At 45.1% G+C, this 57,671-nt stretch carries 41 protein-coding genes (1 of these 41 running past the window's edge); 16 read left to right on the forward strand and 25 right to left on the reverse strand.

Annotated features, from left to right (window positions below; all coding sequences use genetic code 11):
• Nucleotides 1-540: IS630 family transposase (locus tag QUA53_RS10960; RefSeq protein WP_333248845.1), on the forward strand; the 540-nt coding region annotated here is incomplete at its 5' end.
• A gap of 35 nt (nucleotides 541-575) precedes the next feature.
• Here QUA53_RS10960 and QUA53_RS10965 read toward each other — a convergent pair.
• The 10 genes from QUA53_RS10965 to QUA53_RS11010 all read right to left on the reverse strand — a co-directional run bounded on the left by QUA53_RS10965 (nucleotide 576) and on the right by QUA53_RS11010 (nucleotide 23,486).
• Nucleotides 576-2,849, reverse strand: coding sequence for an FdhF/YdeP family oxidoreductase (locus QUA53_RS10965; protein WP_333097174.1), 2,274 nt, complete (start codon nucleotides 2,847-2,849; stop codon nucleotides 576-578).
• Nucleotides 2,850-3,064: 215 nt separating this feature from the next.
• The gene (locus tag QUA53_RS10970) at nucleotides 3,065-8,272 is read right to left on the reverse strand and encodes an nSTAND1 domain-containing NTPase (RefSeq protein WP_333097172.1); all 5,208 of its coding nucleotides are present in this window, start codon (nucleotides 8,270-8,272) and stop codon (nucleotides 3,065-3,067) included.
• A gap of 512 nt (nucleotides 8,273-8,784) precedes the next feature.
• Entirely contained in the window at nucleotides 8,785-9,144 is a 360-nt protein-coding gene (locus QUA53_RS10975) for a hypothetical protein (protein ID WP_333097170.1), read from the reverse strand.
• Between the two features lie 595 nt (nucleotides 9,145-9,739).
• The gene (locus tag QUA53_RS10980) at nucleotides 9,740-10,432 is read right to left on the reverse strand and encodes a response regulator transcription factor (RefSeq protein ID WP_333038110.1); all 693 of its coding nucleotides are present in this window, start codon (nucleotides 10,430-10,432) and stop codon (nucleotides 9,740-9,742) included.
• A 205-nt stretch (nucleotides 10,433-10,637) separates the two neighbouring features.
• Nucleotides 10,638-11,465 carry a type I methionyl aminopeptidase gene (gene map, locus QUA53_RS10985; RefSeq protein ID WP_333097168.1) on the reverse strand — a complete coding sequence of 276 codons (828 nt, stop codon included), beginning with the start codon at nucleotides 11,463-11,465 and terminating at the stop codon, nucleotides 10,638-10,640.
• Nucleotides 11,466-11,606: 141 nt separating this feature from the next.
• Nucleotides 11,607-13,673 (reverse strand): response regulator, encoded by a 2,067-nt coding sequence (locus QUA53_RS10990; RefSeq protein WP_333097166.1) that lies wholly within the window; start codon nucleotides 13,671-13,673, stop codon nucleotides 11,607-11,609.
• 7 nt (nucleotides 13,674-13,680) lie between these two features.
• Nucleotides 13,681-14,406 carry a chemotaxis protein CheB gene (locus tag QUA53_RS10995; protein WP_333161786.1) on the reverse strand — a complete coding sequence of 242 codons (726 nt, stop codon included), beginning with the start codon at nucleotides 14,404-14,406 and terminating at the stop codon, nucleotides 13,681-13,683.
• Complete coding sequence (locus QUA53_RS11000; RefSeq protein ID WP_333097163.1) at nucleotides 14,360-15,187, reverse strand: protein-glutamate O-methyltransferase CheR; 828 nt, start codon at nucleotides 15,185-15,187, stop codon at nucleotides 14,360-14,362. Before QUA53_RS11000 ends, QUA53_RS10995 begins: the two co-directional genes overlap by 47 nt.
• A 117-nt stretch (nucleotides 15,188-15,304) precedes the next feature.
• Nucleotides 15,305-21,121, reverse strand: coding sequence for a HAMP domain-containing protein (locus QUA53_RS11005; protein ID WP_333097161.1), 5,817 nt, complete (start codon nucleotides 21,119-21,121; stop codon nucleotides 15,305-15,307).
• A gap of 292 nt (nucleotides 21,122-21,413) precedes the next feature.
• Nucleotides 21,414-23,486, reverse strand: a complete 2,073-nt coding sequence (locus QUA53_RS11010) for an FAD-dependent oxidoreductase (RefSeq protein WP_333097159.1) — start codon at nucleotides 23,484-23,486, stop codon at nucleotides 21,414-21,416.
• Between the two features lie 161 nt (nucleotides 23,487-23,647).
• On the opposite strand from QUA53_RS11010, the gene QUA53_RS11015 reads away from it, so the two are divergent.
• The 3 genes from QUA53_RS11015 to QUA53_RS11025 all read left to right on the forward strand — a co-directional run bounded on the left by QUA53_RS11015 (nucleotide 23,648) and on the right by QUA53_RS11025 (nucleotide 25,871).
• Nucleotides 23,648-24,160 (forward strand): hypothetical protein, encoded by a 513-nt coding sequence (locus QUA53_RS11015; protein WP_333097157.1) that lies wholly within the window; start codon nucleotides 23,648-23,650, stop codon nucleotides 24,158-24,160.
• Between the two features lie 89 nt (nucleotides 24,161-24,249).
• Nucleotides 24,250-25,014: an aldolase/citrate lyase family protein gene (locus QUA53_RS11020; protein WP_333097155.1), complete on the forward strand. Its 765-nt coding sequence runs from the start codon at nucleotides 24,250-24,252 to the stop codon at nucleotides 25,012-25,014.
• 188 nt (nucleotides 25,015-25,202) lie between these two features.
• Entirely contained in the window at nucleotides 25,203-25,871 is a 669-nt protein-coding gene (locus QUA53_RS11025; RefSeq protein ID WP_333097154.1) for a 2OG-Fe dioxygenase family protein, read from the forward strand.
• 123 nt (nucleotides 25,872-25,994) lie between these two features.
• Here QUA53_RS11025 and QUA53_RS11030 read toward each other — a convergent pair whose 3' ends face one another.
• Nucleotides 25,995-26,483 (reverse strand): hypothetical protein, encoded by a 489-nt coding sequence (locus QUA53_RS11030; protein WP_333097152.1) that lies wholly within the window; start codon nucleotides 26,481-26,483, stop codon nucleotides 25,995-25,997.
• Nucleotides 26,484-26,887: 404 nt separating this feature from the next.
• Between QUA53_RS11030 and QUA53_RS11035 the strand changes: the two genes are divergently transcribed.
• Entirely contained in the window at nucleotides 26,888-32,251 is a 5,364-nt protein-coding gene (locus tag QUA53_RS11035) for an ATP-binding sensor histidine kinase (RefSeq protein ID WP_333097150.1), read from the forward strand.
• Nucleotides 32,252-32,286: 35 nt separating this feature from the next.
• On the forward strand, nucleotides 32,287-33,819 hold the full coding sequence (locus QUA53_RS11040; protein WP_333097149.1) for an ATP-binding protein: 1,533 nt from the start codon (nucleotides 32,287-32,289) through the stop codon (nucleotides 33,817-33,819).
• 286 nt (nucleotides 33,820-34,105) lie between these two features.
• On the opposite strand, the gene QUA53_RS11045 is transcribed toward QUA53_RS11040, so the two are convergent.
• The 9 genes from QUA53_RS11045 to patD form a co-directional block, all read right to left on the reverse strand.
• Nucleotides 34,106-34,519 carry a nuclear transport factor 2 family protein gene (locus QUA53_RS11045; protein ID WP_190657739.1) on the reverse strand — a complete coding sequence of 138 codons (414 nt, stop codon included), beginning with the start codon at nucleotides 34,517-34,519 and terminating at the stop codon, nucleotides 34,106-34,108.
• A 76-nt stretch (nucleotides 34,520-34,595) separates the two neighbouring features.
• On the reverse strand, nucleotides 34,596-35,414 hold the full coding sequence (locus tag QUA53_RS11050) for a Uma2 family endonuclease (RefSeq protein ID WP_333097148.1): 819 nt from the start codon (nucleotides 35,412-35,414) through the stop codon (nucleotides 34,596-34,598).
• 74 nt (nucleotides 35,415-35,488) lie between these two features.
• On the reverse strand, nucleotides 35,489-36,484 hold the full coding sequence (locus tag QUA53_RS11055; protein ID WP_333097146.1) for an AEC family transporter: 996 nt from the start codon (nucleotides 36,482-36,484) through the stop codon (nucleotides 35,489-35,491).
• Between the two features lie 374 nt (nucleotides 36,485-36,858).
• Complete coding sequence (locus QUA53_RS11060) at nucleotides 36,859-37,065, reverse strand: glycogen debranching protein (protein ID WP_333075545.1); 207 nt, start codon at nucleotides 37,063-37,065, stop codon at nucleotides 36,859-36,861.
• Between the two features lie 240 nt (nucleotides 37,066-37,305).
• Complete coding sequence (locus QUA53_RS11065) at nucleotides 37,306-37,797, reverse strand: GNAT family N-acetyltransferase (protein ID WP_333097144.1); 492 nt, start codon at nucleotides 37,795-37,797, stop codon at nucleotides 37,306-37,308.
• Between the two features lie 176 nt (nucleotides 37,798-37,973).
• Nucleotides 37,974-39,047 carry an RNA polymerase sigma factor, RpoD/SigA family gene (locus QUA53_RS11070; RefSeq protein ID WP_333097142.1) on the reverse strand — a complete coding sequence of 358 codons (1,074 nt, stop codon included), beginning with the start codon at nucleotides 39,045-39,047 and terminating at the stop codon, nucleotides 37,974-37,976.
• 126 nt (nucleotides 39,048-39,173) lie between these two features.
• Complete coding sequence (locus tag QUA53_RS11075; protein ID WP_333097140.1) at nucleotides 39,174-40,847, reverse strand: ABC transporter ATP-binding protein; 1,674 nt, start codon at nucleotides 40,845-40,847, stop codon at nucleotides 39,174-39,176.
• Between the two features lie 419 nt (nucleotides 40,848-41,266).
• Nucleotides 41,267-41,851 carry a zf-TFIIB domain-containing protein gene (locus QUA53_RS11080; protein ID WP_333097139.1) on the reverse strand — a complete coding sequence of 195 codons (585 nt, stop codon included), beginning with the start codon at nucleotides 41,849-41,851 and terminating at the stop codon, nucleotides 41,267-41,269.
• Between the two features lie 45 nt (nucleotides 41,852-41,896).
• Complete coding sequence (gene patD / locus QUA53_RS11085) at nucleotides 41,897-42,295, reverse strand: heterocyst frequency control protein PatD (RefSeq protein WP_333097138.1); 399 nt, start codon at nucleotides 42,293-42,295, stop codon at nucleotides 41,897-41,899.
• A gap of 453 nt (nucleotides 42,296-42,748) precedes the next feature.
• On the opposite strand from patD, the gene QUA53_RS11090 reads away from it, so the two are divergent.
• Entirely contained in the window at nucleotides 42,749-45,022 is a 2,274-nt protein-coding gene (locus QUA53_RS11090; protein WP_333097137.1) for a bifunctional (p)ppGpp synthetase/guanosine-3',5'-bis(diphosphate) 3'-pyrophosphohydrolase, read from the forward strand.
• Nucleotides 45,023-45,154: 132 nt separating this feature from the next.
• Here the strand turns inward: QUA53_RS11090 and QUA53_RS11095 are convergent, their stop codons facing one another.
• Nucleotides 45,155-46,075 (reverse strand): glycine betaine ABC transporter substrate-binding protein, encoded by a 921-nt coding sequence (locus QUA53_RS11095; protein ID WP_333097136.1) that lies wholly within the window; start codon nucleotides 46,073-46,075, stop codon nucleotides 45,155-45,157.
• 163 nt (nucleotides 46,076-46,238) lie between these two features.
• Here QUA53_RS11095 and QUA53_RS11100 point away from each other — a divergent pair, with 163 nt between their 5' ends.
• Complete coding sequence (locus QUA53_RS11100) at nucleotides 46,239-47,606, forward strand: aldehyde dehydrogenase (RefSeq protein ID WP_333097135.1); 1,368 nt, start codon at nucleotides 46,239-46,241, stop codon at nucleotides 47,604-47,606.
• A 268-nt stretch (nucleotides 47,607-47,874) separates the two neighbouring features.
• Nucleotides 47,875-48,225 (forward strand): 4a-hydroxytetrahydrobiopterin dehydratase, encoded by a 351-nt coding sequence (locus tag QUA53_RS11105; RefSeq protein ID WP_333097133.1) that lies wholly within the window; start codon nucleotides 47,875-47,877, stop codon nucleotides 48,223-48,225.
• A 161-nt stretch (nucleotides 48,226-48,386) separates the two neighbouring features.
• Here the strand turns inward: QUA53_RS11105 and QUA53_RS11110 are convergent, their stop codons facing one another.
• The gene (locus QUA53_RS11110) at nucleotides 48,387-49,121 is read right to left on the reverse strand and encodes a response regulator transcription factor (protein WP_333097132.1); all 735 of its coding nucleotides are present in this window, start codon (nucleotides 49,119-49,121) and stop codon (nucleotides 48,387-48,389) included.
• Nucleotides 49,122-49,716: 595 nt separating this feature from the next.
• Here QUA53_RS11110 and QUA53_RS11115 point away from each other — a divergent pair.
• Nucleotides 49,717-49,965, forward strand: coding sequence for a DUF6761 family protein (locus QUA53_RS11115; RefSeq protein ID WP_006634037.1), 249 nt, complete (start codon nucleotides 49,717-49,719; stop codon nucleotides 49,963-49,965).
• A 310-nt stretch (nucleotides 49,966-50,275) separates the two neighbouring features.
• Here QUA53_RS11115 and grxD read toward each other — a convergent pair whose 3' ends face one another.
• From grxD to QUA53_RS11130, 3 genes are all read right to left on the reverse strand, one after another.
• Complete coding sequence (gene grxD / locus QUA53_RS11120) at nucleotides 50,276-50,599, reverse strand: Grx4 family monothiol glutaredoxin (protein WP_190657705.1); 324 nt, start codon at nucleotides 50,597-50,599, stop codon at nucleotides 50,276-50,278.
• Nucleotides 50,600-50,800: 201 nt separating this feature from the next.
• Nucleotides 50,801-51,061: a BolA family transcriptional regulator gene (locus QUA53_RS11125; RefSeq protein ID WP_333068825.1), complete on the reverse strand. Its 261-nt coding sequence runs from the start codon at nucleotides 51,059-51,061 to the stop codon at nucleotides 50,801-50,803.
• Nucleotides 51,062-51,103: 42 nt separating this feature from the next.
• Nucleotides 51,104-51,727 (reverse strand): hypothetical protein, encoded by a 624-nt coding sequence (locus tag QUA53_RS11130; protein WP_333097129.1) that lies wholly within the window; start codon nucleotides 51,725-51,727, stop codon nucleotides 51,104-51,106.
• 213 nt (nucleotides 51,728-51,940) lie between these two features.
• On the opposite strand from QUA53_RS11130, the gene QUA53_RS11135 reads away from it, so the two are divergent.
• The 6 genes from QUA53_RS11135 to QUA53_RS11160 form a co-directional block, all read left to right on the forward strand.
• Nucleotides 51,941-52,225 (forward strand): type II toxin-antitoxin system HigB family toxin, encoded by a 285-nt coding sequence (locus QUA53_RS11135; RefSeq protein WP_333097127.1) that lies wholly within the window; start codon nucleotides 51,941-51,943, stop codon nucleotides 52,223-52,225.
• Nucleotides 52,226-52,417: 192 nt separating this feature from the next.
• Nucleotides 52,418-52,816, forward strand: a complete 399-nt coding sequence (locus QUA53_RS11140) for a helix-turn-helix domain-containing protein (protein WP_006634032.1) — start codon at nucleotides 52,418-52,420, stop codon at nucleotides 52,814-52,816.
• Complete coding sequence (locus QUA53_RS11145) at nucleotides 52,791-53,027, forward strand: hypothetical protein (protein WP_333097125.1); 237 nt, start codon at nucleotides 52,791-52,793, stop codon at nucleotides 53,025-53,027. Before QUA53_RS11140 ends, QUA53_RS11145 begins: the two co-directional genes overlap by 26 nt.
• Entirely contained in the window at nucleotides 53,027-55,357 is a 2,331-nt protein-coding gene (locus QUA53_RS11150) for a S8 family serine peptidase (RefSeq protein WP_333097124.1), read from the forward strand. Before QUA53_RS11145 ends, QUA53_RS11150 begins: the two co-directional genes overlap by 1 nt.
• Nucleotides 55,358-55,864: 507 nt before the next feature.
• Nucleotides 55,865-56,710, forward strand: a complete 846-nt coding sequence (locus QUA53_RS11155; RefSeq protein ID WP_333097123.1) for a glycoside hydrolase family protein — start codon at nucleotides 55,865-55,867, stop codon at nucleotides 56,708-56,710.
• Between the two features lie 139 nt (nucleotides 56,711-56,849).
• Nucleotides 56,850-57,671 carry the 5' portion of a peptidoglycan-binding protein gene (locus QUA53_RS11160; protein ID WP_333097121.1) on the forward strand. Its footprint extends 81 nt past the window's final position, so the window shows 822 of its 903 coding nt (coding positions 1-822); its start codon is at nucleotides 56,850-56,852; its stop codon lies off the right edge, out of view.

A 57,671-nucleotide genomic window follows, 5' to 3' on the forward strand; every position in this document is an offset into this window, starting at 1 on the left:
AACCCTTCAAGCGACGTAGAAGTCTGGTCAATGGACGAACATAGGCTCGGATTGAAACCTGTTTTGAGGCCCGAATGGGTGGATGAGTTTAGTAATGCCACCGCTGTTGTTAATTGGCGGTTTCAATGGTTGTGGTTATATGGTTTTGTGCATCCGAGTTCAGGAGAAACATATTGGTGGATACTGCCATTTGTCAACAGCCAGCTTTTCGAGCGAGTTTTAGAAGATTTTGCCAGACATTGGAAAGTAGGACCGAAAAAAAGAGTCGTTTTAGTCGTAGACGGAGCCGGATGGCATTTAAGTGAAAGCGTGAAAATTCCCGACGGCATACATTTGTATTGTCTGCCTTCACACTCGCCGGAACTCCAACCAGCAGAAAGACTGTGGCCACTGACAAATGAACCGATAGCCAATCGCTGTTTTAAAAACTTAGATGAATTAGAAGCAGTTTTATTTGAGCGATGTCGAAAACTGTTAAATCTCAAACAGTTAATCAGTGGTTTGACTCATTTCTATTGGTGGCCGGAGGCAAAAGCTTAATCATGGTTAATCGACCGGACATGATATAAGATATTCTATACTTCCGCGTATACAAAAGCAGGTACGCGCTTGTAAGCAGGCGTGCCCGATCGCTTTTCAATCTCCGGGTGAAAAATCACATTCACTTCAGGATAAAACATCAAAGCAGCACCCTCACGAACCGCCCCATAAATCACCTCGACATTTTCCATTTTCCCCACATTGCCCTGCACCGTAACCCGCTGATGTTCTCGAAAACCCGTGCTTTCTGCATCTGCACGATTCATCAAAATGCAGTTGCGGTGCGGCATTCCCCGGTACTTGTCATCAATTTTGTAAACCACAGTATTGTGCTGAGAATAGCTGCGTCCCGTCATCAATGCCACAACAATACCCTGTGTTGATTCCGATCCTCCAAACTCTTTCGCTTCCGGTAATCTCAGCTTAGGTAAAGGCGCGACAAACATCTTCGCTTTCCCAGACTCTGTAGGAAATTTAGGTTCTGTAAAAATGCGACCGCCGATCGTGAATTCCTCTTTTGTTTCATCAATTGTTGCCATCTTTTCATAACCAGGAATGGTTTTAGCAATCAATTGCCGAACGTATTTTGTATCTTGAAGTCTGCGCCAATCAACAGGGAAATCACCGTGAATTCTGCTTGCTAATTCTGTCAAAAAATGCACTTCAGGAATCAAATCAGAATTTGTGAGATGAGTTTCACCCTCATCATTTAAACGCACAAAATTATTCCCTGATTCCACCGTTGTTTTATGGGGATTTTCAAATCGATTCAGTACAGGAATCACAATTGTATTGTATTTTGCCAAGCCGCTAAAATGTCCTAAGTTCGGTTTAGTTGCAAGGTAAATAATAGTTTCAACATTGGCTAAAGCGCGTTTTGCCTGATTAGAATCTGGATTTGCCCCGTACAAGTTGCCGCCCAGACAGATCAGCGTATCGACTTTGCCTGCATCTGCTGCTTCAATGAGCGATCGAGTTTCGTAACCCTTAACAGAACTGAGGGGACGATCTAACAGTTTTTCTAAAGCTTGTTGAATTTCTTTTTTCAGCTTCACAGTGACGCCCATAGAGCCGAATCCTTGGACGTTTGAGTGTCCTCTGACTGGCATTAATCCCGCCCCTTCTTTGCCGACATTTCCTGTCATTAAGGCAGTGTTGGCGATGCTAAAAACATTATCTACGCCGTTATCGTGTTGGGTAATTCCCATCGCCCAACCGAATACAACCCGCTTTGAAGTGCCGATGATTTTGGCTGCTGCCTCAATTTCTGCTTGGGAAACTCCGCAGGTTTTAGTAATAGATTCCCAATCGGTTTCGCGGGCGTGCTGGACTACTGCTTCCCAGCCTTCAGTATAGGCTTGCAAATATTTTTCGTCCAGCAACCCTTGTTCGATTATAGACTTTTGAATGCCGACAAATAGCGCCGTATCGCTGCCCGGAATTGGTTGCAAGTATAAGGAGGAAATATCGGAACCGGGGATGAGCGACTTGACGGGAAATGCCGGAGAACCAAACTTGACTAATCCAATTTCCATCACCGGATTGATTACAATGATTTTACCGCCTTTGTCGCGAATTTTAATTAATTCGTTCATGAAGCGGGGATGGTTGTAGGCAGAATTCGCACCCGCGAGCACGACGCAATCTGCTTGCTTTAAGTTTTCTAGACTCACTATCGAGGTGCGAGTGGCAAACATTTCGCTTAAGCCAGTTGTCGAGGGAGCGTGGCAGAGATCGGAACAATCTGCTAAGTTATTGGAACCCATCGCTCTAATCATCAATTGCAGCAGAAAAGCCGCTTCGTTGGAAGAGCGGCCGGAACTGTAAGATGCTACTCGTTCCGGGGTTTTGCGAAAAGCAGCTTCGGCAATTTGATAAACTTCTTCCCAAGAAATGCGATCGTAATGAGATGAACCAGCCCGCAAAATCATCGGAAAACTCAGCCTTCCCAACCTATCGGCTTCCATTGAAGTTAATTGCTGAAGTTCTGCAATACTCTTCTTTTCAAAAAATTGAGTTGAGATAGCGGGCTTGATTTCAGCGGAGATTGCTTCGACGCTTTTCATGCAGCGCTGAAGTTTTTCGCCCTCTTCATTTGTAAACCCTCCTTTCTGCCCGCCTGTGCCCCAAGAACAGGACAAACAAGCACTTTTGTGCAGCAAAGTTTTCCAAAGTTTCGGCCCTTCTGGGGACAATGTATGTTCTGCCCAATATTCTATTACGGGCAAACCGCCACCTATCTCTGGTGTTTCCTCGTTTGTCTCGTTGAATGGCGGGATTGGTTGGACATTTTGGGAGTTGACATCCATGCGGTTTACCTTTTGTTGGAATTGCGGATTAATGCGGCGGGCGAACCGCCAAATGAGTTCAGTTTATTACGGAAATTTTAGCGCAAAGTTAAAGCCAAAAACACCAGTCAACAGATAGATACTGTAATCTAAATTAAACTCTAGGTTAGCAGTCATGAAGAGAATTCCTTCTTCATCGGCAGAGAGAGAAATGAATTCCTCACTACAAACAAGGTTTACTTCCTCTTATTTAACGCCTGCTTCCCAAACCCAAGACACAGCAGCCGATCGCCCTCAGCAACATTCGGGTCATTCTGCAAATAATCTCCCAACCACTCGCAACTCCGAGCAATGATATTATTTAGTTCCAAATTCTCCACAGGCAACAGAATTACAGTCCTATCCCTACTAGCAAAAGCCAGAGTTTTGCTGTCCGAACTAAAAGTAACGCTCAACACCCGATCGCTCGATTCTAACGTCTTAGATAGCAGCGCCTTCTTGCCGTCAAAATTCCACACCTTAACAGTATTTCCCCCACTCGCCGCCGCAATCAACTTGCCGTCGGGACTAAAACTCACGCTTTCTACAGTATCGCTGTGGTCGAGTTTTTCAGTTAAATTTGCTACCTTTCCATCAAACCCCCACAAGTAAACTTTTTTGTCAGCACAAGCAGCAGCAATAGTCTTACCGTCGGGACTGAAACTAACATTTTTAACGCTGTCCCGGTGGTCTAGAGTTTTCATAATTTTGGCAGAGGAACCGTTAAATTTCCACAGGTAAACTCTCTTTTCTCCGGTAATTTCAAAAGCCTTTTTCTTCCCGCTTGCCTTGTCCTCAGAAGCGGTAGCAGTAGCAATAGTTTTGCCGTCGGGACTGAAGCTAACGCTAATTACTGGATTGGTGTGATCGAGTTTTGCAAACAAAGTTGCTTTAGAACCGTTCCAGCGCCAGAGGTACAATTTGCGGTCGGCACTTGCGGCGGCAATTATCTTTCCGTCTGGACTAAAAATCACGCTTTTAACAATGCCGCTGTGGCTGAGAGTATCTAATAGTTTGCCGTTTAAACTCCAGACTTTCACTGTTTTGTCGTCGCTCGCCGAAGCAACAGTTTTATCATCAGGCGAAATGCTCACCCAGGTAACAGAATCCTTGTGACCTTCTAAAATTTTGAATAAACTGCCGTCATCCCGCCAAAGTCTCACGGTTTTGTCCCCGCTAGCAGAAGCAATTGTTTTGCTATCAGCGCTAAAACTGACTTTGTAAACCCAGTCTCCGTGTCCCGATAAAATCTTATTCAGCGGAGTGCTGTCCGGTTTCCAAATTTTCACTATTTTGTCTTTACTTGCGGAAGCAATAGTGCCGTCCCCGCTGAAACTTACGCCCCTTACATCGTCTTGATGTCCTCGAAAAGTATTGAGCAAAGTGCCGCTGCGACTCCAAACTTTCACCGTATCGTCTGCACTGCCGGTGACGATTTTTTCGCCATCGCGACTGAAACTCGCGCTGACAACTTCATCGTTGTGTCCTTTGAGAGTTCTGATTTCCTCACCATTTCGATTCCAAATTTTGGCTGTGGTGTCGGCACTTGCCGAGACGAGTTCTCGACTATTGGGACTGAACTTAACGCTGTAAACAATTCCAGAATGATTGGTTAATGTTTTGGGATTAATTTTAAATTTCTGGGTTTTACTTTCTCGGTTCCAAAGTTTGACAGTTTTGTCAACACTTGCGGAGGCAATTGTTTGGCCGTCGGGACTGAAACTGACGCCGAGCACCCAGTCTTTGTGTCCGGTTAAGGTTTGCAGCAATTTTTTATTCGCCAGGTTCCAGATTTTCACGGTGTTGTCGTGACTGGCGGAAGCTAGGGTTTTGCCGTCAGGACTGAAACTGACGCTGGTGACGATATCGCGGTGGCCGGATAAAATGCCGTGAAGCGAAGCTATCCCGTAGGGAATCGCACTTTTGTCGTTATCTACTTGCCAAATTCTAATTGTGCGATCGGCACAACCAGTAGCGATCGTTTTCCCATCGGGACTAAAACTAACACTCGTGACGCTATCCGGGTGATTGAAAGTTTTTAATAACTTACCTTCTTTGGTCCACAATTTAACAGTTTTGTCAGCACTTGCCGAAGCAACTGAATTGCCGTCGGGACTGACACTCACATCCAAAACAAACTTGCTGTGCTGCTCGAAACGGTTGCGTTCTTGCACCCCGGAAACTGCTTGTCTGAGTCTTTCAGCAATTTGATTTTTAGTGTCCACAGGCAGCGCTGTACTTTTCTGAGAATCACGGCCGATTTTGATACTATTTCCCAACACTCCTAATTGATTTTTTTCATTAGAAAGCACTAAAGCTTCCGATGCCGAATTTAGGGCATCTGTCCGACTTTTTTCTGCTTCTTGCCGCGCGCTTTCTGCTAGTTTCGCTTGCTCGAATGCCATCGCCGAAACACCTCCGAGTACAAGCACTCCTAGAACCGCCGCCCGCAATTGCCATCTCCGAGTTTGGTAAAGTTGAGCTTCCGCTTGGTACTGTTTGTCTCTAGCTTCCGACAGCAAAGCATCTTGCTCTCTGTCTTTGCGAATTTGTTCAATTTCATCTCGGTTAATTTGATTTTGCTTTCGCAGTTCCTCAAATTCTGCCTTTTGATCTAATTCTTGCTGCTGGCGAATGAAGCTAACTAAATAATCGTGAACGAGCTGATAAAGCTCAGCAGGCAGTTCCGTCCATCGAAAAACTAAACCAGAGCTTACTAACAGCTCTAAGACTAAATCTAATTTGTCTGCTTCGGCAAAAGTAGCCAAATTGGAGGCTAATTCAGCGCGGGTTTTTAGGGGACGTATCTCCTCTTCATCTGTTAGAAAATACAAAACTCGGCGGGCGGCCACTTCATTTTCCGGACCGCAATCTTTGATAACTTCTTCAAGAAACCTTTCGACTAATTTTTGTTGCGGATTGTTTCCTAGTTCCTGATATTGAGTTAAAGTTCTAATGTCCTCTTGTTGCAGTTGAGCGCCGACAAGTTGTAGTTCGATCGGGCGGACTTCTCCCAATTCTCCAGCTAGATCTTTGACTAATTCTTCGATCAGATCCGGTTCTAAGTAAAACTGCGCTCGTTCAGTTAATGTGCGAATTACCGATCGCGCATCGACCAGCGAAAAATTTCCCAAATAAAACAGAATATTTTTGCTGAGAATGTCCTCCAAAATATCATTGTTAACGAATCCTGTCTGGTTTTTGGGTCGGGAAAATTCTAGCAAATAGTGCAGGTAATCTTCCCGCAAACACAGGACGACTTTTAAATATTTTATTTTCAAGCATTCCCGCAAAAAATCAAAAAATATTTGTCTTTCCGCTGGCTCTTTCCACACGAAAAAAAATTCTTCAAATTGGTCAAATATCAGAACTGTCACTAAATGTTCGGAATTTATTTGCAGCTCGTTGAGAATATTTTCGTATTCGATCGCCTGTTGTTGTATGATTAATTCTACTGGCTGTGACTGCTCCGTTTTATCCTCATTATTCCCAGTCGAGCCACCCTGAAACCCCGAAATAAGATTTCCCTGGACTGAGCTTGGTTCTACGGTCAAATCTACCGGAAAAATTTCTGGTACTGCTTCGGCAATTTCCGGATCGAATATTTCAGCTTTCCCAGCAGATAGCTGTCTGGTCAATTCCCGCGGCCAGTTGTTATAAACTTGCAGCACTACGGGCAAAACAGTCCGCATTTCTATTTTTTTTTGTTTGAGAGCTGGTACTAATCCTCCCGTGACTATTGAACTTTTGCCAACTCCAGACTGACCGTAAATTACTGTCAGTTTGTCGGGGGTATTGTTCATCCTATATATCAAGCGGTTGAGGTCTTGCTCTCTGCCGGAAGCTGTAATTTCGTCAGCAATAGTAGCCGCGTTTGCAACAGTTTCGGCGACGGAATTAACCGCTTCTCTGTGCGGCTGCAATTTTCCGGCTCCAATAAAAGCTCGGAACCGATACGTGTGTTCCACCGCTCGGTAATCTTGCTTAATTTGAAATGCTTCGAGATATTCTCCCCGCTGAAAATATAGAGATCGCAGCATTTCTAAAACCCGCAAATACAGTTGCGGGTTGTAGCAAGGTTCGGTTTCTAAGCGAGCAAGCTCTAAATGTGCGATCGCCTCCTGCACCTCACCCAACTGACTCTGAGCCTCTGCTAAAATTAACAGATATAAGCCTAGATGCTGCGACTTTACAGGGGTTCCCTGTCCCGTAGCTTCTAAATTTGAGTTGAGAACGTCTAGAGCGATTAAACCCCATTCTTTCGCCCCTTTCCAGTTTTTTTGCTCTAAGGCTACTCTAGCCAAAAAGCCGTAATCTTGAGCCAAATTAACTGCTAAATTTTTCATATTTTCATGTAACCTCCGAGCTTTGATAGCTAAATTCCAGAGTGCATCCCAATCTTCTAAATGCTGCAATACTTCGCCAAGTTGATTGATGAATATACCAACGGCATCCGGCCGTCCCGCCCGTTCTAAAATATCTATACATTCCTGAAAATAATTTTTCGCCTCCGTCCAGTAAGGACGGTTGCCGCTGCGGTGTTGTTCTGCTTGGAAGCGGTAACAAAGACCGATGTGGAATAGGATAATTCCCTCTAGCACTGGTGCAGGGTGAACGGTAAATAACAAATTGCTAAATTCTGTTTTGGACCCAAGAAATGCTACTTGATGCTTCCAAAAGTTGAGACTTTTTTGATACAATTCCAGAGCAGCCGGGATACGGTGACAAGCATATTCGTGCCGACCGCGAATAAATTGCAAACTCGCTTCAATAGCTGGTTCTAACCTGATATTGCAAGTTTGCAAGTCTTGGCTAGCCGACTCTAATTCAGTCAAAGAATTGGCTCCGAGAATGGCAGAATTACTTAAACGCCAATTGCCGCTTTCTAAAATGTTGGAGAAAAGGCGATCGGCACTTTTGCCCAGGAATTCCACCAAGTCGTCGGGGCCAATCACAAATTCAACACTTGTCGTCCAAGTTTCGATATCTGTTACTAACCGAATTAGTTTTTTTAATATTTTGTCTGTCACCCACAGCACCACCGGGAAGGGAAAATTATTCCGAAATTCTTCCCTCACGTAGTTGGTAGAAGTTAGCACCCGATCGATCGCACTTACCGATTCCAATCCAAACACCATTAAAGCTGGCGGATGGCTGCAGGAAAGTTTGGTTTCTATCGTCGTGTAAAGAGTTTTAACAGATGACGGCAGGACAATTTCTCGAATCTCGATCCCCGACTCCTCCCGCAATTGCCGTACAATTTCCTCTCTCATCGCACTGTAATTGCACCGCACCAAAATCAGCGAAAATTGCCCCTGAGACATTCTCAGAGTCCGGGTGAGAGTTTGCAGCGAACTTGTGTTTTGCTGTGCTGCGGTGTCTTGCTGGCAGTGCGAATTAAGCATAATTAATATTGGAAAGATTTTCTCAGGATAGGTGCTGTCAACTGTCGAAAAAAGGGAGTTCGGTAACGGATTGATTAACGGATGTAACGGATGGCAGTTCGGCAACGGATTTTTTAACGGATGTAACGGATGGAACTAATCGACGACAGGGGAAGTGCAATTAAGAACTTCCTCACCGTTTTAGCGGCTGCTCCAAGTTTACTTTTACCCGTTTTTACGTTGGCAAATCACTGCGAAGAACCCTAGGATTAATTTTATTTTTGCTCTTGTGGGTGATTTCCAATCACTGGCAACTATCAATTAGTTAAGTTTATTTCGGCCTGCATACTTATTATGTTAACCGATCGCATTAAAGCATACCCAAAAAAATACATACTCTGTTATTCGCATATTCCCAGCAAAATCAACCGGATTTTACTTAAATCTTGATCGTTGCTCAAATTCTACCCAGCAAAAGAGTCTTTGTTTGCATGGCTCCGAGCCATCGCCCAAATTGCACAAATCCGATTCAGTTATTCGCATATCGCTGAAATCCGGCATTCCTTGCTTGACTGACCCCTTGCAGCACTGAGATAAACGATGGGCGGTGGCTCATCAATTACAGCTTGAAGATTTTTTGTCATAAATTTACTAATCTCCATATCTAAAGTAGCTGCAAAATCAGGTTCATCCCAATCCTCGCTTTCTTCAATGCTGATTGTTGTTGGGATCCCAATATCAACATCTAGCTCATCGCCAAAATCCGAAACTTTCTTAATTGGATCTATTTTCTGACCGGGATCGGCGGCTAAAGCTTGAGTTGTATTGGCTATTAGTACGATCGGCAGTGCTACTATGGCACTTATTGTTTGTCGCGCCGTGATTTTCCTCATGGTATCCTCCTGATATAAACTAAACTTTGGTGCTGCTATACATTCAACATCCGCCGCTACTTTAGAGCGCTGTGAGTCGATTTTAGATTTTAGATTTTAGATTTACTCCATAGATGAATCTGAGAGCTTGAACTAGGGTCTAAAATTGTGGGCTACTTACCTCTGTGACAGTTCACAAGTATCCGTTTTTGAGCAGAGTCATTAATTAATAGTGGCTTGTTTTTCCACAGGATCTAACCTTATCTGTGACTTTTCGCGGCAAGTTTGCTTAACTGAGCATATCCGGTCAACTGTTTGCGTTTCTATTTACTACGTGAAAACTCTTAAACAGTCAGGTTTTCCCGTTAAGTAATTCTCCAGCCTTTGCGAGTGTTCATCTCAGACTCAAAGCAAAGTGGGTGAGAAGTTCGATCGCACACCAGTTTTCGCACTCCCGCGCTGCCACCAGCAAGCTGATGTGCCCTACCACAGTCGCCGGATATCTGTCAATACTTATATCTTAACATTTCTACGTTTTTGGATGATTTTCGTTACCAGGCTCTTCCTGGTAACGCCACTCGACGAGGCAGAGCCTCCAGCCAAGTCGAAAGGGGTCCTATTTCGTCAAGCCGTGTTCGAGAGCGAAGCGAACCAACTCAGTACGGCTGTTAGTACCCGTCTTGCTGAACAAACGGCTGACGTACTTTTCCACATTACGCACGCTAGTTTCCAAGCGGCGGGCAATTTCCTTATTCATCAAACCTTGAGCAACCAAATCCAAGACACTTTGTTCTCGCGGAGTCAAATCAATTTTAATCGGCGAAGGACTTTGGGCGATCGAACTCCGCCCACTCAGCAAAGACTCAATTCTCGCCATTTGGCTTGTCAAAGCAGCAATATCTGGACTTTCAGCATTTTCGCTCGTCTCCTTAGCAGCCGCGCGGCGGGCCAGCAAATTGGTTACTATTGCTACTAATTCGTCGGGATCGAAGGGCTTAGAAAGATAAGCATCGCAGCCTGCTTGATAGCCTTGAATACGATCGCTCGTCATCCCCTTAGCCGTCAAAAACACCACAGGCAAAGCCTTATAGCGAGGATCTTCCCGCACTTGCTTGAGAAATTGATAACCGTCCACCTGGGGCATCATAATATCTGAAATCACCAAATCGGGATTGTACTGCTGCAAAAGTTCCCAGCCGTCGCGAGCATTACTGGCAACCTCAACCGCAAAATCGCTATCTTCCAAATAAGCTTGTACTGCTTCCCGCAAGCCCGGTTCATCATCTACCAATAATAATCGTGCTGACATAGTTGTTACCTTTACGCTTTACCACTATTTTTTAATTTAGCCGCATTTAAGTCTTATTGTCACTCCATCCCTCGAAGGAAGTTAAAAACTTGTTGTCCAACTCAAGAGCTTTGAGTTAGGTTTTGATCTAAGGATTAAAAAGTGTTTAAATCTTTAATTCAAAACTCGAAACTCAAAACTCAAAATTATTGTTGAACCCTTCCACTTAAACTTTTGAACGATCTGTCAAAATTTCATAACCAGTTTCCGTCACCAACACAGTATGCTCAAACTGAGCAGACATAGCATTGTCAACCGTTACAGCAGTCCACTTGTCAGAAAGCGTCCGAGTGTACTTAGAACCGGCATTCAGAATTGGTTCGATCGCCAATGTCATGCCGGCTCGTAATTTCACGTTCGGCATTTCCCGCGTGCGGAAATTGAAAACCGACGGTTCCTCGTGCAAATTTCGCCCGACACCGTGGCCGGTAAACTCCTCAACGACGCTAAAACCGTTGCTTTTGACATAATCTTCGATCGCGCCAGCCAGATCGAGCAAATAAGCTCCAGCCTTCACTTGTTCGATGCCTTTGTAGAGAGCTTCTTCTGCAACTCGGATTAATTTTGCCGATTCGGGAGTCACTTCCACAACTGCGATCGTAATGCAAGAATCGCCGTGAAAACCTTGATAATATGCCCCAGTATCTACCTTAAGAACATCTCCTGCCCGAATTACTTTTTTGGGACTAGGTATGCCGTGAACAACTTCGTTATTAATGCTAGAGCAAATCGATCCCGTGAAACCGTGATAGCCTTTAAAGCTGGGAGTTGCACCCATTTCACGGATGCGTCTTTCGGCATAAGCATCCAAATCAGCAGTAGTCATTCCCGGTTTTACCATTAGGGAAATTTCTTTGAGTACCGTTGCAACGATTTTCCCTGCCTGTCGCATAATTTCGATTTCGCGTTCCGACTTAATTTCAATGCCTCGACGCTGTTTTTTGACTTGTGGTGCTTGAGTTGGACCAGAAAGCAGACTGCTAAAAATATTCATGTATTGATTGGCGGGTAATTTTGTACTTTGACGGCAGGTTGAAGCAAAAAACGGCAAATATCCAGTTTTTTGTGGAAAAACGAATGTCTTGTTCCGAACTGTCGATCGCTTGTCCTTTAAGCTAGCTTAATATTTTTCTCACTAATCGGCACGGGATTGGGGGGTCAACAAAGCGGTTTTAACCGCCGAGTCTGTCGGTTCAGGATTTCCGAGCATTCCTGTCAGGTTAGCAATTGCGGCAATTAACTTAGTTATGTCAACTGGTTTAGATAAGTGCACCTGGAAACCCGCTTCCAGCGCTTGCTTGCGCTCTTCCTCTCTGGCGTAGGCCGTCAGGGCGATCGCAGGCATCTTTCCACCCCTGAGCACTTCCATTTCTCTCACGCGCGCGATCAACTCATAGCCGTCTGCTTGCGGCATTCCAATGTCGCTCAGCAGCAGATCCGGCCAATAACTCTCCAGTGCAGCTACAGCCCCGGCCACCGATGCCGCCGATCGCACGATAGCTCCTTCGTCCTCGAGTAAAGCAATCAAAAACTCCCGCGTGTCATCGTCATCATCCACCACCAGCAATTGCAAATTAGTCAGAGTGGGGAGAATCTCTGTCGCGTCATTGAGCGGCGACCAAGCATCCCCTGCACCTTGGGTCTTCCTTTGTGCCACAGGTAAAGCCACCGTAAATTTCGCACCCGCGCCCGGATTATTCTCTGCATACACCTTACCGCCGTGCAGTTCCACCAAGTGACGGACGATCGCCAATCCCAGGCCCAAACCTCCGTAAGACCTAGTTGTGCTGCTATCAGCTTGGCGGAAGCGATCGAAAACATAAGGCAAAAAATCAGGAGCGATACCAATGCCGCTATCAATTATCTCAATTTGAGCCTCATCGCCAACTGACTCTAACCGCACCTCTACTTTACCCTGTTGGGGACTAAACTTAATCGCATTTGAAAGCAAATTCCACACAATTTGCTGCAAGCGATCGAAATCGCCGATAACTTCACCTACATTTGGACTGCACGTTAATTCTAGGACTATTGATTTTTCCTCAGCTAGGGGCTGCAAGGAATCTATTGCCAAGTTGATCGCAGATTCTAACCGAATCGGATGCTTATTTAAATTTAGTTTCCCGCGCAGAATCCGCGAAACATCTAAAATATCTTCAATGAGTTGAGATTGAGATTTAGCATTACGCTCAATTGTTTCTAGGGCTTTCTCTATAGTATCTTGGTCAAATGTTTTGGTACGAAGCAGCCTAGACCAGCCGAGAATTGCATTTAAAGGAGTACGGAGCTCGTGAGAGAGAATAGCTAGAAATTCATCCTTCATCTGATTAGCTCTCTCAGCTTCTTGTCGCGCCACTTGTTCGCGGATTAGTCTGCCGCGTTCTTCCTCTGCTTGCTTGCGGTCTGTGACATCTCTAACCGTACCCACGTGACCGATCAATTTTCCCAAATCCGAAAACATTGGCGACGACTGCACGTGAATCCAACGCACAGTTTCGCTACCAGCTAATCGAAACTCGTTAGAATATTCCTGGCTTTGTTTAATCCAAGCTAACCAATCTGCTACTACGCGATCGCGATCTTCTGGATGAACTTCCCGCTGCCAAACCTCTGCCAAACTTTCCTCCAATGTTAACCCGCAAATCGCTTGACAACGCGGGTTGATGTAAGTACACCGGCCTTCAACGTCAGCTAAGTAAATTCCCAGGGGTGAACAAGCACACAAAGTGCGAAACCGCTCTTCACTTTTACTTAGTTCACTATTAACAGCAGCTAACTGTGTTGCTTGCTGTCTCACCTCGACTGTTTTTTGGAACAATTCCACAAATACCTGCACCTTCGAGGTCAATATTTCCGGTTCTAAGGGTTTGAACAGGTAATCCACCGCACCCAGAGAATAACCTTTAAACACGTGGGTGTCATTACTGCTGAATGCTGTGATAAAAATAATCGGAGTCGCTCGCGATCGATCTCTAGAGCGAATCAAGGTTGCTGTCTCAAATCCATCCATTCCCGGCATCTGCACATCAAGCAAAATTACTGCAAAATCTTCATTAAGCAGACATCTCAGAGCCTCCGCGCCCGAACTAGCTTGTACTAGATGATAAGAGGGACTGTTGAGGATAGCTTCTAGAGCTACCAAATTTTCTGGGCGATCGTCAACTAAAAGGACATTTACTCGATGGGGGGACTGCAGATTCATAATTTTTTTAATCTTTCATTCTTAGCAAATTGACTAAACAGGGAGCGATTTTAGAGAGGGGTAAAATCCAGTCTACTTTAACATTTGCGATCGCCGACGCTGGCATGGTCGGGCATAGAGCTGAAGCCGGTTCCTCCACGAATGTCAATCCTCCCTCAGCTTTAATTTTTGCCAGCCCTTTACTGCCATCCGAATTAGCTCCCGTTAAAATTATGCCGATAACTTTCTCCCCAAAGGCATCCGCAGCCGACTCAAACAGCACATCGATTGAGGGCCGCGCGTAGCAGACAGGAGCCTCAGTTGATAGTGCAAATTTAGGAGTTCCGCGATTGCGGATTGGGGAGTTTGAATTATGGATTGACTCCACTGCCACGCTCCCCCATTCTGTAAATTCGTTTTCATACAGGATAAACTCCTCGTCAGAGGGCGATTCTATTAGCAAGTGATAGTCAGCAGGAGCCAAGTAAACCCGTCCAGGTACGATCTCCTCTTTGTCTTGGGCCTCTGTGACTTGGAGAGAGCTTTGCTTTTGTAAAAAATAAGTAAGCCTATTCTGAGAACTCTTATGGCGGTGTTGGACAATAACTACAGGCAAAGGAAAGCTTTGTGGCAAATCTGCCAGCAGAAGAGTCAGAGCCTCTAGCCCTCCCAAAGACGTGCCCACAACCACTATTTCAAAATTTTTTTTATTTAATCCTCCGGTAGAGTTTATCACTACTTTCAATGGGTTCATAGTATTTTTCATAAGGTGTAAAAGTCAGAGACTCCTGATGTCCTAGTCCTAAAACTCCAAACATTCCCAGGCTCTCATAAAAAAGCTTGTGTACCCGCTCTTGGAGGTGTGAATTGAAATAAATCATCACATTACGGCATAAAATAACATTAAATTCATTAAAAGAATTATCCGTTGCTAGGTTGTGGTGAGCAAAGACAATATTATCTTTAAGTGAAGAGCGAAAAATCGCATTTTCATAGGCAGCAGTGTAATACTCAGAAAACGCTTTCTTGCCCCCCGCTTGGTGGTATAGTTGCGTATATTCTTGCATTTGTTTCAGCGGGAATATCCCTGTTTTGGCTGTTTTCAAAACTAATTCATTCATGTCCGTAGCGTAAATACGACAACGGTCATACAGTCCTTCTTCTTGCAGCAAGATTGCCATAGAATAGACTTCTTCTCCCGTTGAGCATCCAGCGTGCCAAATCCGAATAAAAGGATAAGTACGCAACAGCGGCACCACTTTATTTCTGAAACTAATGTAAAAACTGGGATCGCGAAACATCGCCGTTACATTGACAGAAATGTCTAGGAGTAAACGATCTAAGTAAGCAGGATTGTGAAGTACCTTTTCCTGAAGTGCAGAGACAGTGGTGAGCCGTTCCGAGCGAATAGTGTTCCAAATACGGCGCTTGAGAGAGGCAAAAGCATAATTGCGAAAATCAAATCCGTAATAGCGAAACATTCCCTCTAGTAGGAGTTGAATTTCGATTGTTTCAAGTTCATGGCTTTCGGGCATTTTTAATGACTAATTGGTTATTGGGCATTTTTGACTGTTAACTGCTGACTGTTGACTGCTGACTAATGACAACTAACAACTGCCAACAGTCAACTTCCAAGTGAACAACTGACTTCATTATCGATAAAGCCAGACACGCAGCAGCGAGAGCAACTGTTCCGTATCAACAGGTTTGGTAATGTAGTCAGACGCACCAGCTTCGATACATTTTTCCCGATCGCCCTTCATCGCTTTCGCAGTCAGAGCAATCATTGGCAACGAAGCAAATTGAGGCATATTACGAATTGCTTGCATGGTTTCGTAACCGTCCATCTCTGGCATCATCACGTCCATCAACACAATATTTATCTCAGGCGTATTTTGCAATTTAGCAATGCCCTCTCTGCCATTCTCAGCATACACAACTTCCATTTTATGGCGCTCCAGCATACTTGTGAGGGCGAAAATATTCCGCATATCGTCGTCAACAATCAAGACTGTTTTGCCCGCCAGCGTCGAATCTGTTTGATACAATTGCTCTAGCATTTGGCGCTTTGGTTCGGGCAAATTTGCTTGCACTCGGTGCAAAAACAAAGCTGTTTCATCTAACAGGCGCTCAGGCGACCGCACATCTTTAACAATGATTGTTTCCGCCATGCGCTTGAGTTGAGTTTCTTCGGATCTTGTCAACTCTTTGCCCGTATAAATAATAAGTGGCAGACTTTTCAAAGTAGCCTCTTGCTTGATCTGCTCTATCAGTTCAAAACCAGTCATATCTGGTAGTCCCAAATCGAGTACAACGCAGTCAAAATGCCCCGATTTCAAAATTTCTAGCGCCTCTGCACCACTCCCCACAGCCGTGGTAGAAACATCGTGATTACCGATTAAATCCACAATACCTAGACGCTGTGTTTCGTCGTCTTCCACGACTAGCAAATTCTTCACTGGTCGCTCCACAAACCCCTTAATATCAGTCAAAGCTTTGCTCAATGCTTCGCGACTGACAGGCTTTTGTAAGTAAGCGATCGCCCCTAACTGCAAACTGCGCTGCCGCCCTTCTTCAACTGATACAATGTGAACCGGAATGTGGCGCGTACTTGGGTCGTGCTTCAAGCGATCGAGCACTGTCCAGCCATCCATCACAGGCAAATTTAGATCCAGCATAATCGCAGTTGGCTTGAACTCTCGAGCCATCGCCAAACCGATATCGCTCCGCAAAGCCACCAAACCTTTAAAACCCTGTTCCTGCGCCATATCCAGCAGAATCCGAGCAAAGTTTACATCATCTTCAATAATCAACAGCACGCGATCGTCACTCTCAATATTTTCTCGATCATCAAAGATTAAAGGTGAGGGGTAAGGTGCGATCGGCAAGTGGAAATTCGGCAAAGGAAGTGCGGGAGAATTAGCAGGGGGTAATTGAGGCGTTTGCTTGCCCGTTCCCGAACCCGTATCATTCATTATGCGCGATTCTTGGTAAGTTTGTGGCAGATAAAGCGTGAACTTACTACCCTCACCAGGATGACTTGTCAATTTAATTTCTCCACCTAACAAATTAGCGATTTCTCTACTAATTGACAAACCCAAACCCGTGCCCCCGTATTTGCGGCTAGTGCTACCATCTGCTTGTTGAAAAGCCTCAAAAATAACCCTGTGTTTTTCAGCAGAAATCCCTATCCCGGTATCGCTAACTGAGAAAGCCAAAACAGTAGGGGAACTCCTTAAACTTTCTATCTCTAAACTCCACCCTTCCCGCACTACTTCGGCACGCAATTTCACCTCCCCTCGCTCTGTAAACTTAAACGCATTAGAGAGGAGATTCTTCAAAACTTGTTGCAGCCGTTTAGCATCAGTATAGAGACCTTTTGGCAACCCAGCCTCAAGCTCTATTTTAAAACTCAACTTCTTATCCTGGGCGATTTGGCGGAAAGTCCGATCCAAATGATCTCGCAAGTCCGTAAACAACACTTGCTCAATTTCCACCGACATCGTGCCCGATTCAATCTTAGCGAGATCCAAGATGTCATTAATCAGCCCCAGCAAATCATTTCCCGCGGAGTAAATTGTGCGCGTGTATTCAACTTGCTTCAGAGTCAAATTGCCTTCAGTATTGTCAGAAAGCAATCGAGCCAGAATCAACAGCGAATTTAGCGGAGTTCGCAACTCGTGAGACATATTTGCCAGAAACTCCGACTTATACTTAGAAGTTAGAGCCAACTGTTCTGCTCTTTCTTCCAACAACCCCCTCGCCTGTTCGATATCTCGGTTTTTCCGCTCCACTTCCTTATTTTGCAGCGCTAGCAATTCAGCTTGTTCTTCTAGTTCTTCATTCGTTTGTTGCAACTCTTCCTGCTGACTCTTTAACAGTTCCTCAGATGCGCGGAGTGACTGCGCTTGTTGTTCAAGACGCTTGTTAGTTTCCGTTAGTTCTTTTTGCTGAGTTTGTAACTCTTCGGCCAAAGACTGTGACTGTTTCAGCAACTCTTCAGTCCGCATACTCGCCGCAATTGTATTTAAGACAATGGCGATACTTTCTGTAAGTTGGTCGAGGAATGTCAAGTGTATTTCGCTGAATCGGCGGAACGAAGCTAACTCGATTACTGCCGTCACTTGTCCCTCAAATAATACGGGTAAAACCACCACATTCAGCGGCGTAGATTCTCCCAGTCCCGATCCAATTTTAACGTAGTTTTCCGGCACTTCGGTCAACAGTATCCGTTCTTTTTCCAGGGCGCACTGTCCTACCAAACCTTCGCCTAAATGGAATCTATTTCCTAACTGTTTGCGTTCGCGGTATGCGTAGGTACTTAACAGTTTGAGAAACGGATCGTGTTCGACAGATTCCATCATAAAGAAGACGCCATGCTGAGCAGAAACCAGCGGCGTCAATTCTGAGAGAATTAGTTTAGAAACAGTTTCTAAATCCCGCTGACCTTGTAGCATTCGAGTAAACTTAGCAAGGTTTGTTTTCAGCCAATCTTGCTCAGTATTTTTCTGTGTAGTCTCCCGGAGATTGGCGATCATCTGGTTAATGTTGTCCTTAACGATCGCAACTTCTCCTTCCGTGGCGACGGAAATTGACCTCGTTAAATCGCCTCGGGTAACAGCAATTGCCACTTCGGCGATCGCCCGCAACTGAGTAGTCAAATTTGCCGCCAATTCATTCACATTATCCGTCAAATCTCGCCAGGTTCCCGCCGCGCCCGGAACCTTCGCCTGGCCGCCCAATTTCCCTTCAATTCCCACCTCCCGCGCCACAGTAGTAACTTGATCGGCAAACGTCGCGAGCGTATCAATCATCTCATTAATCGTATCTGCCAGAGTCGCAATTTCTCCCTTAGCTTCCAGCATTAATTTGCGCTTCAAATCGCCATTCGCCACCGCCGTCACAACCTTAGCAATACCCCGCACTTGCGCTGTCAAATTCCCCGCCATCGAGTTTACATTGTCCGTTAAATCTTTCCAAGTTCCCGCAACTCCTTTCACCTCAGCTTGACCGCCCAATTTACCCTCAGTTCCCACCTCCCGCGCCACCCGCGTTACCTCAGAAGCGAAGGAATTAAGCTGATCCACCATCACGTTAATAGTGTCTTTCAACTCCAGAATTTCGCCTTTAACATCGACGGTGATTTTCTTAGACAAATCGCCATTTGCCACAGCTTTCGTCACTTCCGCAATATTCCGCACTTGCGCCGTCAAATTCCCCGCCATCAAGTTAACATTATCGGTTAAATCTTTCCACGTTCCCCCTACACCCCGCACGTAAGCTTGCACACCTAATTTACCTTCCGTTCCTACTTCCCTAGCAACTCTGGTTACTTCAGATGCGAAGGAACTCAACTGATCCACCATGATGTTAATCGTGTTTTTCAGTTCGAGAATTTCGCCTTTAACATCTACTGTAATTTTTTTGGATAAATCGCCATTTGCCACCGCCGTTGTCACTTCGGCAATGTTACGCACTTGTGCTGTTAAATTCCCCGCCATCGAGTTAACTGAATCCGTTAAATCTTTCCAAGTTCCCGCAACTCCTTTAACTTCAGCTTGCACGCCTAATTTCCCTTCCGTTCCCACTTCCCTCGCAACCCTAGTTACTTCCGAAGCGAAGGAATTTAACTGATCCACCATCGTGTTGACGGTGTTTTTTAACTCCAGAATTTCACCCTTAACATCTACAGTAATTTTCTTCGACAAGTCGCCATTTGCCACCGCAGTAGTAACAGCCGCAATATTCCGTACTTGCTCTGTCAAACTACCCGCCATAAAATTAACTGAATCCGTTAAATCCTTCCAAGTTCCTGCTACGCCTCGGACATCCGCTTGACCGCCGAGTTTACCTTCGGAACCCACTTCCCTAGCAACCCTGGTTACTTCAGATGCAAAGGAATTAAGCTGATCCACCATCACGTTAATGGTGTTTTTCAGTTCTAAAATTTCGCCTTTAACCTGTACCGTAATTTTTTTAGATAAATCACCGTTAGCAACAGCAGTCGTCACCTCAGCAATGTTGCGGACTTGTGCTGTTAAATTCCCGGCCATTGAGTTAACTGAATCCGTTAAATCTTTCCAGGTTCCTGCTACTTCCTGCACTTCAGCTTGCACGCCTAATTTCCCTTCCGTTCCCACTTCCCTAGCAACCCTGGTTACTTCAGATGCGAAGGAATTTAACTGGTCTACCATCGTGTTGACGGTATTTTTGAGTTCGAGAATTTCCCCTTTAACATCTACGGTAATTTTCTTAGATAAATCGCCCTTGGCCACAGCGGTTGTCACTTCAGCGATGTTCCGCACTTGTGCTGTCAAACTGCCTGCCATGAAGTTAACGCTATCCGTTAAATCCTTCCAAGTTCCGGCAACTCCTTTAACTTCTGCTTGACCGCCGAGTTTGCCTTCGGAACCCACTTCTCTTGCCACCCGCGTTACTTCAGAAGCGAAGGAATTTAACTGATCAACCATGATGTTAATCGTGTTTTTTAACTCCAGAATTTCACCTTTAACATCTACTGTAATTTTTTTAGATAAGTCACCATTTGCCACAGCCGTCGTCACGTCGGCAATGTTCCGTACTTGTGCGGTAAGATTGCCAGCCATTGAATTAACTGAATCCGTTAAATCTTTCCAGGTTCCTGCAACTCCCCGCACTTCAGCTTGCACCCCTAATTTGCCTTCGGTTCCTACTTCTCTCGCCACCCGCGTTACTTCAGATGCGAAGGAACTCAACTGATCCACCATGATGTTAATCGTGTTTTTCAGTTCGAGAATTTCACCTTTTACATCTACTGTAATTTTTTTGGATAAATCGCCATTTGCCACCGCCGTTGTCACTTCGGCAATGTTACGCACTTGTGCTGTTAAATTCCCTGCCATCGAGTTAACTGAATCCGTTAAATCTTTCCAGGTTCCGGCAACTCCTTTAACTTCAGCTTGCACGCCTAATTTCCCTTCGGTTCCTACTTCCCTAGCCACCCGCGTTACTTCCGACGCAAAGGAACTCAACTGGTCAACCATTGTGTTAACAATTTGCGCTGTTTGGAGGAATTCTCCTTTGAGGGGTCTGTCTTCTATTTCTAAGGCGATAGTTTGCGATAAATCTCCTTTTGCTACGGCCCGAATTACTCTGGCGGTTTCAGAGGTTGGTTGCACTAAATCTGTAATTAGGGTATTGACAGAGTTTACGCTAGCTGCCCATGACCCCTCGGCGCTGCCGATGGTGGCCCGCTGGGCGATTTTGCCTTCTTTACCGACAACTGTGCCGATCCGCTCGAGTTCGGCCGCCATTCTCTCATTGAGATCGATAATGTCGTTAAGTTCGTCAGCAATTTTCCCCGCTAGACCCGTCTGGTCTATGGGCATCCGAACTGAAAAGTCCCCTTTTTTGACTGCTACTAAGGTTCTGAGTAACTGTTTGGCATAAGCATTATTGGAATTGGGGCTTGTTATCTGTGCAGTTGACATGACCGTTACCTTTGACGAGTTTGAAGGGGAAGCGGGGAATATTTTTGAGATTATTGATATTATCCGACTAAAGCAGTGTCTGATTGCTTCTGTCGAAAGATGGATGACAAATAGCTGATAAACAGCTATTTTGTTATTGGTTATTTTATACTGGTTCGCAGGCTCTTCTTGGTAACCAGTTAATTGTCGGGTGTCAGGAACAAGCCCGAAAGCCTGTTCCACCCTGTTCTACAAAGAGTGAATTTTATTGTAGGGCGGGCAGGATGCCAGCGCTACAGATTACCAACTGCGATTATTTCCAATTTTGCCACGAACTATTGAAAATAGAAGTACCCGGAAAGGCGATCGGATTGGCATTTTGTTGCAATCGCAACTGCAACACTTCTAAGTTTGGCTCGCGGGACGGCAATTCGTCCACTAATTCATAAGGTAGAATCCCCTTTTCCAAGGAAAAAGCAGCCGTAACTCCCGCCGCGGCACCTGCAGACCATTCAAAAGAATGCACTCGATAAGCAGCGGCCGCTGTGTGGCTAACAGCAATACTTTTACCTGCCACTAACATATTGTCAATTTTCTGGGGAATCATTGCCCGCAGCGGAATTTGGAAGGGATAAGCTTGCCCTTGAGCTTTGCGAGTACCTTCCCGTTCGGTATTTCCCGGTGCTTCCGGCGGACTGTTGGTCATGCAGGGGTGAAAGTCGATCGCATAATGACCGATACCCACAGAATCAGGATAAATCGTAGCGCGCGATCGCGATTTTGTATCCTCAACAGATTGACTTCCCACAGCCAAAGCAGGCGCATTCAAACCACCCACAGCCAACCACAAATTGCGATACTCTTCCTCAGACAAATTTTGGCGGTAAAAATCAGCCGTAAAGTCAGTGCGAGACATATCAACTTCCCACACCGTAAAACCTTGAGGCTGATTGAAACTCGGCCGCCCAATAATGCGCCGGCCCTCCCGCATATAAGGATATTTAGAAAGTCCGTGTACTGTCCCCATCGGCGAATCCAACCCGCTCAAAAAACGATTGTTTGGATTAGGCTTTTTGACTCCTTCTCCTAGCTGCGAGTCAGTAGTTCCTGTTACCAGCCAGTAGAAAAATCCTTTGGCATTTTCCTCTCCCTTTCGCAAAGTTTCCGTTCGCAAACCGCCCATCCATCCCCCCGGTTGCAGTTGACCTGCTTCTTCCAACTGCTCGCGAGAATAAATTAAATTATCCTGGGCAGAACCGGGACGATAGTCATTGCCCCAAGTCCAGTTTTGCATCGAAATATCCCCCGGATAAATCGGAAATTGCTTCGGGTCTGAAGGTCGCTTTTGATCCGGTCTCATGCTCCTGATTTGGCGGTAGGTGAAAACTAAGTGAAAGCTCGCCAATCTCTGCAATTCGTAGCTGTAGTAAGGAGCGTATTGTTGATAAAAAGACGGCACTTGATGCTGCTGCGGTTCCTTCGTTGCCTGCATCGCAAAGGTGTAGGTAAAACCTTGAGTGCAGTAAGGATCGCCGGTTGCGCTGGGGGAAGAAGGTTCGAGAGGGGAACGCGGGTCAATTCCGAGGCGGTAGGGAACATCGGCAAGTCCGATCAATTCGCCTGTTTCAGTGGCATCTACAACGTACCAATCAGCACCTTTAGGTTGAGAATTTGACTGGTTAGGTGGTTTAGGAATAAACCGAATAATAGTTTTGTTAAATCTCGGAGAATTTTCGTAGCGATAGGCTTCTTCGATAGTTTGAGAAAGAGTTTCGGTGTTGAGTGATGGCGTGTTGGTGGCGGGTTTGTGTTGAATGGCGATCGCACTTTTAATTTGTTGGCCCCCAACCGCATTCCCCGGCACAGCAGGAGTAATTGCTAGTTCTTTAATAACCGTATTGGGAAACCATTTCAGCGTGCCTTTGCCTTTTCTAGCTGCATCCTGCAAGATGTTAAATAGAATTTTGTGACCGTCGTAGGGCATGAAACACGAATAGCTAACCCAACAGCCTCCGGGATTTAGCCGGCCGTAATGTTCCTCGATCCGCCCCCGCAATTCGAGGTAGCCACGGGGGTAAAATAAGAGCGATCGCTGAGTCTCTCTTTCATCGAGTGCGGAAGTTCCCTGGGAGGAAATTTGACCGCCTACCCAGTCAGTAATTTCAGTAAGGCAAACTGTGCGCCCCGCCAGTAAACCTTCGTAAGCGGTAGCAGCGCCTGCGAGCCCGCCGCCTGCTACTAGAATGTCGCAAGTTTCTGCATTGTCTGGATTGCGCGGAGGTGCGGCAAATACTGGCGAAATGCTCCCAATCGCGGAAATGATGCCGAGGGTGAGGCTAAGGATCGATCGACTTTTGAGCAAAAATAGATAGTGTCTAAGTTTCATCAGAGATTGTGGAATTAATTTTGACATAGCACGAAAAACACTCATGCCATCTAAATGTTTATTTTGCAGTATACTGGTATTTCGCGGTGTTGTCAGGGAAAACTTTTTTAGATAAGAGGCATTAATACCAGCAACAACTATTGAACAGTCGGCTCTACCTTATGCTCAAAATCGTCAAATTTTTTAGATCATTGATTCCTTTTGAGAGTTTAACAATTACCACCAGTTTAACTTTTTCGGAAGTTTTACGCAGGTTGGATGAAGTTGTTACTCCTCCCAAAGTTTTTAGAATAATTATACCCTTTGGTCCGCCACTTCCCAAACCTTATGAAGGAACAATTTCTGGCAAAACATTCAAAATTAATCGCATCATCATCGGTCGAAATTTATTGTTCCCAATTATAGAAGGAGATATACACACTCAACAGTTCGGTTGTTCCATCAAAATTAGGATGACTTTACATAAAATAGTCATAGGACTTCTGATTCTTTGGCTGTGGACAACTGGCAGTATTGGAATGTTTTCTTTATTTGCTTGGTTAGTCGAACCCTCTGTGGGAGCAATATTTTTACCAATTTTAGGAATGTTTATTTTTGGTTGGCTTTTATGCTTAATTCCATTTAAAATAGAAGCAAAAGCAGCTACAAAATTTTTGTCTATTCTCTTAACCTAAAGTAATTTGTCACAGCCATATTTTAGCTGTATTATTAAAAATAATTTAGGTTCATCGATCGTCAGCGACGGTAAAAAAACTCCAAATTTATGCGTCAAAACCAACTAAAACAAAAAATTAAACAAGGCGAAACCGTCCTCGGTTTATTTATGAACTGCGCTTATCCCGCATTCATGGAAATATGCGGTCACGCTGGATTCGATTTCGCCGTTATCGATATGGAACACGGCCCCCTGAACCCGCTTGCTGCTGAAGATTTGTGTCGCGCCGCCGACTGCACTGGAATTGCACCGATTATTCGCGTCCGCAAAAACGACGGGCCGCAAATTCAACGAGCTCTCGATATCGGCAGTGCAGGCGTTCAAGTACCTCAAATAGAAAGCAAAATCGATGCCGAAACCGCTGTCAAAAGCGCTAAATACAGTCCTCTGGGCACGCGAGGCCTTTCCTTCGCTACGCGGGCGGGACTTTACACCGCCGCAGGTACAAATATCACCGACAAACTCAACGAAGAATCCTTGGTTGTGATTCATGTCGAAGGCAAAGCTGGCATCGACAACCTGGCAGAAATAGTGACTGTCCCAGAGTTGGACGTGATTTTTCTAGGGCCTTACGATCTGTCACAGTCGATCGGCATTCCCGGCCAAGTCCGCGATCCCCGAGTCATCGACATGATGCAGGAGGCAGTCCAAACCATCCGCAAAGCAGGCAAAGCCGCCGGTACTTTTGCCGAAAACCCCGAAATCGCCCAGCAGTGGATTGATGCTGGCGTTCAGTACGTCGCACTTGGGGTCGATGTTGCCGTTTTCCTGCGGGCCTGTCAGTCGCTGGTGAAAGCAGTGAATCGATTTTAGATTTTGGATTGGGGATTTTGGATTAAAAGAAAAACCAGCTCCCCAATTCATCTTGTCGTCTTTACGATATCTTTGCAATTTTAGTAGTGTTTTTTACGACACATACAAAAATCCTGCGCTAGAGTAGAAGCATACACCTCCTCCAGGCAAAATTAGGGAGGGGAGCAAGGCTTCAGGGAGTAAAATCTATGAAAACAGTATTAGAATCCATTCATTTGGATTATGCCTTCATGTTTACTTTCAAAAAAGTAAACTCGATTAAGCTAGAAGGTTTTAAGGAATTTTTTGACGATATGCCTGTCGATCCGTATGTGAAAGGTAAGTATCGTTCGAGAAGATTATCGCGGTTTGCAGTCAACGGAAATGAGTTAGTTAAGTTACCTCACGGCTATTTGTATCAAAGCAAAACATACAATCCGCTAGTGGGTGATATCAGGCGGGAATTTGCCGAATTGGACGATCGGCTAATTGCGCTCGATAATTTCAAACAGATGATTTTTGCTTTTTTCGATTCCTGCAAAATTCACCCGGAAGCTGAAATCGGCATCCATCAAATCAGGACGACTTGTTCGCCGCACAATTTCGGCAACCCCGCACCGGAAGGCATTCACCAAGACGGTACTGACTTTATCGGGATTTTCTCAGTTGACAGAACTAATATTGTAGGCGGGGAAACGCATTTGTACTTGGCTAAAAAAGAGAAGCCTGTTTTTAATAAAGTTCTGCAGCCAGGGGAATTGCTGTTAGTTAACGACCACGAGTTTTTCCACTTTACTACGCCGATTAAACCGGAATCTGAAGGGGTGGGAACCAGGGATGTCTTTGTGCTGACTTCTCCGAGTTTGCTTTGCGATTGAGGATACAGTCTTGGACGCATAACCTAATGAAGTAGGGTGCGTACTCCGCACCTTACTTCGATTACCGATTACTGCATCTCACAGAGCACCTTTTGGTTTCGCCCCCACCCATCTCGATCGTGGTTAATGCTTGGGAAAATCGATTCCTGAAATGGATATTCCTTCCATCTTCTGCACATATCGTCCTTGAGCAGCTACACATTCTGCCATTTTTTTAGCTTGTATGGGTTGACTCCTTGGATCGGGCGAGATACCTCTATACTCCCATGTACCGCGAATGTCGCCAGAGAATGCTTTTCCATTGTTTTTTAATACTAGCTCTGTGCCAGTTGCATCAATATAGTATTTCCCATTTTCAACAGACACGCTGCTAATTGTGATAGATTCGACTCCTTTGTAGGGATTTGCAGGGCCATCGACGATCTTGATGCAGATTCTATTGTTTTGATGTGCAATCTCTCTACGGGAGTTATTGAACATTGTTCCTTGAGCGTAGTAAGCTCCTGTGGGGAGAATTGTAGATCCCTGTTGATTACTTTGAGCAGAGGACAATGATGAGATTGACAGAAGGATAGAACTAACAATTAGTGTTTCTATCGCCAAAAATTTCATTTGCAACAAAACTCCATTAAAATTATTTTTTCAGATTTTACACGATCGCAGGTGCTCTATAAACTTCTTTAGAGTTCTTGCAAAAGTCAAATTTACCCCCCGCCAGTCCCCCCATATCTGGCTATAGATATAGTAACTATAACAAGCCGTATAAATCTCCTCTGAAAACCAAGGGCGAGAGCCCTTCACTCTGTTCTGCATGCTTTTGGAGGATGCTGCGATCGCCCTCCTCACCTAAATATTTATTTATACTTTTTTTAAGAAATGTAAAAATTGATATTTTTTTAGTTGAAATTTAAATTTTGCTTAAAGTGCAAGCTAGTCTTTATATTAGAGGGTAAATCTACTTACAAATTGAGAATTGCTAAAAAAATGTGTATTTCTTCTTAAAATAGGCTGTAAAAATGATTAACTTAGCCGGCTACGAAATTACGAACCAAATTCATGAAAGTAACAATTCTTTAGTTTACCGAGGAGTGAGAAAGCAAGACAACCAACCAGTCATTCTCAAATTTCTCAAGCAAGATTATCCGATGCCAGCTTCGTTAGTCAGATACAAGCAGGAATACGAAATTACACGCAATCTTAACCTAGAAAGTGTACCTAAAACCTACAGCTTAGAAAAATACCAGAACAGTTTGGCGATCGTTTTCGAGGATCGTGGTGGAGAATCATTAAAGCTGTGGTTGGCTTATCAAAAACTTACCTTAGAAGAGTTTTTGTCAACAGCTATTAAAATAACCCGAGCTTTAGGTCAAATTCATCAACATAACATTATTCATAAAGATATCAACCCCAGCAATATTATTATTAACTCGACAAACGGGCTAGTCCAAATCATAGATTTTGGCATCTCTACTGTTTTAACTCGTGAGAATCCTACCCTAAAAAATCCTAATGTTTTAGAAGGCACTCTGAGCTATATATCGCCGGAACAAACAGGCAGAATGAACCGAGCGATCGACTACCGCACTGATTTTTACTCATTAGGAGTCACTTTTTACGAACTGCTAACGGGGCAACTGCCCTGGGATTACGACGATGCAATGGAATTAGTGCACTGTCATATTGCTAAACAAGCAGTACCGCCCCGTGAAATCAATCCAGGAATAGGAATTCCTAAAACCGTTTCAGATATAGTAATGAAGCTGTTAGAAAAAACGGCGGAAAAAAGATACCAAAGTGCTTGGGGAATCATCGCCGATTTAGAAGAATGCCGAGAACAAATACAGGCTAAAGGAACGATTGCTGATTTCGAGCTCGCTCAAAAAGATATTACGGATAAATTTCAAATTCCCCAAAAACTATATGGGAGAGAACGAGAACTAGAAACATTGCTAGCCGCGTTTAATCGCGTTAGCAATGGCACGAAAGAAATTATGTTAGTGTCGGGTTATTCTGGAATTGGTAAATCCGCCTTAGTGCAAGAAGTTTATAAGCCGATAACTAAGGCAAGGGGTTATTTTATTGCCGGAAAGTTCGATCAATTTCAACGCAATATTCCTTACTCAGCTATTGTCAAAGCCTTTCAGTCCTTAGTCAAGCAACTGTTAACTGAAAGCGAAATCCAACTCAATAGCTGGAAAGAAAAACTTTTAGCGGCTTTTGGTGATAACGGTCAAATAATTATAGATGTCATTCCCGACGTAGAACTCATCGTTGGCAAACAGCCACCTGTCCAAGAATTAGGGGCTACGGAAGCGCAAAACCGTTTTAATTTAGTCTTTCAAAAATTCATCCGGATCTTTGGATCTGTGGAGCATCCCTTAGTCATTTTTCTGGACGATTTGCAATGGGCTGACTCCGCTACTCTGAAACTGCTGCAAGTAATGATGGCAGATGAGGAAACAAAATATTTATTTCTAATGGGTGCTTATCGAGATAACGAAGTGAGCCCCACACATCCCCTGATAATGACTTTGGAGGGGCTGCAAAAGCAAGAGGCTACTATTAACCAAATTACCTTAACTCCCTTAGAAATCGGACATATTGCTAACTTGATAGCTGATACTGTGCGTAGGGATAGAGGCGCAGTCATGCCCCTAGCTGAGTTAGTCGTCGGTAAAACTCAAGGCAATCCTTTTTTTGTCAATCAGTTTCTCAGAACTCTCTATGAAGAAACCCTCCTGAATTTCAATTTAGTGAAAAGAAGCTGGGATTGGAATATTTCACAAATCGAAGCAGTAGGGATTACCGATAACGTTGTTGAGTTGATGGTCGGTAAATTGAGAAAAATGCCAGATTTAACTCAGCAGGTTTTACAGTTAGCCGCTTGTGTGGGCAATAGTTTTGACTTAAATACTCTCTCGATTGTCAACGAAAAATCTACCGCTGAAACCTTTCAACAGCTATTGCCCGCCATCCAAGATGGATTAATTTTAGCCACTTCTGAACTCGGCGTAACAGAAGAAGAAATCGTTAAATCTCATCTGGTCATTACTACTTATAAGTTTTTGCACGATCGCGTCCAACAAGCAGCTTATACTCTGATTGAGGAAAGTTCTAAAAAAACAGTTCACTTGCAAATTGGTCGCTTGCTGTGGCAAAATACCTCGCCAGAGAAACGAGCGGAAGAGATATTTGCGATCGTCGATCATTTGAATCTGGGAATTGAACTCATTAGTGATGAATCCGAACGAACTGAAATTGCCAAACTTAATTTAACCGCAGGTCAAAAAGCTAAAGCAGCAACGGCTCATGCTGCGGCTACCCAATATTTGCAAGCAGGTTTGGGACTGCTAGCAAATTCTAGCTGGACTCATCATTACGAACTGACATTAGCACTACATACCGAAGCAGCAGAGGCAGCATTTCTGAGTGGTGACTTTGACCGGATGCAGAAATTAGCTGAGGTCGTGCAAAACTGTTCCAAAAACCTATTGGAAAAAATAAAAATCTATGAAGTCCAGATTCAAGCTTCCGTGTCGCAGAAAAAGCTACTAGAAGCCGTTAATACAGCGTTAGAAGTTTTAAAGCTGTTAGGGGTGGAGTTTCCCTCTGACCCAAACCCGTCAGATATTGGGCAAGCAGTGGGGGAAACGGCGGCAATTTTGAAGGGGAAGCGAATTGAGGATTTAAGTGACCTGCCTCAAATGACAGATCCCTATAAACTAGCAGCTATGAGACTTATATCAAGTATCTTTGCTCCTGCATACATTGCTGCTCCACAACTGTTGCTCTTAACGGTGTGCAAACAAGTAGATTTATCCGTCCAATATGGTAATGCTTCTGTTTCTCCCTTTGCTTATGCCAATTATGGTTTTCTTCTTTGTGGAATTGTGGAGGATATTGATTCGGGTTATCAGTTCGGTCAATTAGCTTTAAGTCTAGTGTCAAAGTTAAATGCTCAAGACATTAAAGCCAAGACAGTTGTCCATGTAAATATATTTACCCGACATTGGAAAGAGCATCTGAGAGAAACATGCGAGCCTTTAGTGTCTGCTTACTCTAGCGGAATAGAGACAGGAGATTTAGAATATGCAGGCTTTAGTCTAATACATTCCTCCTGTGCAGCTTACTATAGTGGCAAAGAACTGACTGTGCTGGACAGAGGGATAGCAATTAACAGAGATGCTATTTATAATGTCAAGCAAGAAATAGCGCTTAATTATATAGAAATAAATTGGCAAGCTATATTAAATTTGTTGGGAAAAAGCGAAAAATCTTGCATTCTGAAGGGTGAAGCCTGTGATGAGGAGCTGAAGTTGCCATTATACCAGCAGGCAAAGGACAAATCGGCAGTTGCATACATATATTTGAACAAAATTTACCTTTGTTATTTGTTTGAAAATTACTCAGAAGGCATTGAAAATACTGCTCTAGCAGAGAAGTGTTTAGATGCAATGGTAGGATTGCCCGTTATTCCTATCTTCCATTTTTACGATTCTTTGGTGCGGTTGGCCGTGTATTCTGATACTCCACAGTCAGAGCAACAGATCATTCTTGACAGAGTACAAGCTAATCAAGAGAAAATGCAGAAATGGGCGCATCATGGGCCAATGAATTATTTGCATAAATTCTATCTAGTAGAGGCAGAACGGCATCGGGTTTTAGGGGAAAAAGTAGAGGCAATCGAAATGTACGACAAGGCTATTGCCCTTGCTAAAGAAAACGAATACATCAACGAGGAAGCACTCGCTCACGAACTCGCCGCCAAATTTTACCTGTCATGGGGTAAAGAAACGATCGCCCAAGTTTATATGCAAAACGCTCATTATAGCTACCAAGCTTGGGGCGCTCTAGCTAAAGTTAAAGATTTAGAAGAAAAATACCCGCACCTACTAGCTAGAACCTCAGCCAAGACAACAGCTCAAACAAATGTTAACCGAACAACGATTAAGACTACTACCACTAGCACCAATTTGGGAGAGACGCTAGATTTAGCCACAGTAATGAAAGCTTCCCAAGCAATTTCAGGTGAAATAGTTTTGAGCAAGCTACTAGAAAGGTTGATGAAAATTGCCATCGAAAATGCAGGCGCCCAAAAAGGCTTTTTAATTTTAGAAAAAGCAGGAAACTGGGCCATCGAGGCAGAAGGTTCAGTGAACGAGGATGAAATTAGCGTGCTGCGCTCGCTTCCCCTCAATGCAGAAGCAGCTTCTGGGGAAACGCCCAAACTCGCAAGTGCGATCGCCCACTACGTCATCCGCACCCAGGAAAACGTGGTTTTAAATAACGCCACCCAAGAGGGACAATTTACCCGCGATCCTTATATTGCAGCCACTCAACCCAAATCCATTCTCTGCACACCTCTGCTGCACCAAGGCAAACTGACAGGCATTCTTTACCTAGAAAATAACCTCACAGAAGGAGCTTTCACTACAGATAGACTAGAACTGTTAAAATTGTTATCGGCCCAAATAGCCATTTCCATTGAAAATGCCCAACTCTACAATAACTTGCAGGAGTTCAATCAAAACTTAGAGCAATTAGTGTGCGATCGCACCCAGGAATTATCCAACACGCTGGAAGCTTTAAAAGCGACTCAAAGCAAGCTAGTCGAATCTGAAAAAATGGCATCGCTGGGAGGATTAGTTGCAGGCGTCGCCCACGAAATTAATACTCCCATCGGCGTTGGTGTCACCGTGGCGTCAGCTTTGGCAGAACATACCACAGAATTTGCTTCTACTTATAACAGTGGCAAAATGAAGCGCTCCGAGCTAGAAAAATTTTTGGATATAGCCACCCAAAGCAGCAACACCCTTCTAACTAATCTAAATCAGGCTGCGGCATTGATTCAGAGCTTTAAAGAAGTGGCAGTCGATCGCTCTAGCGAAGAACGACGAACTTTCATTGTCAGAGATTATCTCGATGAAATTTTAATCCAATTAAAACCAAAATTGAGAAACAGCAAACATTCGATCGAAATTAAGGGAGACACCAAAATAGCCCTAGATTCTTATCCAGGTGCTTTATCCCAAGTTGTCACAAATTTACTGATGAACTCTCTGATTCATGCTTACGAACCGGGCGAATCTGGTCAGCTCGCTTTTGATTGGCAACAAGAGGGCGATCGGCTTACATTGGAATATTCCGATGACGGTCAAGGCATTCCCCCAGAAAATTTAAGTAAAATTTTCGAGCCATTCTTTACTACAAAACGCGGTCAGGGTGGTAGCGGATTGGGATTACATATTGTCTACAATTTAGTTACCCAAAAACTTCTGGGTGAAATAGAATGTAAAAGTGAGGTTGGAGTCGGCACCAAATTTATTATTAAGTTACCCGTCCAAATAAATTCACATAAATTCACAACCGTAGTTTCCTAAATCCCAACATCAGTAACAAAGAAAGGTAAGCAGCAATGGACAAGAGTATTTACGGCTTTTCAAATGAAATCTCATCTGAAGAAGTGTTATTTGCGGATGAAGTTAACTCAGATGAAGAGTTATTTTTTGCCGATGAAGTATCAGAAGATTCTCCGACAGAAAGCTGGAAAGTTTTGATTGTAGATGATGAAGCTCAAGTTCACACAGCTACCAATATAGCCTTAATAAATTTTGTTTATGAAAATAAATTTTTAAAATTTATTAGTGCTTATTCCGCTAAGGAAGCTAAACAGTTAATTCAAGAACATCCTGATGTGGCTATCATCCTGCTTGATGTAATCATGGAAACGGATGATGCTGGCTTAGAGTTTGTGAAATATGTCCGCCAAGTGTTAGGCAATCAGTTAGTGCGAATTATTTTACGCACGGGTCAACCCGGACAAGTACCCGAAAAAAGCGTTATTATCAATTACGATATAAATGACTATAAAACTAAAACTGAATTAACGACATCAAAGCTATACACTACAGTGCTAACAGCTTTGAGAAGTTTTTGTCTAGGTCATAAATTGCAGTCGGAAATAGAGCAGCGCGAACAAGTAGAGAAAGCACTGCGTATCAGTGAAGAAAAAGAACACCAAAAAGCTCTTGCCTTAGAGCATTTTGTCCGAGAACTGCAAGACACACAACTCCAGCTAGTTCAAAGTGAAAAAATGTCTAGTCTCGGTCAATTAGTTGCAGGTGTCGCTCATGAAATTAACAATCCGGTCAACTTTATTTACGGCAATATCTCCTATGCGAAAGATTATATTAAAGAACTAATCTATATGTTGAATCTCTACCAACGGCATTACCCGCAACCCGAAGCAGAAATTCTCCAGGCAACAGAAGATGGAGAGTTGTCATTTATCATGGACGATTTGCCAAAGTTGCTTTCTTCCTTGCAGTTAGGCATCGAACGCATTCGTATGATTGTGGAGTCTCTACGAAATTTTTCGCGGTTGGATGAAACCGAAATCAAATCAGTAGATATCCACGAAGGTATTAATAGCACCTTGATGATATTGCAGCACCGGCTAAAAGCTAGAGCAGATCGCCCTGCTATTAACGTGATTAAAGAGTATAGTCCATTGCCACTTCTGACCTGTTATGCAGGTCAGCTTAATCAGGTGTTTATGAACCTTTTAGCGAATGCTATAGATGCTTTGGAAGAGCGGGGAAGTAGAGAAGAGGGTAGAGTTTTTTACCCGCAGATTTTGATTCGTACTGAAGTCGTAGCGGGCAATTCCTATGACAACAATAGTACGGGATCAGGCATTCGGCTCACAGTTGCTGATAATGGTATTGGCATGACTGAGAATGTTCGTTCAAAACTTTTTACTCCCTTTTTTACTACTAAGCCAATCGGAAAAGGTACAGGCATGGGATTGTCAATCAGCAGAAAAATTCTGCTAGAAAAACACTGCGCTCAACTACAGTGTTTTTCTACGCCAGAGCAGGGAACGCAGTTTATTATTGAGATGCCGACTGTCTGTACAGCAACCAATTTCGCGGTATCTATGGTCTAGGAAACTGATTGGGCCCAATTCATCATATAGCGGTTTTCAGTTGCAGGGGAGAAATCAGCAGTAATTCAGAAAGTTACGCTAACGGGCTTAGACAAAAACTGAAGCCAAAATGGCTTAAAACCTAGATAGAGAAAGACTTTTACCTAGAAAGGGCATAAATCCAATATTTACAATGGTTTCAGGCATTTTTAGGCCATAGACCTCTTTCTTTTGCGAGGGAGAGGTTTTCAGCCCCTAAAAAGGTGAAAAAATGTCTAAGTTTCATTAAGCAACTCACAGATAACTCCTATCGAAACTTCCGTTCTGACTCTTGAATGGGAACATCATTAATACTAGCTTCACGTCTTCGCATTAACCCATTTTCGGCAAATTCCCACTGTTCATTACCATAGGCGCGATACCAGTAGCCAGAATCATCGTGCCACTCATACTCAAATCTAACAGAAATCCGATTGTCTGTAAAACTCCACAGTTCTTTCTTTAAACGGTAATCTAATTCCTTTGCCCATTTTCGTCTTAAAAACGCCTTGATTTCTTCCCGTCCGCTGAAGAATTCGGCACGGTTTCGCCACTGAGAATCTTCCGTATAAGCTAAGGCTACTCGTTCTGGATCGCGGGTATTCCAGGCATCTTCAGCAGCTTGAACTTTGGCTTTAGCCGTTTCCAAGGTAAAGGGCGGTAGAGGTGGTTTAGTTTCCATCAGCTTTGTTTTTTGTGATTATAAAAGGTAAGGTGCGGGATGCTCGCGCTACAGAGAAAGTTTGGGGAATTTGATATCAATCCTCAGCATCGGGATCGATTCCCATTGCTCGCAGTCGATCGGCTAACTGGGTGACTTTTCGCTCTGCTTGTTCAGCTCTTTCCCGTTCTTGTTCGGCTCTTTCCCGTTCTTGTTCGACCAGGGCCCGCTCAATTTCAACTTGTTCGGAGCCAGTTAACAGCAAATTCCCCTGCGAATCCCACCACCGCAGCCAAAGCAGTTCTTGATTTTGATAGCTTCCCTGCCACAGTCCCAATTCTACATCTAGTACAGGAATGGGATAGTGACCGCGTTCGTTTGGCTCCATCCTTCGATACCCAAAATCTATTAGGTGATAGACTTCTAAATTGCCCGTTCTCATTTCATAAATGCCGTAGTAAGGAATGCGAATAATTCTCTCGTACACCCAAAACTTACCCGGTTTAGTGGTGGTACCGTCAGCGGCCACAGTCAAGGGAGTACGATCGCGCTCTTCCTCTCCATTACCGCTAGCAAATTCTAAAGCAATGAACGGAGCCATGTGTTCCCGCCACAGTACATAAGAACGGCGAAAACCGTCAAGTGTTGCCGGTACATTTGGCACGTAAAACCAATCGGGTGCTTCTGCACCTCGCTCTGGCGGGTCAGTTTCTCGCCAGTAAATGCCACAATCTTGCCCGATCGCATATTGTCCGTCTGGGTGCAGCCGCTCTACAACCGGCCCGATAGAATCTGTCAAAATGATGCTCTGGGGATGCTCCTGAAAATTTTTCACAAATGTACCGTCTTCGTCTGGCAGTTGGGTATGATCGGGGAATGCAGGAGGCAGACCTGTAGCAGTTATTATCTCATTCATAGTCTTTTCCGTGCAGTTATGGTTGATTGTACTGCGAAATTTTAAAGCAATCCGATTTGAAACTTTAGCTAATATTAACTAAACCCCGCTAACCACAGCGGAAGCATCAACAGCAACCCGACAGAAGTGATGGCGATGCTGCTAGCTAACAAATCGCGATCGAGCTCGTAGACTTCTGCTAAAATCAGCACCGAAAGAGCTGTGGGCGTTCCCGACATCAACACCAACACGAACCTCGGATCGCCACTCAATCCGAAATAACTAGCACCCAATCCGATCAACACCGGCACAATTACCACTTTTAACAGCGACGGGATTAAAGCCAGTTCAAAACTTTCCCATTTCTTAATAGACCTCAGCCGGATGCCAACCAGCAGCAAAGCACTGGCAATTACCACCCAAACAGCAATCTGCAATCCCGATTCCACTGTCTCGGGCAGGGGGATGTTTCTAGTATAAAAACCAATTAAAAATGCCCACAGAGCGGGAACTGTTAGCACGTCGCGGATCTGAGTCCACCAGTGATTTTTTTGCTCGGAGTTCCCAAAATAGCTAGCAATAAATACACCGAAACAATAAGTTCCAATAACATTGTTAGTGACGCTGTACAAGACAGCCCAGTTGTTGTTATCGGTGCTGATGATAGACGGGGTGATTGCTAATCCAACAAAGCCCGTATTCCCTAACATCGCAGCTAGGAGAAAACTGCCCTGGCTCGATCGCTTCAGGGAATTAAAATTTAATAAGAATAAATTTACCAGAGAATTTTTGCCCTGAAAATAGGGCTTTTTGAAGTGGGCCGCACTCAGCCTACGCAATAATACCCAAGTCAGCCAAGCAAAACTCGTACTCAGAAATAACACGAATATGGCGATCGCCGGCGTGAATCCCACAGCACCCGAAAAATCGCTCTGACGGGCTAAAACTAGAATTTGCAGCGGTATCCCAATCCAGAAAAGAAAGTGGCTCAGCAGCTTGGGAAAATCAACTGGGATGTACCGAAACAGCAGCAGTCCCAAGCCAGTCCAGATCACCAGAGGGGTATAAGCGTGAAATAAGGTTTCAATCATAAAAATTTAACTTGACAATTTGAAATGCCTTTATCTATTAATAATAATGGTAAAATCCGTTTGAAAAATGCGAATTGTCGTTAGCGTAACCCTCGAAGAGGATCGCACTTGCACGCTTGTTCGTCCTAGGGTGTTGGTAGCACTCCAGGCCCAAAAAATTTTGCCCACATTCCCGCATCTTGCAGGGCACTATTTTCAGACTCGCAGCCCCAAAAGATTGCAGCTTTTTACCTTCACATTCACGAAACCTCTTGTAATTTGAAAAATGTGCGATCGAGCTATCTTGCCTTGGACGAACTGATGTCCCACGTTTTCCTGCCATTTCTCTCGAACCGAAACAGGGCGACACTAAAGCTGCTAATGACTTGTACTCATTAATTCAATTTCAAAGCATTAACAGGCACCTCATCCCAAGAACTAACAGTCCGCAAAGTAGCAACCCAGCCCTGCTGTTTTTGCTCTGCAGTCAAATTCTTCTCAAAAGATTCGTGGCAATCCTTCGCTTGGCTTTCATCGCAACAAGCAATGCAAGAATAAAGAATGCCCGACGGATCGATTTGCTCGTTTACCCAAATAATCACGATCTACTCTCTCAATCAAAATCTACTGTTACTTAAATTTTCCTATATTTTTGCCAATTATCTACTCCGATTTACGCAACCATAGATTTGAGGCGGTACAGATTTTTTGTAAGGTGCGCAGTGCACACCCTACAGATTCGTTGTAAGGTGCGCGATACACACCTTGAGGTCTTAGTCTCTTAGAGAAGGACTTCGTTTGCATAGTAGCGATTTCCCTCGCCGAGTCTTATCGAGGGGTTTTTACAATTGTTTCGATGCCAAAGTTGCCAAAGATTCGCCGGCAACCCGGCAAATCCGCCAGTCGGGCATCACATCAGCACCGATACCCTTGTAAAATCCGATCGCCAATTCATTCCAATCCAAAACACTCCATTCCAAACGCCCGCAGCCCCTTTCAACCGTCAACTGCGCTAAATAAACTATCAAAGACTTGCCAATTCCCCGCCCTCGAAACTCAGGGATCACAAACAAATCTTCCAAATAAATTCCCGGCTGAGTCAAAAAAGTAGAATAATTGTAAAAAAACAGCGCCCAGCCCACAACTCGATTTTCGCACTCCGCTAAAATCGCTTCAGCAAAAGGTCGATCGCCAAACAAATGATTCTCCAAATCAACCGCATTGCCAGTCACGGCATGAGATAATTTTTCGTACTCAGCTAAAGCTTTAATCAAATCAAACAGCACCGGCACGTCGGCGCGGGTAGCTGGGCGCAAAATTACCTCAGAAGACATAAATAAGTAAGTACGACGCGACAATCAACAATTAAAAATACCACATCAAGACATTTTTGATTTGTAATTTTTAATTAAGTTTGTCAACCTTGAATTAACATATTTAGGGCGACGTTGGAGTGTCCACCCACAATAATTTTAAGATTTTTCACAATGCAAACTCAATGTTTTCTAGCTTATTTTAACCAGCCCTTCAATCGTTCCGTCACTTGAGGGCGGCGCAGCTTTCGCATTGCCTTATTTTGAATTTGACGGACTCGTTCGCGGGACAAATTGAACAAACTGCTGACCTCTTCTAAAGTGTAAGGTTCGCCGGTCAGCAAACCGTAACGCATAGCAACAATCTCTTTTTCGCGCTCAGTCAAAATACTGTCCAACACCTCCAAAATATCTTGGCGCATCATCATCTCATTCATCTGAGCTTCGGGAGATTGCGTCGCGTTATCTTCGAGAACATCCAAAAGTTCCGAACTTTCTTCAGAGCCGATGCGGTGGTTGAGAGACAAAGATTGCCGGCGTACTTGCTGGAGGTAACGAAGCTGTTCGCAAGTAACTTGCATTTCTCTAGCAAGTTCAGTTTCAGTTGGATTGCGTTGAAGAGAACGCCTCAAATCTCGATAAACTTTTTTGAGTTTATTTAACTGTTCGACAATGTGAACAGGCAAGCGAATCGTCCGCCCTTGATTGGCAATTGTCCGGGTAATTCCTTGGCGAATCCACCAATAGGCATAAGTAGAAAACTTGTAACCCTTCTCCGGATCGAACTTTTCAGCGGCGCGATTCAAACCCAAAGCTCCTTCTTGAATTAAATCGAGAAAAGGCACGCCCCGATTAAGATAGCGTTTGGCAATCGAAACCACCAAGCGCAAATTCGAGCTGATCATTTTCCGTTTCGCCGACTGACACTGGTGGCGAAGCTGTTGCAGTTGAGTTTCGCTTATCCCCAAAGCCGCTGCGAGTTCAGCTTTTGTCGGCACTCTGTCCAATTCGTGCTGCAAACGCTGTTCTAGTTCATCTAGGGCTACCAATTCTTGAACGCGGCGCGCCAACTCCACCTCTTCGGTGGCACTGAGTAGAGGATAGCGAGCCATTTCCTTGAACAAAGCTCCCACTGGATCGTCGGCAGACCAATTGTTGTATGCTGACGATCTAGTTACCGTCGGACGATCGATCTCGGTGTCTTCATCTTGTGCGATCGCGAATGAGGCGTCGGGTGCCACCGCAAAACTGCCTAGGTCAGATTCTGCCATATCGTGCTTGGTGTCGGTGGAATGATTTGAAAAGTATCCCTTAACTTTAACCAATTTAACCGGAAATTTCCGAAATCCATCTAGAAGCTCGTGACAGAAATTAGATGGCCCCAATTTTATACCTTTCTATTGAGTTCGAGCCAGTAAAGGAGCTGCCTGCAATAATTGCTGAGTATAAGGGTGCTGCGGATTAGTAAAAATATCCCTAGTCTTACCGATTTCAACAATTTTTCCCGCATTCATTACCGCAATGCGATCGCAAAAAAATCTCGCCACCCACAAATCGTGCGTAATGAACAGATAAGTCAAATTAAATTCCTTCTTCAACTCCAACATCAGTTCTAATACTTGAGTCTGCACGCTGGCATCCAGCATACTCACAGGTTCGTCGCAAATTATCAGTTGCGGCCGAGTAATCAAAGCGCGGGCGATCGAAACTCGCTGCTGTTGTCCTCCTGACAATTCCCCCGGATAGCGGCGAAAGAAATCCTCCCCTGGACTTAAACCCACCCGCTCTAACATTTGGATTACTTGTTTTTTAGCTTCGCTGGCATTAGCTAATTTGTGAATAAACAAAGGGTCAGCAATACTTTGCCCGACAGTCATCATCGGATTCAGGCAAGCGTGGGGGTCTTGAAAGATCATTTGCATTTCGCGGCGGTGCTTCCTCACAGCATCGCGGTTCAGGGCAGTTATATCTATTCCTTGAAATTCCACTTTGCCACCCGTCGCGGTAATTAGCTGCAAAATCGTGCGTGACAAGGTACTTTTGCCGCAGCCGGACTCCCCCACCAGCCCTAGGATTTCTCCCCGTTGTAGCTCTAAACTAACGCCGTCTACGGCTTTAATTACCTGGCGATTCCTGGAAAACAACTGATCTAATAAATTGCTTTCTAAACTGTAGTGTTGCTGCAAATTCGTTACGGTCAAAAGAGGCGAATTTGTTAAGTTTGCAGTAACGGCTTCAGTCCTGATTTCCTCGAACGCTAACCCTTTGTCGGAATCGGCTTGAATGTGCAAAGCTGCTTTGAGGAGCGATCGAGTATATTCGTGCTGCGGCTTTTCAAACACGTTTTGCACCGGCCCTGTTTCTACGACTTTACCGCCGTACATCACCGCAATGCGATCGCAATACTCAGCCACCATCGCCAAATCGTGAGAAATCAACAAAATAGCCGTTCCCCGTTCCTCACAAAGTCTGGTTAATTCCTGCAAAATCTGAGCAGCTACAGTTACGTCCAAACTTGTAGTCGGTTCGTCCGCCACAATTAATTTGGGATCGAGCAAAAGAGCCAAAGCAATTGCTACTCTTTGCCGCATTCCGCCGCTAAATTCGTGGGGAAATTGCGACCAGCGAGAAGCGGGAATTTTCACAGCTTCCAGAGTTTCGATCGCCCGTTTCTTAGCTTGCTTGCGATCCAAATTCGGTCTGTGAGCTTGCAAAGTCTCGATGCAATGTTCTCCTACAGTCATCAAAGGATCGAGACGAGTCATCGGATCTTGAAAAATCAATGCTACAGCTTCGCCCCGAAACCGTCTCAGCCGCGAAGCATTCATATCAAACACCGACTCTCCAGCAAAACTAACTCGCCCCTCAATCAGCGTTGAATCCGGCAGCAACCGCATCGCCGCCCTTCCCAAAGTTGACTTACCGCACCCAGACTCCCCAACTAATCCGAGCTTTTCCCCCGGTTTCAGCGTCAGGGAAACCCCGTCAACGGCCCAACCGGATTGGCCTCGCCGCTGAGGATAAGCTACTCGCAAATTGTCAACGGAAAATAGAGAAGAGTCATTAGTCATTAGTCATTAGTCCTTAGTCTGTTGTCTGTTGTCTGTTGTCTGTTGACTGTTGTCTGTTAAGTGTTGTCTGTTGACTGTTAACTGTTGTTATTTATTGTTTGTCAATATCCTGGCGGTTAGTTGTTAGTTATTAGTATTTTTCATGGCTTATTAGTGATTGGCAAGAGACCGATATGCTGTTTGTAAATACCAATAGAAATTGCTACAAACAAAGATTTTATTAGTACATCATTAACCGACCAACCGCTTACTAACAACAGTCAACAGTCAACCGTCCACAGTTTGTAAATACCAATAGAAATTGCTACAAACAAAGATTTTATCACTACATCATTAACCGACCAACCGCTTACTAACAACCGTCAACAGTCAACCGTTAACAGTCAACCGCCAACAGCCAACTGTCAACAGCCAACAGATTAAATTTCCCTTCGCTTCAACTCAGCTCTCCGCAGTATGTAAGTAGCGGCACAATCTGCGTGAGGATGGTCTGCTAAAACTTCCGCGAGTTCCAACACATATCCGGCGATATCCGGCCCCAGCTTCTCAGTCAGCACTTGACGTTCCCGAGAGGCGAGTTCTTGCACGCGGGCCTTAGCTTGCCAATTCGGAGAAAACATCTTGTCAATCTCGGTGTGGAATCCCAGACTTTCGAGAATGTCCCACTCGCCGTTATCGCACCAAATGCCCCCGCACAACATACAGCGCTCTATGTAAAAGGGCACTCTGCTGAAAGGAACTTTCGCCCGCGACAGATAGTGACCGTCTTCGGGACACAGCGCTGCTTTGCTGTCGTAGACAGACGGGGTGAATTCTATGCCGAGAGTCCCTGTCGCATCAGGCTTCTCGGATTTGTTGTACCACTGGCTTTGCTCTTTCTGCCAAGCTTCGTATTCTCTGCCTGGAATCCAGATACCGTAACAGTTGGGACACCACTGCACCGACATACGGCCGGCTAAGGTACCGCCTTCTAAATTGGGATGTTTACATTTTGGACATTCCACCGCTTTATTTCTCCTTGCCTTATTAATTCCCTGTTAATTCAATTATTAATTCTGTATCTGGGCGGGCCCTGAAGAACCAGAATTTTTTTGCAGCAGCGCGCCACAGTAGCAAATTAGCGTATTAAGCCGCGCGATCGCCGCAGTTTGCCTCGCCTTTGCTGTCGCTGGCTGGCGCGACGCTTGCAAAAACGTGACATCTGTCCCCAATAACCGCAGTTGCTTGTGAATTTCCGTCAAATAGGACTGCTCTGGGGGTGTTTCTGAGGCGTCTAACTCATCGCTTTCGGCTCTCATAATTTGGTTTCCGAAAAATTGTTGCACTTTTGTGTATTCGATCGCCAGCGCGGCCCGATCCAGATTATCCTGTGCAGCAGTTCTTTGTAGTTGTTCTAGTGCTTGCTGTAATTTTTGGTAGCACTGGCGGCGGTCTTCGGACAATATCATGATTTTGTAAAGAAATTTGTATTTATAATCAAAGTAGATACTTACTTAAGTTTGCTCATATGGAGGGAAGCCGTGCGTTTTTGGAGCAATTCCCTGTTTTGTGAGAACTTTTTTCGATTTTCTGCCCTAACTCTACCCTTCTGGCTGCTGCTTTCTGTTGAGCGTTGCCGGTAAATGCCGAGCCCCCGCTACCTCAACTGCTACCGCCAAAATATGCTTATTTTACCGGATCGACAGACTGCGGCGGCGGCAGTGGTGTCACTATATTTTCCTACCTGCGAGGGGGGGCGACTCGGAAGTAGATAGGTATAGTTAACAGAAAAATCGACTATTTTTTTGAATTGCAAATTGTGGCATTCAATTAGTTTAGTATAGCTAAACACATAATTTCGGCAATTCAACCGGAAACCGGCTTTTAACCATTTGTATTTCTAAGTTTTAAAGGTGTACCCCATGAACGCGAACACTCTGACTCCCTCTCCTTCGATCGATCCTGCTGTAGTTCCCGATTGGCTGCAAGAATGCCTGAATAGTCGATCGCAGCCTGATGGGGGCCCTAACCCGAATTGTTCGGCTGACGACAGCTTAATTTGTCGGGCCTTTGAATTTGCCCGCGACTTGCACGAAGGACAATACCGCAAATCGGGAGAACCTTACATTTGCCATCCGGTAGCTGTCGCTGGAATACTCCGGTATATGGGCGGCAACAACGTCATGATTGCTGCCGGCTTCCTCCACGACATTGTTGAAGATACAGATATTACTCTCGAAGAAATAGAACAGCGGTTCGGCGCGGAAGTGCGACAGTTGGTTGAAGGTGTCACCAAGCTTTCTAAGTTTAATTTTTCCAGCAAAACAGAGCGCCTTGCGGAAAATTTCCGCCGAATGTTCCTAGCAATGGCTAAAGATATTCGCGTCATTGTGGTCAAACTCGCAGATCGGCTGCACAACATGAGAACTTTGGAGCATTTGTCCGAAGAAAAGCAGCGCAGTATTGCCTTAGAAACCCGAGATATTTTTGCTCCCCTGGCGAACCGTTTGGGTATCGGCCGCTTTAAGTGGGAATTGGAAGATTTAGCGTTTAAATACCTGGAACCCGAAGCTTACCGCGAAATTCAGGAATTGGTGGCCGAGAAGCGAGCCGATCGAGAAACTCAACTCGCAGAAGTCACAGATTGTTTGCGAGAAAGGCTTGACAATTTAGGCATTAAATGCTATGAAGTTAGCGGCCGTCCTAAACATTTGTACGGGATTTACTCGAAGATGCAGCGCCGCCAAAAAGGGTTTAAGCAAGTGTACGATATTGCGGCGGTGCGGATCATAGTAGAAACCAATGATGACTGTTATCGGGCTTTGGCGATCGTCCACGATTCTTTCCGCCCGATTCCCGGCCGCTTTAAAGATTATATCGGTTTACCAAAAGCCAACCGCTACCAATCTTTGCACACCGGAGTAATCGGAACCAGCGGCCGCCCCATCGAAGTGCAAATCCGCACCGTAGCAATGCACCACATTGCAGAATACGGCATTGCTGCCCACTGGAAATACAAAGAAACTGGCGGTTCTAACACAACAGTTACCGGCGACGACGAGAAATTTACTTGGCTGCGACAACTCCTAGAATGGCAAAGCGACCTCAAAGACGATCGCGAATATTTACAAAGCATTAAGGATAACTTATTCGACGAAGATATTTACGTTTTTACTCCTAACGGAGACGTGATTGCTCTCAATAGCGGATCGACTCCCGTAGATTTTGCTTACCGCATTCACACAGAAATTGGCAATCACTGCACAGGTGCCAGAGTCAACGGGCGAATGGTAACACTAGACAAGGTTTTAAAGAACGGCGATATTGTAGAAATCTTGACCCAAAAAAATGGTCATCCGAGTTCCGACTGGTTGAATTTTGTCAAGACAAACGGAGCTAAAAACCGAATTCGCCAGTGGTTGAAGCGATCGCACCGAGATGAAAATCTCGCTCGCGGCCGGGAATTGCTGGAAAAAGAATTAGGTAAAAATGGCTTGGAATCTTTGCTAAAATCTGAGCCCATGCAATCGGTGGCTCAGCGCTGCAACTACCACAGCGTCGAAGATTTAATCGCAGGTTTGGGCTACGGCGAAGTCACCCTAAATCTCGTAGTAAATCGACTGCGAGATTTAGTAAAAGTGCAGCAAAAAATTGAAGCTGCTCCCGCAGGAGGGCAGGAAGTGCCCCAGCTAATACCTGCATCGACGACACCGAAACCATTACCGAGTTCGTCTCCGAGCAAATCGCCGATCGCAGGTGTAGAGGGATTGCTCTACCATTTATCCGGCTGTTGCTGTCCAATTCCTGGGGAATCAATTATTGGAGTGGTGACTCGTACTCGCGGAATTTCGATTCACCGGCAAGGATGTTCAAATGTTGAGAACGTGCCTGGGGATCGGTTGGTTCCTGTGAGTTGGAATTCCAGCAACCGCAATGAATCTCGACCCAACACTTATCCGGTTAACATTCAAATTGAAGCCCTCGATCGAGTGGGAGTTCTCAATGATGTTTTATCGCATTTGAAGGACAACCAAGTAAACGTCCGCAGCGCTCAAGTCAAAACCTATCCCGGATTGCCTGCATTAATTGACTTGTGCATGGATATCCAGGATAAACAACAGTTCGAGCGCACTTGTATGCAAATTAAAAAGATGAGCGATATTTTGAATTTGCGCCGGCTCAGTGAAGGGACTTAAGAGGAAAGCCTAAGTGTATTGTAGGGTGCGCGCCTCGCACCTTATCCTATGTTCCTAATTGTTGAATCTAAAATCTAAATTTGCAGCTTGGCAAATTAACTTGACGTGGGAATATACTAACATTGAAACCCTCTATTTTGGCGGACTTACTGGCTCTGACTCGCCCAGCTTTTGCTGCAAAAAGTCCTGGGCTACTTCTCTAGCTTCTTGCTGTTTCTTATCAACTTGATAATTGAGCCGTCGCATATCCTCCTCGGAGATTTTGCCGCCCAATTCTGCGAGGACTGGACGCAATTCCGGGTATTTATCCAAAATTTGCGATCGCACAACCGGAACTGCTTCGTAGGGCGGGAAATAGTTCTTGTCATCCTTGAGAACTACTAAACCTAAAATTTGAATCAAACCGTCCGTCGTATTACCAGCAATCACATCTACTTCTTTTTGTTGCAGCGCTTGATAAAGCAATCCTAACAGCAACTCCTTCGGTTCTTCTCGAAACTTAATCCCGTAAGTTTTAGCTAATCCGGGAAATCCATCTTCTCTCTCCTTAAATTCTGGGCCGAAACCAGCCCGGAGGTTAGGTGCAGCTTTCCCAAGTTGCGAGAGAGTTTGTAAATTGAGTTTTTTGGCATCGTCTCCCCGCACAATAATCGCAAAACTGTTATTAAATCCCAGCGGTTCCGTCCACTCAGCTTTAAACTGTTTGGGATATTCTTGCTTGAGGTAATCGAGGACTTTTTTGGGGTCAGAAATCGGTTTCTGTTTGAGCAAGTTGGCGTAAGCAGTCCCCGTGTATTCGACGTACAAATCGATTTTACCTGCTGTTAGGGATTGATGGCAAAGCGAACCTCCGAGATTCAGTTCTCGTTCTACTTTGATATCTGTTTTAGCTTCGATATGGCGTGCTAAAATTTCTGCGAGGATGACTTGTTCGGTAAAGTCTTTCGAGCAGATAACAACTTGCTTTTCGGGCTTAGAGGTACATCCTGCTACTGCAAGCAAGCAAAGCAGCCAGCAGGAATAGAAAAAAAAATCGTTCTTAGATATTTTCATGACTTAACTCAAATTAAAAATCTACAATTAATACCTTATAAGTTATAGCATAAAGCCCCGATCGTAGACTTCTTCAAGAAGTCTGCGCTTTAACACCGATCGCAATTTACCCAAGTTCCGTTTTCCTGTTGTAACATTTATTGATAGACATGGAGCAATAAATATGGTAATCAGAGTCAGCGATATTATCCACCAGCAGCGACAATTTTTTGCGACTGGGAAAACTAAGGATGTGGATTTTCGGATCGAACAACTCAAGAATCTCAAAAGTGCGATCGCTTCCTATCAATCACGGATTGTGGATGCTGTCAAGGCTGATTTGAACAGGCCGGAGTACGAGGCTTATTTTGAAATTGCTGCGATCGCAGAAGTTAATTATGCCATCAAAAATGTAAAATCGTGGGCAAAGCCGCAAAAAGTTCCTACTTCGATCGATCAATTCCCAGCATCGGCCCGCATTTACCCAGAACCTTTGGGCGTTGTTTTAATCATCGGGCCTTGGAATTACCCATTTCAGCTAATGATATCACCTTTGGTCGGGGCGATCGCCGCCGGCAACTGCGCCATCCTCAAACCTTCTGAAATCGCCTCGCACACGTCGGAAGTTGTCGCCGATATGATTACCAAAACCTTCGATCCCGCCTACGTAGCAGCCGTCGAAGGAGGAGTCGAAATCAGCCAACAATTATTAGTGGAAAAATTCGACCACATCTTCTTTACAGGCGGCACCAAAATCGGTAAAATAGTCATGGAAGCTGCTGCTAAACACCTGACACCTGTCACATTAGAATTGGGTGGCAAAAGTCCTTGCATTGTAGACTCAGATATTCAAGTTGAATACACTGCTAAACGCATTGCCTGGGGCAAATTCATCAATGCCGGTCAAACTTGTGTCGCTCCAGATTACCTGTTAGTTGATAAAAAAGTTAAACCAGATTTGATTGAGGCAATTAAAACAGCAATTCACGGATTTTACGGCGACGACCCGCAAAAAAGTTCCGACTATTCCCGAATTATAAATCAGCAGCAATTGGAACGTTTGAGTGCGTTTATTAAAGATGGAGAAATTGTCGTCGGCGGGAAAGTTACGCCGGAAGATAGATATATTGCACCGACGGTTATAGATAATATTTCCTGGGATTCGCCGGTGATGCAGGATGAGATTTTCGGACCGATTTTGCCAGTTTTGGAGTATGAAAATTTTGGGGAGGCAATCGCCAAAATCAACGCCCGTCCTAAACCATTAGCTTTGTATTTGTTCTCGAAGGATAAAGAAAAACAAGAGCAAGTTTTGCGGGAAACTTCTTCTGGGGGAGTTTCCATAAATGATACTGTCATGCAATTCGGGGTGACAGCTTTGCCGTTTGGAGGAGTTGGTGAAAGCGGGATAGGGAGTTATCACGGCAAAGCGAGTTTTAATACTTTTTCTCATTACAAAAGCGTGCTGCAAAAGTCATTTTGGCTTGACTTGAAATGGCGTTATGCTCCTTATAAGGGTAAGTTGGATTTGATTAAAAAGGCGATCGGTTGAGCGATCGCACTTGCAGGGGCGGGTTCACCAACATTTACAATATCAGCAAGATAGCCAAATCAACCCGCCCCTTCCTGATATTATCGGTTAATCTATTCCACGGTTAACGATTATTTCCAGAAATTTTAAATGATTGCTCATCTGTTTTTTGAACGATTTCAATCACATTCTTTACCTCACTCCTAAATGACAGTTGCACCCATCCAAAATTATTGACATTAGAAATGTCTATAATATCTTTTAGCATCCGATCGCTAACAAGCAATTTATGGAACCTTTAGCAAAAGAACGCTGTGCCGCCTGCCGCCCAAACTCTCCCCGCCTCACAGCTTACGAAATTGTCCAGCTAAAACCTCAAATTCCCGACTGGAATTTAATCGAAAAAAATGGCATTCCCCAAATAGAACGCACCTACGAATTCCCGGATTTCAAAAGTGCGATCGCCTTTACAAACAGCGTCGGGGAAGCAGCAGAAACCGAAGGACATCACCCCGCACTGTTAACCGAGTGGGGAAAAGTTACCGTTACTTGGTGGACTCACGCGATTTCTGGACTGCACCGCAATGACTTTATTATGGCCGCGAAAACCGATGCGATCGCCAATCAATTCCCAACATAAAATCAGACTTATCGGCTGATAAGTAGGTGGGTAAAAATAAACATTAAATAGATAGGTCAGGCGGGTTTTGCCTTCATCTTCTCGCTTGTATATGAGTGATTCTTAGCTAGACCCGCCCCTATAAGATACTATTGTTTTTTTGCAATGACCTACTTAATACTCTAAGAAAGCACCGCCCTGGGAACTGGTGAATTGATCTGATTGGCATTATTCAACAACTCCAGATTCAGTCGGTAGCCGACATTCCGTACAGTTTGAATCAGGCTCGGCTGTCGCGGGTCGATTTCGATTTTTTTACGCAGAGAGAGTACGTGAGTGTCGATCGTCCGGGGGTTATCAATCGCATCGGGCCACGCCCGACGCAGCAAATCCGAGCGCGACAGCGGCACTCCTCCAGCTTGAGCTAGCACGTACAGCAGGCTAAATTCCTGGGGAGTCAGCTCAATATGTTCCTCGTACAACCTGACTCGGCGCTGCACCAAATCAATTTTCAGCAGCCCGCACTCCAGCGTCGCCGGCGGTATCATCGTGCGGTTGCGGCGCATCAGAGCTTCCACCCTCGCCATAAATTCTTGCATCCCAAAGGGTTTAGTCAGGTAATCGTCTGCCCCCGCCTTCAAACCTTCAACAATATCCGATTCCGAATTCCGCGCCGACAGCATCAAAATCAGCGACTGCTGCTGCTGTTGCAGCCAGTGGCAAAATTCCAAACCGTCCCCATCCGGCAATTGGGCATCCAGAATGACTAGGGTTGGCTGGCGGCTGAAAAATATTTCCCTAGCGTGACTGATATCCGCTGACTGGTGCACCCAGTGACCGACTTGCTGTAGATGCCAGCCCAAGAGCGATCGCAGGTGCGGATTCCCTTCAACAATTGAAATACTTGCAGATTCCACAGAGGCGAGCTTCCCATATCACTAATTGCTACAAGGTTAACAGAGCTTTTGTCAAGCTTTTGTAACCATCGCTACTCAAGCATGAGCTGCGTTGAAAGCAGCGGACACACCCAGGGTACGAATGTTAAAGATTGGGTTAATTTGGCAGGGTCAGCCTGCAGAAAGGTTAAATCATTATGGCGATGAGCTTACAATGAAAATAAGACAGTGTAAAGCCGATCGACCCCATGCCCCAACCGCCTGCTAAAAGCGATCCCCCCGACCCAGCCCCCACTCCCAGGAGGTTGACAAATCGCGCAAGTGAAACTAGAATTCCTCCAACCGTTCGCTCGGTAGCCGGAACACTCAGCCACTTTGACCGCAAAATTCAGCAACATCCCGACTCCATTAAACGCACAGCGAATTATCTAGGTGCGCGCAAAAAGTCGAGCAACTGCATTGCAACGAGTGAAATTTTTTATGGAGGGTAGCCTGTTGAGCAGGGTAAAAACTTTTATTTAGAAATAGCCTCAAGCTGAGCCACTCAGCATCAATCGAGGCAATTCCTAAATCCCGCCGTCATTATACAAACCACAAAGGATTTCAACCTCACACCATGCTACAAGACACCCAAACAATCCGGCACTACCAGAAACTCACCGACGCCCTCGTCGAAATGTGGAATAGAGGTTATCGCTTCGATGACCTGCGGCTTTACTTAGACGGGTATTTAGCAGCCCTGCGGCATTCCAACGGTTTGGAACCCTATCTGATTCACAGACTAGAGGAAGAAGCAGCGCGTTACATTCACGACCCCTCCAATTTTGCAATGCCACAGACCCAAACTGAAGCCGACTACTATTAAATAGCAAATTCGGTTGGATAAACCCTTGATGAATTGGGAATTGGGAATTGGGAATTGGGAATTGGGAATTGGGAACTTGTACTGCGCTTAACTCGTTCCCTAGCCGTGCTGGGGAACCGATGTCCAGAGGCTAGGCCTCGCTTTCTGAGCCTACCCTACAAATTGGATGTTGTCGAGCCGACCGCATTGTGTTCCCAGGCTCTGCCTGGTAACGAATAATTAAGTAAACAACCTAATTCAACGTAAAACGCGATTGCTGTTATTTCCCCGACTTCTTTAAGAGGTCGGGGAGATGTTTTTTCTGTCTAATTTAAGAAGCCAAAGCCACTTCTACAACTTCTTGCAATTCGCCCTTTTGATACATCTCGATCATAATATCCGAGCCTCCAATAAACTCGCCGTTGATATAAACTTGGGGAATTGTCGGCCAGTTGGAATACTCTTTAACCCCTTGACGAATTTCCTGGTCTGCCAAAACATCAACAGTTTCGTAAGGCACTCCCAAAGTATTGAGAATTTGCACCACAGTATTAGAAAAACCACACTGGGGCATTAACTTATTGCCCTTCATAAACACCATGATTTTGTTTTGCTTAACCAACTCGTCAATTCTTTGATGTGCTGTTGTACTCATGGTAGGTCCTAATATTGTTTGAAAAGTTTTAAACGTTGACTGACGCAGAAACCGCGTTTTTTACGAAAATCTTTCGTTACAACCATAGATTCCGGTAAAAAAACCGGGTTTTTATGGTTTTTGTGCGTAAGTGGAGCAGTTGTATTTCAAGCAACTCTTGACACAAGCACAAACTTGTGATACCCAATGGCTGCTCAACAATTAAGCAACTTGACTTTTCGCTTCCCATTCTGCGGGAGTTAAGGTTTCCAAGCCCAAAGCGTGGATGGCTTCACTAGCCATTGCCTGTTTGAGAGCGCCGTAGACCAGTTGGTGCTGCTGTACTCGGCTTTTTCCTTCAAAGGCTGCAGAGACGACTCTCGCCTGGTAGTGGTCACCGCCACCGGTCAAATCCTCAACTTGTATTTTAGCGTCGGGCAACCCTGCCTTAATCATTTCTGCTACTTGAGACGGTGTAACCATTGGTTTCTCTGATAAACGGCTGTAATTTAGATTTTAGTGAAACTATTTTTTCGATGAGCTCGGTTGACTGCTGGCAGGCCGGGGAAAGGGCGAATCCACAAAACCCAATTCCAGTAACTGCTGGTAAGCTTTCTTTCCCAAGTCGCGAGTTGGTTGCTGCGATCGAATAATCTGAATCAGCAGGGGCACAGCCAGTTCGGGCTTATTTTGCGCCCGGTGTACCAACGCCAGCCGGTAGGTAGCTTCGTCGCGCATTTGGGCTGTTTCTACAGCTTTGGTGCGGTGGCTTTCGGCCAAGCGGATGTCAATTCCGGCAAAACTGCTACCCAGTTGTTGGTAGAAGTTGGACAGTTGATTGAAAATTTGGCGGGATTCTTGGAGTTTTTGAGTAGCCAGTGCGTAATTCTGATTGGAAATAGCACTGCTGGCTTCTGTCATCAAACGCTGGCCTCCTTGGACGCTCAGCAGACTGCTGTCTTGCGTCAGAGGGCGAAGATTGTTGGGGTCTGTGGGGTCGTCGGCGGGTTCGACTTGCTGTTGGTTCTCTGGCCCAGAAGGTTGTTGTGCTTGAACTGAGAGCGGTTGCAGCAGGGTAAAAGCTGCGATCGCCCCGATCGTAATCCGGGCAGTGGAGCGAAGCCAGCAAACAGTTCCAGAGTATACCATGAAATTACTTTGCGCCTGTGCGCTTTAAAAAAATATTTAGCTTGAGCCGATCTTACCATTGGCGATCGCAACCGGCTAAGTGTAAACCAAATTTGTTGAAATGTCAAAGGGTGCGATCGGGCAAAAGGCTTTTTAGGAAAAATTCAAGTAGAGACTTGACACTATGTTCTCATAGTGAGAACATAGAGGTGTCGTGTAAAAAACGGTACTGGAATGAGGCTAATTTCCAAGAAAAATCTGGAGAGTGCGATCGAATCCTACTCCGACGATGCCAAGGCTGCGATCGCAGTCTGGCGCAAGGCCATCAAAGACAACGATTGGGAATCACTAGAAGAGATTCGACAGGGATATTCCAAATCGGTCGATCAAGTCTGTGGATATACCATATTTAATATTAAAGGCAATCAGTATAGATTAATCGTAAAAATCAACTATACCGCCAAAATTATATATTTTAAAAAATTTTTAACCCATAGCGAATATGACAATATCAAGTAGAATGATGAAGATGAAGTCAAACATAAAATAGGTTAAATTTCACTAAAATCATCAGGGAAACCTTACAGATTTCCTGATGTATTCAATCACTCCAAAACATTTACTCCACACGTCAAAATCATGATACCGAGAAACAAACACCCACCTTCTACTTGAGAACCATGTCTAAGTAAGCAAGCAAAGGAATGAGAAATGAACATCACAATTGAAAAAACAGCTTACGGTCAACTGCTGGCTAAATCTCAGCCTAAGCCAATCCTGAACGAAGAAGATAATGATCTTGCCCTCGCAGAAGTTGATTTTCTGATGTCTAAGGAAGAATTAACAGTAGAAGAAGAAACTTTACTGAGTCTCTGGGGGCTGTTGATCGAAGAATACGAATCAAAATATTACCCAGATCCAGAAGTGACTCCCCGGGATGTTCTATTGCATTTCATGGAAGTTCGCGAACTCAAACAAGCCGATTTAGTGGGCGTGATTGGTTCCAAAGGAGTAGTCTCTGAGGTGGTTAATGGGAAACGGGCGATTAGCAAGGCGCAAGCTAAGGCGCTGGGAGAATTTTTTAATGTTAATCCTAGCGTGTTTATTTGAGCGTGTTTATCTGAAAAACTTGCTGATCTCGAAAAAGACTCGGCGGTTGAAACCGCTAGCAACGCGATCGCACAAACTAAGTCCGACGCAGACTGATGGAAAAGCTACCGCTGTTAGTTACAGCTTCAAACCCCGCATGGTAGAAACATCCCTAATAGTTTATAAATATGTTTGGTTAAACTGCATCAAAATCAAACAGGAACATTTCTGATGGTACAACCAAGCAAACCAACCTCCGAGACTCTCCAAAATTATCAAGGTATCGGAGTTCCCGAAGAAAGTCTGGCAGTGATTTTGCAGCGCGGCGGCGACGAATTGCTGCTGTCAAAAGCGGACGATCGCTTTACAGTCCGCCCCTCATCAACAGCATCAGCCTCAAACGATTGGGCTGCAACAACTGGGGCAAAACTCAACCGCCGCATCGGCCAAAGCAATCTCGAAGAATATCTCGTTGCACCCTCTAGCCTAGAAGCAGCAATGCAAACAGCCCGCGCCAGCGATGCTGTAGCTTTTGCCAGCCACGTCTATTGCCCCGCGAACAATCCGAGTACATTCTTTTATTTAACCGACCAAATTACGATTCAATTTGGCGCACAACAAGTAGATGAACAATCGCGAAAGGCGATCGCCAATGCAGCAGCTTTAAAAATAGTCCGGCCAGTAGAAGGAATTCCCAACACCTTCGTCTGCGAAGTCACCAAACAAGCAACAGAAAACCCGGTCAAAATTGCCAACCGCTTGACAAGATATGCAGAAGTTCTCGTAGCAGAACCCAACATTTTAGTAGAGACGCAGCAGCATTACACGCCCCGCGATCCGCTTTATCCCAAACAGTGGTATCTCAATAACAAAGGCGGCAACCAACTTGTCGGCGGTGCTCAAATTTATGCCGAACCAGCTTGGGACATGACTCGCGGAGTTCGATCGATCGTAATTGCGATCGCCGACGATTCAGTTGACATCACCCACCCAGATTTTCAAGGCCAAGGCAAAATCGTCTCACCCATCGATTTCAAAGAGGGCGACACTTCCCCGATGCCCGTAGCCGACTCAGACAACCACGGCACAAGTTGTGCCGGCGTCGCCGTTGCTGAAGAAAACGGCAAAGGCATTGTCGGCGTCGCCCCCGGATGCGCCCTGATGCCCATCCGTACCACGGGTTTTCTCGATGACAATTCTGTCGAAAAAATATTTAATTGGGCGATCGAAAAAGGTGCCGCCGTCATTTCTTGCAGTTGGGGGCCTGCTGCAGTTTACTATCCCCTTTCCCTGCGGCAGAGTGCCGTCATCACCAAAGCAGCAACCCAAGGGCGGGGCGGCAGAGGCTGCGTTATTCTGTTCGCGGCGGGCAATGCCAACCGCCCAGTCAACGGTACTATTAACGAGAAAGGCTGGCCCAACAACGTCCTGGGCGGTCAAACTAAATGGCTGGCAGGATTTGCCGTTCACCCAGACGTAATTGCCGTCAGCGCTTCCACTTCCCTCAACAAAAAAGCAGCTTACAGCAATTGGGGCACCAGCATCTCGGTTTGCGCCCCCAGCAACAACGCGCCGCCGGGAACTTGGTTGCCCGAAACCGGATTTATCGGCACGCCGCCGGAGGTGACGCAGTATTTGCCCGGTTTGGGGGTGTTTACTGCCGATCGAGTGGGCGATCGGGGCTACGACTGGGGGGACTATACTGATACTTTTGGCGGTACTTCCAGCGCCACTCCAGTAGTGGCTGGGGTTGCAGGGTTGATACTTTCGGCTAACCCCCGTTTGACGGCGCGGGAAGTGCGGGGAATTCTCGAACAAACTGCTGAGAAAATTGTCGATCCCGATCCCGATCCGCAGTTGGGCAATCGCATGGGAAATTACGATCCTAACAACGGCCGCAGCGATTGGTTTGGTTACGGGAAAGTGAATGCTTTTAAAGCTGTGCAAGCTGCGGTGAGAAAGGGCGGTGGCAATCCGAATATCGGGGGTGCGGTGTTCAGCGATATTTCTGGACATTGGGCACAGAAGTTTATTGAAGCTTTGGCGGCGGCGAATATAATTAGCGGTTTTCCTGACGGTTCTTTTAGGCCTGATGACAGTTTAAACCGTGCTCAATATGCGGCGCTGTTGGTGAGTGCGTTTAGTCCGATTCCGAGGGTGCCGGCTACAAACTTTATTGATGTTTCTGCTACTTTTTGGGCGAGAAGTGCGATCGAACGGGCAAATAGGGGCGGGTTTTTGGCGGGGTTTCCGGGGTTGAAGTTCGGCCCGAATCAGAATTTGACTAAGAGTGAGGCGATCGTGTCTTTGGTTAACGGTTTGCAACTGAAGGGCGGCAATCCTGATTCTTTGAAAGTTTACAACGATCGCTCTCAAATTCCTAATTATGCTTTGAGTGCGATCGCCACAGCAACTAGCTTGAAGATTGTGGTTAATTATCCTTCCCGCGATTGGCTTTCGCCGCAGCGGGATATTACCCGCGCTGAGATTTCGGTTTTGATTTACCAGACATTGGTGGCAATTAATCGGGCAAAGGCGATCGATTCTCCTTACATTGTGTAGCTAAGAACAGTAAAACTGGTTCGATCGTTCGGACTTCAGTTCTCATAAAATCTGAGGACTGAAGCCGCTATAATTCGCGGCGAGTCAAAGCACTTTGTGCGTAAGTCCTGACGAAGCGATCGCTTTTTTGATGATAGCTTTACATATCGAGTTCCTTTCCCGGAAATCCAGGGTTTCAGACTGCGAATTAAAAACTGTCCGGACTATTGCAATAAGATGAGTTACATCTGCAGAATATGAGCCAAAACTGCGCGTAGTGAATCAGAGAGATTGGGAAAGCCGATTGTCAAGGTGAATGAATTTTTGTAAAGGTTTTGGCAAATCGCGAACATTACTGTGGAACAGACCTATATAATAACCAAATTACCCGTCAAGCCAAGACTTTCGATCGAAATCATTAATTAATAGACTCTTTTCACTCATCTGGAAAATAGGCAAAACTTTTGCGTTCGGATACTCAAGATGCCTCTTTTGACTGAACCTACCTTGTAAAAAGGAAAAACTAAAATGCCAAAAAGATCGTTGGAACTCTTCGGCGATGGTCGCGTATACGAAATCAAAGACGACCTAGCTATTAAAGTCACGGAGACTAATGGGCAAGTAAAAGCATTAATTGATGCTTTAAGCTTCAGTGTGGCTAAAACATATCATATTCATCCTCCAGACGAACAACCTCCTGATGTGGTAGAAGGCAGAGGTTCAAAGCATATCAATCAAGAAGGTTTCAAGCTTCTCACTACCTTTGAAGGATGTGAACTCACTGCTTATGATGATGGCGGTGGAGTTTGGACAATTGGTTACGGACACACGGGCGATGATGTTTATCCAGAACTGACTATTAGCCAAACGCAAGCAGAAGAATTACTGAGGGAAGATTTAGAAAAGTTTGAATCCTATGTTGAGGATGCCGTTGAAGTTGAGATCGATGACAACCAGTTTTCTGCACTGGTTTGCTTCTGTTTCAACGTGGGCCCAGGAACAGAAGGTTTTGGAGGTTCAACTCTTCTGAACCTATTGAACAACGGGGATTATCAAGGAGCAGCCAATCAGTTTCCTGTGTGGAATAAAGTCAATGGTGAACCCTGGCCAGGGCTGACACGCAGGCGCTTGGCCGAGCAAGCTCTGTTTTTAGGAATGCCTGAAGTTCGGGTTCTCACACTTACGGAGCCAATAATGCAAGGTGAGGATGTGCGTCAAGTGCAAGAAGCGCTGATCGCAGCAGGAATAAATGTTTCAGCAGATGGCGTTTTTGGTAAAGACACCGATCGTGCTGTGCGACAGTTTCAACAGCAAAAAGGGCTAACGGCGGATGGTGTTGTCGGTGTCCACACACGCAAAGAATTGGGACTATAAAATCGATTGTGTAACCAATTAGACTGACACAATCAAGTAATTTTCACAATATCTGTGGAGGTAAGGTGCGGTGTGCATCGCCTACGGATAGAGTTTATGAATCCAGGACTGACACAATTCAAATTGATTGGATAAAACCATGACTAACTCAAGCGACATCCTATTTAATCAACCTGTAATTATCGAAGCCTGTGAAGAATTTGTCCAACGGGATATGTTGGAAGTTAGAGGCAGTTTCCCGGGATTGCTCCAAGATGCCCCCATGTCTTCGACTGCGGTGGTCAATGGCTTATCTCAACAGTTGATTTATCAATTACAACTGATGATGCCAGATGCCTTTGTCAGTTTTGATGACCTTAATGTAGACTTGCTGGATGCAGCTTTTCCCTACGTACAAACCTCGGCCAAAGAGGCACTTCAGAGAGCCATTCAAGATCGAGGTCAAACGATGGAGGTGAACTCTGCTTACCGCACGATCGCCCAGCAAATGTTATTGTATAACGATCGCTTCAACAACTCTAATCCTGTAGCGCCACCAGGCACCAGCAATCACCAAACAGGGCTAGCGCTCGACATTGAAGATGCCAGAGGCTGGGAATCTTATTTGATGCAATATGGCTGGCAGCCATTACCGGGCGATCCGCCTCACTTCGACTACATAAGCGACGGGACGATCGATCTTCGCAGTAACTCAATACTCGCATTTCAGCAGCTTTGGAATCAGAACAACCCGGATGCAAAGATTAGCGAGGATGGCGGCTTTGGCCCCCAAACCGAGGATGCACTTAATCGATCGCCTGCTCAAGGGTTTGCTAAAGCGCCGTGGGATGACAAGCCCAGAACGTTGCGCTTGGCGATGCCCAGAATGGAAGGCTCAGATGTAATCAAGCTTCAGGAAGGCTTGAAAAAGGCTGGCGTTGTAGTTGGGGTTGATGGTGAATTTGGGCCGGGAACAGATACA

The organism is Microcoleus sp. Pol12B3, assembly GCF_036701355.1.
Lineage (GTDB): Bacteria > Cyanobacteriota > Cyanobacteriia > Cyanobacteriales > Microcoleaceae > Microcoleus.

What these genes read in the sequence shown, in the direction of transcription:
- QUA53_RS10965 (WP_333097174.1), bottom strand. Translation starts at nt 2,849, where the DNA reads ATGGATGTCAACTCCCAAAATGTCCAACCAATCCCGCCATTCAACGAG.
- QUA53_RS10970 (WP_333097172.1), bottom strand. Translation starts at nt 8,272, where the DNA reads ATGCTTAATTCGCACTGCCAGCAAGACACCGCAGCACAGCAAAACACA.
- QUA53_RS10975 (WP_333097170.1), bottom strand. Translation starts at nt 9,144, where the DNA reads ATGAGGAAAATCACGGCGCGACAAACAATAAGTGCCATAGTAGCACTG.
- QUA53_RS10980 (WP_333038110.1), bottom strand. Translation starts at nt 10,432, where the DNA reads ATGTCAGCACGATTATTATTGGTAGATGATGAACCGGGCTTGCGGGAA.
- map (WP_333097168.1), bottom strand. Translation starts at nt 11,465, where the DNA reads ATGAATATTTTTAGCAGTCTGCTTTCTGGTCCAACTCAAGCACCACAA.
- QUA53_RS10990 (WP_333097166.1), bottom strand. Translation starts at nt 13,673, where the DNA reads ATGAATCTGCAGTCCCCCCATCGAGTAAATGTCCTTTTAGTTGACGAT.
- QUA53_RS10995 (WP_333161786.1), bottom strand. Translation starts at nt 14,406, where the DNA reads ATGAACCCATTGAAAGTAGTGATAAACTCTACCGGAGGATTAAATAAA.
- QUA53_RS11000 (WP_333097163.1), bottom strand. Translation starts at nt 15,187, where the DNA reads ATGCCCGAAAGCCATGAACTTGAAACAATCGAAATTCAACTCCTACTA.
- QUA53_RS11005 (WP_333097161.1), bottom strand. Translation starts at nt 21,121, where the DNA reads ATGTCAACTGCACAGATAACAAGCCCCAATTCCAATAATGCTTATGCC.
- QUA53_RS11010 (WP_333097159.1), bottom strand. Translation starts at nt 23,486, where the DNA reads ATGAAACTTAGACACTATCTATTTTTGCTCAAAAGTCGATCGATCCTT.
- QUA53_RS11015 (WP_333097157.1), top strand. Translation starts at nt 23,648, where the DNA reads ATGCTCAAAATCGTCAAATTTTTTAGATCATTGATTCCTTTTGAGAGT.
- QUA53_RS11020 (WP_333097155.1), top strand. Translation starts at nt 24,250, where the DNA reads ATGCGTCAAAACCAACTAAAACAAAAAATTAAACAAGGCGAAACCGTC.
- QUA53_RS11025 (WP_333097154.1), top strand. Translation starts at nt 25,203, where the DNA reads ATGAAAACAGTATTAGAATCCATTCATTTGGATTATGCCTTCATGTTT.
- QUA53_RS11030 (WP_333097152.1), bottom strand. Translation starts at nt 26,483, where the DNA reads ATGAAATTTTTGGCGATAGAAACACTAATTGTTAGTTCTATCCTTCTG.
- QUA53_RS11035 (WP_333097150.1), top strand. Translation starts at nt 26,888, where the DNA reads ATGATTAACTTAGCCGGCTACGAAATTACGAACCAAATTCATGAAAGT.
- QUA53_RS11040 (WP_333097149.1), top strand. Translation starts at nt 32,287, where the DNA reads ATGGACAAGAGTATTTACGGCTTTTCAAATGAAATCTCATCTGAAGAA.
- QUA53_RS11045 (WP_190657739.1), bottom strand. Translation starts at nt 34,519, where the DNA reads ATGGAAACTAAACCACCTCTACCGCCCTTTACCTTGGAAACGGCTAAA.
- QUA53_RS11050 (WP_333097148.1), bottom strand. Translation starts at nt 35,414, where the DNA reads ATGAATGAGATAATAACTGCTACAGGTCTGCCTCCTGCATTCCCCGAT.
- QUA53_RS11055 (WP_333097146.1), bottom strand. Translation starts at nt 36,484, where the DNA reads ATGATTGAAACCTTATTTCACGCTTATACCCCTCTGGTGATCTGGACT.
- QUA53_RS11065 (WP_333097144.1), bottom strand. Translation starts at nt 37,797, where the DNA reads ATGTCTTCTGAGGTAATTTTGCGCCCAGCTACCCGCGCCGACGTGCCG.
- QUA53_RS11070 (WP_333097142.1), bottom strand. Translation starts at nt 39,047, where the DNA reads ATGGCAGAATCTGACCTAGGCAGTTTTGCGGTGGCACCCGACGCCTCA.
- QUA53_RS11075 (WP_333097140.1), bottom strand. Translation starts at nt 40,847, where the DNA reads ATGACTAATGACTCTTCTCTATTTTCCGTTGACAATTTGCGAGTAGCT.
- patD (WP_333097138.1), bottom strand. Translation starts at nt 42,295, where the DNA reads ATGATATTGTCCGAAGACCGCCGCCAGTGCTACCAAAAATTACAGCAA.
- QUA53_RS11090 (WP_333097137.1), top strand. Translation starts at nt 42,749, where the DNA reads ATGAACGCGAACACTCTGACTCCCTCTCCTTCGATCGATCCTGCTGTA.
- QUA53_RS11095 (WP_333097136.1), bottom strand. Translation starts at nt 46,075, where the DNA reads ATGAAAATATCTAAGAACGATTTTTTTTTCTATTCCTGCTGGCTGCTT.
- QUA53_RS11100 (WP_333097135.1), top strand. Translation starts at nt 46,239, where the DNA reads ATGGTAATCAGAGTCAGCGATATTATCCACCAGCAGCGACAATTTTTT.
- QUA53_RS11105 (WP_333097133.1), top strand. Translation starts at nt 47,875, where the DNA reads ATGGAACCTTTAGCAAAAGAACGCTGTGCCGCCTGCCGCCCAAACTCT.
- QUA53_RS11115 (WP_006634037.1), top strand. Translation starts at nt 49,717, where the DNA reads ATGCTACAAGACACCCAAACAATCCGGCACTACCAGAAACTCACCGAC.
- grxD (WP_190657705.1), bottom strand. Translation starts at nt 50,599, where the DNA reads ATGAGTACAACAGCACATCAAAGAATTGACGAGTTGGTTAAGCAAAAC.
- QUA53_RS11125 (WP_333068825.1), bottom strand. Translation starts at nt 51,061, where the DNA reads ATGGTTACACCGTCTCAAGTAGCAGAAATGATTAAGGCAGGGTTGCCC.
- QUA53_RS11130 (WP_333097129.1), bottom strand. Translation starts at nt 51,727, where the DNA reads ATGGTATACTCTGGAACTGTTTGCTGGCTTCGCTCCACTGCCCGGATT.
- QUA53_RS11135 (WP_333097127.1), top strand. Translation starts at nt 51,941, where the DNA reads ATGAGGCTAATTTCCAAGAAAAATCTGGAGAGTGCGATCGAATCCTAC.
- QUA53_RS11140 (WP_006634032.1), top strand. Translation starts at nt 52,418, where the DNA reads ATGAACATCACAATTGAAAAAACAGCTTACGGTCAACTGCTGGCTAAA.
- QUA53_RS11145 (WP_333097125.1), top strand. Translation starts at nt 52,791, where the DNA reads ATGTTAATCCTAGCGTGTTTATTTGAGCGTGTTTATCTGAAAAACTTG.
- QUA53_RS11150 (WP_333097124.1), top strand. Translation starts at nt 53,027, where the DNA reads ATGGTACAACCAAGCAAACCAACCTCCGAGACTCTCCAAAATTATCAA.
- QUA53_RS11155 (WP_333097123.1), top strand. Translation starts at nt 55,865, where the DNA reads ATGCCAAAAAGATCGTTGGAACTCTTCGGCGATGGTCGCGTATACGAA.